The organism is Streptomyces sp. NPDC001717 (genome assembly GCF_042892775.1).
Lineage (GTDB): Bacteria > Actinomycetota > Actinomycetes > Streptomycetales > Streptomycetaceae > Streptomyces.
In genome coordinates this window covers 30,616-86,802 of the sequence record NZ_JBIAUK010000024.1, presented here as the reverse complement: position 1 = coordinate 86,802, position 56,187 = coordinate 30,616, and the positions used below count along the sequence as shown (strand labels likewise).

51 protein-coding genes are annotated in these 56,187 nt (G+C 72.5%); 28 read left to right on the top strand and 23 right to left on the bottom strand.

Going from position 1 to position 56,187, the window contains the following annotated elements:
* Positions 1-76: 76 nt before the first annotated feature.
* Positions 77-934 carry a helix-turn-helix domain-containing protein gene (locus ACFYZL_RS29770; protein WP_388683150.1) on the top strand — a complete coding sequence of 286 codons (858 nt, stop codon included), beginning with the start codon at positions 77-79 and terminating at the stop codon, positions 932-934.
* Positions 931-1,191 (top strand): DUF397 domain-containing protein, encoded by a 261-nt coding sequence (locus ACFYZL_RS29765; protein WP_388683148.1) that lies wholly within the window; start codon positions 931-933, stop codon positions 1,189-1,191. The genes ACFYZL_RS29770 and ACFYZL_RS29765 overlap by 4 nt, the downstream gene beginning before the upstream one ends.
* 4 nt (positions 1,192-1,195) lie before the next feature.
* Here the strand turns inward: ACFYZL_RS29765 and ACFYZL_RS29760 are convergent, their stop codons facing one another.
* The 3 genes from ACFYZL_RS29760 to ACFYZL_RS29750 all read right to left on the bottom strand — a co-directional run bounded on the left by ACFYZL_RS29760 (position 1,196) and on the right by ACFYZL_RS29750 (position 2,702).
* Positions 1,196-1,402 (bottom strand): hypothetical protein, encoded by a 207-nt coding sequence (locus ACFYZL_RS29760; protein ID WP_388683146.1) that lies wholly within the window; start codon positions 1,400-1,402, stop codon positions 1,196-1,198.
* 68 nt (positions 1,403-1,470) lie between these two features.
* Positions 1,471-2,043 (bottom strand): 1,4-alpha-glucan branching protein, encoded by a 573-nt coding sequence (locus ACFYZL_RS29755; protein WP_388683143.1) that lies wholly within the window; start codon positions 2,041-2,043, stop codon positions 1,471-1,473.
* Between the two features lie 44 nt (positions 2,044-2,087).
* Positions 2,088-2,702 carry a TetR/AcrR family transcriptional regulator gene (locus ACFYZL_RS29750; RefSeq protein ID WP_384746075.1) on the bottom strand — a complete coding sequence of 205 codons (615 nt, stop codon included), beginning with the start codon at positions 2,700-2,702 and terminating at the stop codon, positions 2,088-2,090.
* 115 nt (positions 2,703-2,817) lie between these two features.
* Between ACFYZL_RS29750 and ACFYZL_RS29745 the strand changes: the two genes are divergently transcribed.
* Together ACFYZL_RS29745 and ACFYZL_RS29740 are read left to right on the top strand one after the other, a co-directional pair.
* Positions 2,818-4,350, top strand: coding sequence for an APC family permease (locus ACFYZL_RS29745; RefSeq protein WP_384746074.1), 1,533 nt, complete (start codon positions 2,818-2,820; stop codon positions 4,348-4,350).
* Positions 4,272-5,846: an amidohydrolase gene (locus ACFYZL_RS29740; RefSeq protein WP_388683139.1), complete on the top strand. Its 1,575-nt coding sequence runs from the start codon at positions 4,272-4,274 to the stop codon at positions 5,844-5,846. Before ACFYZL_RS29745 ends, ACFYZL_RS29740 begins: the two co-directional genes overlap by 79 nt.
* A 13-nt stretch (positions 5,847-5,859) precedes the next feature.
* Here ACFYZL_RS29740 and ACFYZL_RS29735 read toward each other — a convergent pair whose 3' ends face one another.
* Positions 5,860-6,621, bottom strand: coding sequence for a CAP domain-containing protein (locus ACFYZL_RS29735; protein ID WP_384746072.1), 762 nt, complete (start codon positions 6,619-6,621; stop codon positions 5,860-5,862).
* Between the two features lie 691 nt (positions 6,622-7,312).
* On the opposite strand from ACFYZL_RS29735, the gene ACFYZL_RS29730 reads away from it, so the two are divergent.
* Positions 7,313-7,564, top strand: coding sequence for a response regulator transcription factor (locus ACFYZL_RS29730; RefSeq protein WP_384746071.1), 252 nt, complete (start codon positions 7,313-7,315; stop codon positions 7,562-7,564).
* A gap of 69 nt (positions 7,565-7,633) precedes the next feature.
* Here the strand turns inward: ACFYZL_RS29730 and ACFYZL_RS29725 are convergent, their stop codons facing one another.
* The 3 genes from ACFYZL_RS29725 to ACFYZL_RS29715 form a co-directional block, all read right to left on the bottom strand.
* Entirely contained in the window at positions 7,634-8,524 is an 891-nt protein-coding gene (locus ACFYZL_RS29725; protein ID WP_384746070.1) for a phosphatase PAP2 family protein, read from the bottom strand.
* A gap of 103 nt (positions 8,525-8,627) precedes the next feature.
* Entirely contained in the window at positions 8,628-9,668 is a 1,041-nt protein-coding gene (locus ACFYZL_RS29720; RefSeq protein ID WP_384591298.1) for a LacI family DNA-binding transcriptional regulator, read from the bottom strand.
* A 26-nt stretch (positions 9,669-9,694) separates the two neighbouring features.
* Positions 9,695-11,323, bottom strand: coding sequence for a glycoside hydrolase family 13 protein (locus ACFYZL_RS29715; RefSeq protein WP_384746069.1), 1,629 nt, complete (start codon positions 11,321-11,323; stop codon positions 9,695-9,697).
* Positions 11,324-11,546: 223 nt separating this feature from the next.
* On the opposite strand from ACFYZL_RS29715, the gene ACFYZL_RS29710 reads away from it, so the two are divergent.
* From ACFYZL_RS29710 to ACFYZL_RS29690, 5 genes are all read left to right on the top strand, one after another.
* The gene (locus tag ACFYZL_RS29710) at positions 11,547-12,818 is read left to right on the top strand and encodes an extracellular solute-binding protein (RefSeq protein WP_384746068.1); all 1,272 of its coding nucleotides are present in this window, start codon (positions 11,547-11,549) and stop codon (positions 12,816-12,818) included.
* A 9-nt stretch (positions 12,819-12,827) separates the two neighbouring features.
* Positions 12,828-13,856, top strand: coding sequence for a carbohydrate ABC transporter permease (locus tag ACFYZL_RS29705; RefSeq protein WP_384746067.1), 1,029 nt, complete (start codon positions 12,828-12,830; stop codon positions 13,854-13,856).
* 131 nt (positions 13,857-13,987) lie between these two features.
* Positions 13,988-14,794, top strand: coding sequence for a sugar ABC transporter permease (locus tag ACFYZL_RS29700; RefSeq protein ID WP_384746105.1), 807 nt, complete (start codon positions 13,988-13,990; stop codon positions 14,792-14,794).
* A gap of 46 nt (positions 14,795-14,840) precedes the next feature.
* On the top strand, positions 14,841-16,499 hold the full coding sequence (locus ACFYZL_RS29695; RefSeq protein WP_384746066.1) for a glycoside hydrolase family 13 protein: 1,659 nt from the start codon (positions 14,841-14,843) through the stop codon (positions 16,497-16,499).
* Positions 16,487-17,515, top strand: a complete 1,029-nt coding sequence (locus ACFYZL_RS29690) for a LacI family DNA-binding transcriptional regulator (RefSeq protein ID WP_388683133.1) — start codon at positions 16,487-16,489, stop codon at positions 17,513-17,515. The genes ACFYZL_RS29695 and ACFYZL_RS29690 overlap by 13 nt, the downstream gene beginning before the upstream one ends.
* Positions 17,516-18,060: 545 nt before the next feature.
* Here the strand turns inward: ACFYZL_RS29690 and ACFYZL_RS29685 are convergent.
* Complete coding sequence (locus ACFYZL_RS29685) at positions 18,061-18,933, bottom strand: GyrI-like domain-containing protein (protein WP_384759404.1); 873 nt, start codon at positions 18,931-18,933, stop codon at positions 18,061-18,063.
* Between the two features lie 1,264 nt (positions 18,934-20,197).
* Between ACFYZL_RS29685 and ACFYZL_RS29680 the strand changes: the two genes are divergently transcribed.
* Positions 20,198-21,940, top strand: a complete 1,743-nt coding sequence (locus tag ACFYZL_RS29680) for a carbohydrate-binding module family 20 domain-containing protein (protein WP_388683129.1) — start codon at positions 20,198-20,200, stop codon at positions 21,938-21,940.
* 106 nt (positions 21,941-22,046) lie between these two features.
* A complete protein-coding gene (gene pulA, locus ACFYZL_RS29675) occupies positions 22,047-27,416 on the top strand; it encodes a pullulanase-type alpha-1,6-glucosidase (RefSeq protein ID WP_388683127.1) in 5,370 nt (1,789 codons plus the stop codon).
* Here pulA and ACFYZL_RS29670 read toward each other — a convergent pair.
* The 4 genes from ACFYZL_RS29670 to ACFYZL_RS29655 are packed head-to-tail and all read right to left on the bottom strand — an operon-like array spanning position 27,403 to position 30,683.
* Positions 27,403-27,939, bottom strand: coding sequence for a GNAT family N-acetyltransferase (locus ACFYZL_RS29670; protein ID WP_384751235.1), 537 nt, complete (start codon positions 27,937-27,939; stop codon positions 27,403-27,405). The two genes, pulA and ACFYZL_RS29670, sit on opposite strands and share 14 nt — an antisense overlap.
* 42 nt (positions 27,940-27,981) lie before the next feature.
* Entirely contained in the window at positions 27,982-28,692 is a 711-nt protein-coding gene (locus tag ACFYZL_RS29665) for a TetR/AcrR family transcriptional regulator (RefSeq protein ID WP_384751239.1), read from the bottom strand.
* 24 nt (positions 28,693-28,716) lie between these two features.
* Positions 28,717-29,763: a PDR/VanB family oxidoreductase gene (locus ACFYZL_RS29660; RefSeq protein ID WP_384751242.1), complete on the bottom strand. Its 1,047-nt coding sequence runs from the start codon at positions 29,761-29,763 to the stop codon at positions 28,717-28,719.
* On the bottom strand, positions 29,760-30,683 hold the full coding sequence (locus ACFYZL_RS29655) for a metal-dependent hydrolase (protein ID WP_384751245.1): 924 nt from the start codon (positions 30,681-30,683) through the stop codon (positions 29,760-29,762). The genes ACFYZL_RS29660 and ACFYZL_RS29655 overlap by 4 nt, the downstream gene beginning before the upstream one ends.
* Before the next feature lie 136 nt (positions 30,684-30,819).
* Between ACFYZL_RS29655 and ACFYZL_RS29650 the strand changes: the two genes are divergently transcribed.
* On the top strand, positions 30,820-31,152 hold the full coding sequence (locus ACFYZL_RS29650; RefSeq protein ID WP_384751248.1) for a hypothetical protein: 333 nt from the start codon (positions 30,820-30,822) through the stop codon (positions 31,150-31,152).
* 143 nt (positions 31,153-31,295) lie between these two features.
* Here ACFYZL_RS29650 and ACFYZL_RS29645 read toward each other — a convergent pair whose 3' ends face one another.
* The 3 genes from ACFYZL_RS29645 to ACFYZL_RS29635 all read right to left on the bottom strand — a co-directional run bounded on the left by ACFYZL_RS29645 (position 31,296) and on the right by ACFYZL_RS29635 (position 34,767).
* On the bottom strand, positions 31,296-33,242 hold the full coding sequence (locus ACFYZL_RS29645) for a hypothetical protein (protein WP_388683122.1): 1,947 nt from the start codon (positions 33,240-33,242) through the stop codon (positions 31,296-31,298).
* Positions 33,243-33,310: 68 nt separating this feature from the next.
* Positions 33,311-34,117, bottom strand: coding sequence for a tyrosine-protein phosphatase (locus ACFYZL_RS29640; RefSeq protein ID WP_384751280.1), 807 nt, complete (start codon positions 34,115-34,117; stop codon positions 33,311-33,313).
* Positions 34,118-34,158: 41 nt separating this feature from the next.
* A complete protein-coding gene (locus ACFYZL_RS29635; protein WP_388683120.1) occupies positions 34,159-34,767 on the bottom strand; it encodes a rhomboid-like protein in 609 nt (202 codons plus the stop codon).
* A 203-nt stretch (positions 34,768-34,970) separates the two neighbouring features.
* Here ACFYZL_RS29635 and ACFYZL_RS29630 point away from each other — a divergent pair, with 203 nt between their 5' ends.
* Positions 34,971-35,576 (top strand): hypothetical protein, encoded by a 606-nt coding sequence (locus ACFYZL_RS29630; protein ID WP_388683117.1) that lies wholly within the window; start codon positions 34,971-34,973, stop codon positions 35,574-35,576.
* Positions 35,577-35,653: 77 nt separating this feature from the next.
* Complete coding sequence (locus tag ACFYZL_RS29625) at positions 35,654-37,123, top strand: PepSY-associated TM helix domain-containing protein (protein ID WP_388683114.1); 1,470 nt, start codon at positions 35,654-35,656, stop codon at positions 37,121-37,123.
* Positions 37,124-37,209: 86 nt separating this feature from the next.
* On the opposite strand, the gene ACFYZL_RS29620 is transcribed toward ACFYZL_RS29625, so the two are convergent.
* Positions 37,210-37,815 carry a winged helix-turn-helix domain-containing protein gene (locus ACFYZL_RS29620; protein WP_384751261.1) on the bottom strand — a complete coding sequence of 202 codons (606 nt, stop codon included), beginning with the start codon at positions 37,813-37,815 and terminating at the stop codon, positions 37,210-37,212.
* A 544-nt stretch (positions 37,816-38,359) separates the two neighbouring features.
* Complete coding sequence (gene glnII, locus ACFYZL_RS29615; protein ID WP_384593824.1) at positions 38,360-39,379, bottom strand: glutamine synthetase; 1,020 nt, start codon at positions 39,377-39,379, stop codon at positions 38,360-38,362.
* A 258-nt stretch (positions 39,380-39,637) separates the two neighbouring features.
* On the opposite strand from glnII, the gene ACFYZL_RS29610 reads away from it, so the two are divergent.
* A complete protein-coding gene (locus ACFYZL_RS29610; protein WP_388683245.1) occupies positions 39,638-40,555 on the top strand; it encodes a Gfo/Idh/MocA family protein in 918 nt (305 codons plus the stop codon).
* 51 nt (positions 40,556-40,606) lie between these two features.
* On the opposite strand, the gene ACFYZL_RS29605 is transcribed toward ACFYZL_RS29610, so the two are convergent.
* Positions 40,607-41,173: a hypothetical protein gene (locus ACFYZL_RS29605; RefSeq protein ID WP_384751264.1), complete on the bottom strand. Its 567-nt coding sequence runs from the start codon at positions 41,171-41,173 to the stop codon at positions 40,607-40,609.
* A gap of 113 nt (positions 41,174-41,286) precedes the next feature.
* Here ACFYZL_RS29605 and ACFYZL_RS29600 point away from each other — a divergent pair, with 113 nt between their 5' ends.
* Positions 41,287-42,108: an alpha/beta fold hydrolase gene (locus tag ACFYZL_RS29600; RefSeq protein ID WP_384751267.1), complete on the top strand. Its 822-nt coding sequence runs from the start codon at positions 41,287-41,289 to the stop codon at positions 42,106-42,108.
* Positions 42,109-42,286: 178 nt separating this feature from the next.
* Positions 42,287-42,748 carry a GNAT family N-acetyltransferase gene (locus tag ACFYZL_RS29595; RefSeq protein ID WP_384751270.1) on the top strand — a complete coding sequence of 154 codons (462 nt, stop codon included), beginning with the start codon at positions 42,287-42,289 and terminating at the stop codon, positions 42,746-42,748.
* Positions 42,749-42,783: 35 nt separating this feature from the next.
* Here the strand turns inward: ACFYZL_RS29595 and ACFYZL_RS29590 are convergent, their stop codons facing one another.
* Positions 42,784-44,157 (bottom strand): PLP-dependent aminotransferase family protein, encoded by a 1,374-nt coding sequence (locus tag ACFYZL_RS29590; RefSeq protein WP_388683110.1) that lies wholly within the window; start codon positions 44,155-44,157, stop codon positions 42,784-42,786.
* Complete coding sequence (locus ACFYZL_RS29585) at positions 44,154-44,606, bottom strand: MarR family transcriptional regulator (RefSeq protein WP_384751275.1); 453 nt, start codon at positions 44,604-44,606, stop codon at positions 44,154-44,156. Before ACFYZL_RS29585 ends, ACFYZL_RS29590 begins: the two co-directional genes overlap by 4 nt.
* Before the next feature lie 63 nt (positions 44,607-44,669).
* Between ACFYZL_RS29585 and ACFYZL_RS29580 the strand changes: the two genes are divergently transcribed.
* Positions 44,670-45,530, top strand: coding sequence for an alpha/beta fold hydrolase (locus tag ACFYZL_RS29580; protein ID WP_388683106.1), 861 nt, complete (start codon positions 44,670-44,672; stop codon positions 45,528-45,530).
* Here ACFYZL_RS29580 and ACFYZL_RS29575 read toward each other — a convergent pair.
* Positions 45,516-45,887, bottom strand: coding sequence for an ArsC/Spx/MgsR family protein (locus tag ACFYZL_RS29575; protein WP_388683103.1), 372 nt, complete (start codon positions 45,885-45,887; stop codon positions 45,516-45,518). The genes ACFYZL_RS29580 and ACFYZL_RS29575 overlap by 15 nt on opposite strands.
* A 106-nt stretch (positions 45,888-45,993) precedes the next feature.
* Here ACFYZL_RS29575 and ACFYZL_RS29570 point away from each other — a divergent pair, with 106 nt between their 5' ends.
* Complete coding sequence (locus tag ACFYZL_RS29570; RefSeq protein WP_388683101.1) at positions 45,994-46,245, top strand: hypothetical protein; 252 nt, start codon at positions 45,994-45,996, stop codon at positions 46,243-46,245.
* A 100-nt stretch (positions 46,246-46,345) separates the two neighbouring features.
* Here the strand turns inward: ACFYZL_RS29570 and ACFYZL_RS29565 are convergent, their stop codons facing one another.
* Positions 46,346-47,461: a PP2C family protein-serine/threonine phosphatase gene (locus ACFYZL_RS29565; protein ID WP_384759250.1), complete on the bottom strand. Its 1,116-nt coding sequence runs from the start codon at positions 47,459-47,461 to the stop codon at positions 46,346-46,348.
* 178 nt (positions 47,462-47,639) lie between these two features.
* Here ACFYZL_RS29565 and ACFYZL_RS29560 point away from each other — a divergent pair, with 178 nt between their 5' ends.
* The 3 genes from ACFYZL_RS29560 (at position 47,640) to ACFYZL_RS29550 (ending at position 50,882) form a co-directional block, all read left to right on the top strand.
* Complete coding sequence (locus ACFYZL_RS29560; RefSeq protein ID WP_384759256.1) at positions 47,640-48,308, top strand: VIT family protein; 669 nt, start codon at positions 47,640-47,642, stop codon at positions 48,306-48,308.
* A gap of 250 nt (positions 48,309-48,558) precedes the next feature.
* On the top strand, positions 48,559-49,455 hold the full coding sequence (locus tag ACFYZL_RS29555; protein ID WP_388683098.1) for a TIGR01777 family oxidoreductase: 897 nt from the start codon (positions 48,559-48,561) through the stop codon (positions 49,453-49,455).
* 167 nt (positions 49,456-49,622) lie between these two features.
* Positions 49,623-50,882: an FAD-dependent oxidoreductase gene (locus ACFYZL_RS29550; RefSeq protein ID WP_384758024.1), complete on the top strand. Its 1,260-nt coding sequence runs from the start codon at positions 49,623-49,625 to the stop codon at positions 50,880-50,882.
* Between the two features lie 53 nt (positions 50,883-50,935).
* Here the strand turns inward: ACFYZL_RS29550 and ACFYZL_RS29545 are convergent, their stop codons facing one another.
* On the bottom strand, positions 50,936-52,396 hold the full coding sequence (locus ACFYZL_RS29545) for a regulator (RefSeq protein ID WP_388683096.1): 1,461 nt from the start codon (positions 52,394-52,396) through the stop codon (positions 50,936-50,938).
* Positions 52,397-52,569: 173 nt separating this feature from the next.
* Between ACFYZL_RS29545 and ACFYZL_RS29540 the strand changes: the two genes are divergently transcribed.
* The 5 genes from ACFYZL_RS29540 to ACFYZL_RS29520 all read left to right on the top strand — a co-directional run bounded on the left by ACFYZL_RS29540 (position 52,570) and on the right by ACFYZL_RS29520 (position 56,036).
* Positions 52,570-52,914, top strand: coding sequence for a hypothetical protein (locus ACFYZL_RS29540; RefSeq protein WP_384758018.1), 345 nt, complete (start codon positions 52,570-52,572; stop codon positions 52,912-52,914).
* 43 nt (positions 52,915-52,957) lie between these two features.
* Positions 52,958-53,782 carry a lipoyl(octanoyl) transferase LipB gene (gene lipB / locus ACFYZL_RS29535; RefSeq protein ID WP_384758015.1) on the top strand — a complete coding sequence of 275 codons (825 nt, stop codon included), beginning with the start codon at positions 52,958-52,960 and terminating at the stop codon, positions 53,780-53,782.
* A 108-nt stretch (positions 53,783-53,890) separates the two neighbouring features.
* Positions 53,891-54,844: a lipoyl synthase gene (gene lipA, locus ACFYZL_RS29530; protein ID WP_384758013.1), complete on the top strand. Its 954-nt coding sequence runs from the start codon at positions 53,891-53,893 to the stop codon at positions 54,842-54,844.
* Positions 54,845-55,136: 292 nt separating this feature from the next.
* The gene (locus ACFYZL_RS29525; RefSeq protein ID WP_376661931.1) at positions 55,137-55,334 is read left to right on the top strand and encodes a hypothetical protein; all 198 of its coding nucleotides are present in this window, start codon (positions 55,137-55,139) and stop codon (positions 55,332-55,334) included.
* 9 nt (positions 55,335-55,343) lie between these two features.
* Entirely contained in the window at positions 55,344-56,036 is a 693-nt protein-coding gene (locus ACFYZL_RS29520; RefSeq protein WP_384758010.1) for a DUF4191 domain-containing protein, read from the top strand.
* Positions 56,037-56,187 lie beyond the last annotated feature (151 nt).

The window sequence follows — 56,187 nt, the reverse complement described above, 5'->3', positions numbered from 1 at the left end:
AACAGGGGAGAGGTCGCTGTGTACGGCGACTGTCCCGGGCTGTCCAGCCTTGTCCCGCCTGTCCCTTGGGGGTGGAGTGAACACAGACGCCAATGACGAGTCTGCCGAATCGAGCTGGGAACTTGATCCCGAGGAGGAAGCGGGGGCGGTCATCGCCACTGTGGGACGCCAGTTGAAGATGTGGCGCGAGGCGGTCGGGCTTGACCGTGCGCAGTTCGGTGCGCGAATGGGATACGGGCCGAACCTCATCTACAAAATCGAGCGGGGAGCGAGAATTCCTCGCCCGGAATACCTGGAGAAGGCGGATGAGATTCTGGGCGGGGGCGGAAAGCTCGCCGCGATGAAGGCCGATGTGGAAAGGGCCCGGTATCCCAAGAAGGTTCGGGACCTTGCCAAGCTGGAGTCCGAGGCGGTGGAGCTGGGCGCGTACGGCAACCACAACCTGCACGGCCTGCTCCAGACGGAGGAGTACGCGCGGGCGCTGTACGAAGTGCGGAGGCCAGCGTTCTCGTCGGACGAAGTGGAGCGGTACGTCGCCGCCCGCGTGGCGCGGCAGGAGGTGTTCCATCGGAGGCCGTCGCCGGTGCTGACCTTCGTGCTGGAGCAGGTCACGCTGGAGCGGACCATCGGTGGGCGGGACATACTCCGCAGGCAGTTGGAGCATCTGCTCGAGATCAGCCAGCTGCGCAACGTCGAGATCCAGGTGATGCCGACAGACTCCGAGGACCATGCCGGGATGGGCGGCCATCTCCAAGTGCTCAAGTTGAGGGATGGTTCCACGATCGGATACGTAGAGGCGCAGCTACCGACCCGCCTGATCACCGACGCCAAGGACACCCAACTCCTCGAACTCCGGTATGGGATCATCCGTTCACAGGCCCTCAACCCACGGCAGTCGAGGGCCTTCATCGAGAAAGTGCTGGGAGAGACATGAGCATCAAGCCCTCGGTCGGCGACCTTTCCGCACTGGAGTGGGTGAAGAGCAGTTACAGCGCCAGCGACAGCAACGAGTGCGTCGAAGTCGCCTGGACGAAGAGCAGCTACAGCACAAACGACGGCCCCAACTGCGTCGAGGTCGCGGTCGTGTCGGAAGCCGTCCTCGTGCGGGACTCCAAGGACGTGGACGGGGGCCACCTGGCGGTGGCCCCCGACACCTGGACCGGTTTCGTGCGGTACGCCGCAGCCGGCTGACGCCTCAGAGGCCGTTGGCGCGGGCGGCCGTGCTTCGGCCGCTCTCGGTGCCGTAGCTGCCCGTGATGTCGCACGCATTGCTGTCGGAGTGGCCCCAGCCGAGCTGTCGTTCGGCGGCGGCCCGGTCCCTGCCCGACGCGGCGACGAAGGCCGCGACGCCCGCGGCCACGCCGACGACCGTCAACGCGACTGTGCTCTTCTGTAGGGCCATGCCGACCTCCAGGGCGGGTTCGGGGTAACCAGCAGCACCCTGCCCCGCCCCGAAGATCGCGACACGTCCTACTCCGCTTCCGCCCGCAGGGCCGCGAAGACGCCCCGGGCCGGCTTGCCGTCCGGGTCCGTCCACGTGGCCGTGACGTGGGCGGTGGCCGGAACCGTTCCGGCGGCCGCGCGCAGGACGCGGGTCACGGCGAGCTCCGGGCCGTCCTCGCCCGGGACCACCAGGACCGTCGGGTCCGGGGCGTCGCTCGCGTTCTGGTCCTGGGCTACCGCCTCGCCCCGCAGCAGCGCGCGGAGTTGGGCCGACAGGACCGGGTCCTGCGTGCCGTCGTAGATCCAGCGGGTGCCGAGGACGCCGTGCTCCGAGGTGCCGACGAGGGCGGCCTCGCCGCCGGGCAGCGGGGCGCCGCGGTAGGTCAGGGGCACGAGGTACGTCACGCCGTCCGCCGTGTCCGTGAGGACCATGAACTCGATGCCCACCTCGCCCTCCGGGTCGTCGAGCCGGAAGCCGCCCGCCTTCGCCAACTCCGGTGCGCGGCCCGGCTGTCCCTCGTACCAGGGCTGCGACGGGAGCCAGGAGGCGACGAGTTCCAGCTTGCCGGGGGTCATGGTGGTGCGGTGGACGACAGCCATGCGGACGGGCCTCCAGGGGAACCGGAAAGATCGTTTTCCGCAGCCTACGACTCCGGGCCCCCGCCCCGCAGGGTCCGCGCGTACGCGAGGAACGCCGCCAGCCCGAGCTCGAACGCGGCGTCCGCCCGCCGCCCCGGACCCACCGCCGCCAGGGCCCCGGCCAGCAGCGGGGTCTGCGGCGTCGGCTCCCACATGGCCTCGGGCGCCGCGAGGTCCAGGGCCGAGCCCAGGATCAGGTTCTCCAGGGCGGTCAGGAGCGGCATCACACCCGGTTCGGCGAAGCCGGCCTCCCGCAGCAGGGCCACCGCCTGCTCGTACTGGGCGAGGACCTTCGGGGCCCGCACCGGGTTGGTCATCAGCAGCGGGATGGCCCGGGGGTAGGCGGCGAAGGCGGCCCGGTAGGAGCGGGCCCACTCCTCCAGGGCCCGGTCCCAGGGGGTCAGGGCGAGGGCCTCGTCGGTGATCCGGTCGCACACCAGCTCCCGTATCAGCTCGATCACCCCCGCCCGGCCGTCCACGTGGTGGTACACCGAGCCCGTCTGCACGCCGAGCGCCCGCGCGATCTGCGGAACACTGAACTCGCCCTGCTCCGCGACCAGTTGCAGGGCCGTCGTGGCGATCCGCCGCCGGTCGAGCAGGGGGGTGCGCGGCCGTGCCATCGGTTTTTCTCCCGCCGTGAGGTCGTCCGGTCTTCCCGTACTCCGGAAGGGGAGGCTACATTGCCGAAAACCGAAAGCCTTTAGGTTTCTGCCTCCCCAGCAGAAGGGCCCCGCCTTGCCCGAAAGCACCCCGTCCTCCACGTCCCCCGAGCTCCGCCGCGCCGCGCTCGGCACCGCCGACATCTCCTTCTTCGTCGTCTCCGCGGCCGCCCCCCTCACCGTCATGGCGGGCGTGGCGCCCGTCGCGATCCTCCTCGGCGGCATCGGCGCCCCCGCCGGATACCTCCTCGCCGGGATCACCCTCGCCGTCTTCGCCGTCGGCTTCACCACCATGAGCCGCCACGTCCGCAGCGGCGGCGCCTTCTACGCCTACATCACCCGCGGCCTCGGCAAGCGCGTCGGCATCGGCGCCGCCCTGCTCGCGCTCATCGGCTACAACGGCATGGAGATCGGCGTCTACGGCCTCCTCGGCACGACCACCGCCGACACCGGCCGCGCCCTGTTCGGCCTCGACATCCCCTGGCTCCCCGTGTCCCTCGCCGGGCTCGTGCTCATCTGGTACGGCGGCTTCCGCTCCATCGACTTCGGCGCGAAGCTGCTCGGGATCCTGCTCGTCGCCGAGACCGGGATACTCGTCCTGCTGGCGGGAGGCGTACTGCTCAAGGGTGGGGCCCACGGCCTGTCCGCGGCCGGTTTCGCCCCCGGAGCCGTCCTCGTGCCCGGCACCGCCGCCGTGCTGGCCTTCGCCTTCGCGGCCTTCACCGGCTTCGAGTCCACCGTCATCTACCGCCGCGAGGCCCGCGACCCCGACCGGACGATCCCGCGCGCCACCTACATCGCCGTCGCCTTCCTCGGCCTCTTCTACGCCTTCGTCGTCTGGACGGTCATCCAGGCCTTCGGTGACACGGAAGTCATGGCCGCAGCCACCGCCGACCCCGGCGGGCTGTTCTTCACCGCGATCACCACCTACGTCGGCCCCTGGGCGGCCGACCTGATGCACGTCTTCATCGTCACCAGCGTCATCGCCTCCCTCCTCGCCTTCCACAACGCCATCAACCGCTACGCCCTCGCCCTCGCCGAGGAGGGCGTCCTGCCCGCCTCCCTCGGCCGCGTCCACCCCCGCCACCGCTCCCCGTACCGGGCGGGCCTCGCGCAGACCGCCCTCGGCGCCGTGGTCGTCCTCGGGTTCGCGCTCGCCGGCGCCGACCCGTACCAGCAGCTCCTGCTCTGGGTGAACACCCCAGGCATGATCGCCCTCATGGCGCTCATGCTGCTCGCGGCCATCGCCGTACCCGTCTACTTCCGCCGCACCGCGCACACCGAAGGGCCCTGGCGCACGGCCATCGCGCCCGTCGCCGCCGCGGTGCTCCTCGCCGTGGCGATCTTCCTCGTCGTCTCCAAGGTGGACCTCTTCACCGCCGCCTCCGCCACCGTCAACACCGTCCTCGTCGCCCTCGTCCCCGCCGTCTTCCTCCTCGGCCTGGCCCTCGCCCAGCGGCTGAAGACCCGCCGCCCCGAGGTCTACGCCCGCTTCGCCGAAGAACCCACCATCAGCCAAGGAGCAGAGCAGTGCCCGCTGCCGACACCGTCCTCACCGGAGCCCGCGTCCGCACCCTCGACCCCGCCCGCCCCGAGGCCGGTGCGGTAGCCGTCCTCGGCGGCGAGATCGTCGCCGTCGGCGAGGACGCCGACGTACGGGACTGGCGCGGCCCCGGCACCGAGGTGATCGACCTCGGCGGAGCCACCCTCACCCCCGGCCTGACCGACGCCCACAGCCACCCCGTCTGGGGCATCGAAATGGTCAACGGCACCGACCTGTCCGCCGTACGGGACCTGGACCAGCTGCGCGCCGCCCTGCGCGGCGCCGAGCGCGACAAGGGCTGGGTCGTCGGCCACGGCCTCGACCACAACGCCTTCGGCGGCCGCCCCATCGACCGTGCCCTGATCGAGGAGGCCCTGGACGGCGCCCCCGCCTTCCTGAGGCTGTACGACGGCCACTCCGCCCTCGTCTCCGGCGCGGCCCTCGCCGCCGCGGGCATCACCGGGCCCCGAGCCTTCGCCCAGCGCTCCGAGGTCGTCTGCGACGGCGAGGGACGGCCCACCGGCCACCTCGTCGAGCACGCCGCGATGGACCTCGTCGGCCCGCTGGTGCCCAAGCCCTCCACCGCCCGGCGCCGCGCGAGCCTGGTCGGCCTGCTGAACGACATGGCCGCCACCGGTCTCACCGGCGCCCACGTCATGGACCTGGGAGACGGGGACGTCCCCGCCCTCCTGTCGACCGTCGAGTACGAGGGCCACCTGCCGCTGCGCCTGAAACTGGCCCCCTGGTGCATGCCGGGCGCCGACGACGACGCGCTCGACGAACTCATCGAGCTCCAGCACCTCCGGGGCCGCAACTGGCAGGTCGCCGGAGTGAAGTTCTTCATGGACGGCACCGTCGAGGGAGGCACCGCCTGGCTGGAGCACGCCGACTGCCACGGCCAGGGCACCGAGGCCTTCTGGCCCGACCCCGAGGCCTACACCCGCGCGGTACGGATCCTGGACGCGGCCGGAGTGCGCACGGCCACCCACGCCATCGGCGACGCGGCGGTCCGCCACGTCCTGGACACCGTGGCGGGCATCGGCGCCCGGGCCCGGATGCGGCACCGGATCGAGCACATCGAGACCGTCCCCGACGACCAGCTGGGGCGGTTCGCGGAACTCGGGGTGATCGCCTCGATGCAGCCGCCGCACGCCGGGGCCACCCGCGCCGACCACACCGACGAGTGGTCGAAGCGGCTCGGGGAGGAGCGGGCCGCACGGGCCTGGCGCTGCCGCGACCTGCGCGACGCGGGAGCCGTCCTCGCACTGGGCTCCGACTGGCCGATCGCCGACCACGACGCCCGCCAGGTGTTGGTCGCCGCCCGCAGCCCGCTCGGGGCGGCCTCGACCGGCAGGGGTCTGACCGGGCTGATGGCCCTGGAGGGCATGACCTCGCACGCGGCGCTCGCGGCCGGAGAGGAGGAGGTGGCGGGCCGGATCGCGCCCGGCTTCCGGGCCGACCTGACGGCCTTCTGGTCGGACCCGGTCACCGCCGAGCCGCAGGAGCTGGCGCAGACGCCGATCCGGCTCACGATGTCCGGCGGGCGCGTCACCCACCGCTGAACGTTGCCGGGCGTCAGCGCGCCGTGCCGAAGTCCTGCGTCCAGTAGGAGTTCGGCTGGGCCAGGCCGATGCCGATCTCCTTGAAGGAGCAGTTCAGGATGTTCGCCCGGTGGCCGGGGCTGTTCATCCAGCCCTCCATGACCTTCTCGGGAGTGCTGTAGCCGTAGGCGACGTTCTCGCCGTACGAGCTCCACGTGTATCCGGCGCGGGTGATGCGCGTGCCCGGGTCGGATCCGTCGGAGCCGGTGTGGGACATGTTGCCGTGGGCCGCCATGTCCGCGCTGTGGTCCTGTGCGGCCCGGGTGAGCTTCGCGTTGAGGGTGAGGGCCGGGCATCCGGCGGCGGCGCGCTCCTGGTTGACGAGCGAGAGCACGGCGGCGGCGGAGCCGGAAGGGGCCGGGACGGAGGTCTTCGGCGGCGCGGGCGCGGGCGCCGGCTTCGCGGGGGCGGCCGCCGGCTTCGTCGGCTGGGGCTGCGGCTTCGGCGGCGCCGTCGTCGTCCGTACGACCGGCTGCGCGGAGGCCGCGGGGCTGCTGGGGGAGGCGGCCGGCGTGCTGCTCGGGGACGGGAGGTCCACAGGTGTCTGGGAGACGGGGGTGGCCGAGGGAGTCGCGTACTGCCACGGGCGCTCCTCCTGCCCGCTCGCGCTCTGCGTCCGGCCGGTGTCCTGCGTGTTCCAGCAGGCCACGGCGACCGTGGGAACACCCACTACGCCAAGGACGCCGACGGCTATGACCAATTTCCTGTAGGGCTTCTTCTTCCGATGCTTCTGCATGCGTGACCTCACTCGGTGATCGCAAAGCTTCCGGAGCCCGAACCGCGGGGCCACCGGAGTGGCCGCCATTCTTAAAAGCCCTCCGACGACCTGGCAAGTTTCCGTACCCGAGGCGCCCGGGGCCTGCGGATCCCGGCTTGAAACGGGCCGAGGATCGTGCATGGTCACGTTTTGATCACTGCCGCAACCGCCTGAGGGTTCCTCAGAAGGGGGCGTGACCAGGAGGGTCGGGGGCGGAGCCGCCGGTATCGCGCATTCCGTTCCCGTGGTTGAGGGGAATGTCGATTCCAAAACGGACAAATATCGAAATGTCGGCGGTGTGAAATCGCCTGCGGTCACCTCGCCTTGACGAAAGTGCCGTGATGCATGTCACGCCGCGGCCGCCGTCGGTCCGGACCCTCGCGGCCCGTCGCCCGGTCGAGACGGCCCGGCGGTCCACCCTCGTGACCGCGCCGTCAGAGGATGCGATGGTGACGCTCCCTCAGGTGTGGACGCAACGTCCAATGCCCCCGACATCCGTCAAAGGCTATGATCACGGCATTTTGAGGAATGAGCGCCGGGGGGTGCTGTGGGCTTCGGTGTCGACGGCGGCGAAGCGGGGGAGATCCGACCCCGTTGTTCGTACTGCGAAGGCGATGACCGCGAGGAGTGGGGGAGAGGGGCGGAGTGGATCCGTCAGGGATTCCTTCGCATGTCCGATCTCACGGATCGGGAACTCCAGGTGTTCCATGCCATGGCGTGCGGACCTTCGAACGGCGAGCTGGCGAAATCCCTCGGAATGACCATTCGAACCGTGAAATTCCATCTGGAGAACATGCGCGGGAAGCTGGGCGGCATATCCCGCGTCCAGCTGTGCCTGCTCGCCGTGCACCACCGGATCCCGCTCTGTCCCGCCGGACGCGTCGCCGGCGCCGGGCGCTCCCGGCAGGGACAGCCCTCGTGAGCCCGCGTGCGGGCGAACAGAACGGCCGATGATCCGCCGCGCCGCCCACGGCCCGCCGACCCCGGCGGGTCAGGCGCGGGCGCGGAAGCGGTTCAGGAGTTCCGAGGCCGGGTGCGGGCCCGCGTGCTCGGGGTGGCGCGGCAGCCGGTGCGGCAGGGAGCCGTACCAGGCGCGCGAGACGAGGTAGCCGAAGGTCAGGCAGAGCGTGCCGCCCACCGCGTCGAGCCAGAAGTGGTTGGCGGTGGCCACGATGACGACGAGCGTCGCCGTCGGGTAGAGCAGGCCCAGGATCCGGGCCCACGGGGCCGAGGCGACCGCGAAGATCGTCAGCCCGCACCAGAGCGACCACCCTATGTGCATCGAGGGCATGGCGGCGTACTGGTTCGACATCTGCTTGAGGTTGCCGGAGGCCATGGAACCCCAGGTGTGGTGCACCACCACGGTGTCCACGAAGTCCTGCCCGCTCATCAACCGGGGCGGTGCGAGCGGGAAGAAGTAGTAGCCGAGCAGGGCCACGCCCGTGGTGGCGAAGAGGATCAGGCGCGTGGCCGCGTAACGCCCCGGATGGAAGCGGTAGATCCACACCAGTACGCCGATGGTCACGATGAAGTGGAGCGTGGCGTAGTAGTAGTTCATGCCGACGATCAACCACGTCACCGAATCGACGGCGTGGTTGACGGACTTCTCCACGGCGATGCCGAGATCGTGCTCGACGCGCCAGATCCAGTCGGCGTTCGCGAGGGCGGCCGCCTTCTGCTCGGGCACCGCGTTGCGGATCAGCGAGTACGTCCAGTAGCTGACCGCGATGAGCAGGACCTCGAACCAGATCCGCGGCCGGCGCGGCGAACGCAGCCGGGAGAGCAGGGCGCGATCGGACCCCGGGCGGGTCTCGCTCTCGGTCACGGTGGGTGACGAGACATCCGTCCGGGTTTCCAGTGTCTTCACGCTCGCTTCACCCATGGGAAAAGAGTCTGCCAGATCCGCTCTCGCCTCCGATCATCCCTCGGGACGGTCTTGGCCGCAGCCTCTCCGCCCTGGGGACGACCCCGAAGACCCCGGAGCCCTAGGGGCGACTCCGGCCCCGTGCCTGCCCGGGGCCGGAAGCAGTGGAACCGCGCACCACCAGCTCCGGCAGGAAGACGAATTCGCTGTGCGGAGCCGGCGTCCCGCCGATCTCCTCCAGCAGCGTCCGGACCGCGGCCTGCCCCATGGCCTGCACGGGCTGCCGGATGGTGGTCAGCGGCGGGTCCGTGAACGCTATGAGCGGGGAGTCGTCGAAACCGACCACCGACACGTCCTGCGGAACCCTGAGGCCCTGCTGCCGGGCGGCCCGGATCGCGCCGAGCGCCATCATGTCGCTCGCGCACACCACCGCCGTGCAGCCCCGCGAGATCAGCGCGGAGGCGGCGGCCTGGCCGCCCTCCAGGGTGTAGAGGGAGTGCTGGATCAGCTCCTCCACCTCGGCCTCGTCGAGCCCGAGCCGCTCCTTCATGCCCAGCCGGAAGCCCTCGATCTTGCGGAGCACCGGCACGAACCGCTTCGGTCCGACCGCCAGCCCGATCCGGGTGTGGCCGAGCGCGGTGAGGTGGGTGACGGCGAGCTGCATCGCGGCCCGGTCGTCGGGCGAGACGAAGGGTGCCTGCACCTTGTCGGAGAAGCCGTTGATGAGGACGTACGGGACGCCCTGCCCGCGCAGCTGGTCGTAACGGCCCATGTCGGCGGTGGTGTCGGCGTGGAGACCGGAGACGAAGATGATCCCGGAGACCCCCCGGTCCACGAGCATCTCGGTCAGTTCGTCCTCGGTGGACCCGCCGGGCGTCTGCGTGGCGAGGACGGGCGTGTACCCCTGCCGGGTCAGGGCCTGGCCGATGACCTGGGCGAGCGCCGGGAAGATGGGGTTGTCCAGTTCGGGGGTTATCAGACCGACGAGCCCGGCGCTGCGCTGGCGCAGCTTCACGGGCCGCTCGTAACCGAGCACGTCGAGCGCGGCCAGCACGGACTCACGGGTGCCCGCGGCCACACCGGGCTTGCCGTTGAGCACGCGGCTGACTGTGGCTTCGCTGACCCCCGCCTGGGCTGCGATGTCGGCTAGCCGTGCGGTCACGGGACTGGACTGTACCGGCTCCCACCTCACAAGGCCCACCAGGTGCACGAATCCGTGGGAAGGCGGACGGTGCGGCCGTCCGTCTCCACCGGGGCGCTGGACAGTACGGGTCGACCCGGCGCCGGGAGTTCGACCGGCGCCGGGCGGGTGTTGAGGGTGCACGCGAAGCCGGGCCGGGTGAAGAGGAGCACGCCCTCCGGCGCGGTGAGCCAGGTCAGCGGGCCGGCCTCCGGTGCGCCCAGGCCCGGCATGGCCCGGCGCAGTTCCAGTGCGGCGCGGTAGAGCTCCAGGGTGGAGTGCGGGTCGCCGGTCTGGGCGGCCACGCCGAGTTCGCCCCAGCCGTGGGGCTGCGGCAGCCAGGTGCCGCCCGGCCCGAAGTCGTACGGGGGCTCCGAGCCGGCCCACGGCAGCGGCACCCGGCAGCCGTCGCGCAGCCCGTCCTGGCCGGCGGTGCGCAGGAAGGCCGGGTCCCGGCGGGCCTCGTCCGGGAGGTCGGTGACCTCCGGGAGGCCGAGTTCCTCGCCCTGGTAGACGTACGCGGATCCCGGCAGGGCCAGCATCAGCAGGGCGGCGGCACGGGCCCGGTCGAGGCTGCCGTAGCGGGTGCGGTGGCGCACGACGTCGTGGTTGGACAGCACCCACGTGGTCGGGGCGCCGACCGAGGCGGTGGCGGCCAGGGACTCGTCGATGACGGTCCGCAGCCGGTCCGGGTCCCACGGGCAGTTCAGGAAGCGGAAGTTGAAGGCCTGGTGCAGCTCGTCGGGGCGGACGTAGAGGGCGAGCCGCTCGGACGTGGGGGCCCAGGCCTCGGCGACCCCGATGCGCCCGCCCCCGTAGGAGTCGAGGAGGCGGCGCCAGGAGCGGTGGATCTCGTGGACCCCGTCCTGGTCGAAGAAGGGGAGCGGTTCGGTGCCGATGAGGGTGGCCTGGGCGCCGCGGCCGATGTCGGGCATGCCCGGGGCCTTGACCATGCCGTGGGCGACGTCGACGCGGAAGCCGTCGATGCCGAGGTCGAGCCAGAAGCGCAGGACGGAGTCGAACTCCTCGGCGACCTCGGGGTGCTCCCAGTTCAGGTCGGGCTGCTCGGGGGCGAAGAGGTGCAGGTACCAGTCGCCGTCCGGCAGCCGGGTCCAGGCGGGGCCGCCGAAGACGGACTCCCAGTCGTTGGGCGGGAGCTCGCCGGCGGCCCCCCGGCCCGGGTGGAAGTGGTAGCGGGCGCGGGCGCCGTCCCCCGGCCCGGCGCGCAGGGCCTCCCGGAACCAGGGGTGCTCGGAGGAGGTGTGGTTCGGGACCACGTCGACGATGACCCGCAGCCCGAGCGCGTGCGCGGCCGCGACGAGGTCGTCGGCGTCGGAGAGGTCCCCGAAGAGGGGGTCGACGGCCCGGTAGTCGGCGACGTCGTAGCCGCCGTCCGCCTGCGGGGAGACGTAGAAGGGGGTCAGCCACACCGCGTCGACCCCGAGGCGGGCCAGGTGCGGGAGGCGCTCGCGCACCCCGCGCAGGTCCCCGACGCCGTCCCCGTCGCTGTCCGCGAAGGAGCGTACGTAGACCTGGTAGATGACGGCATCGCGCCACCAGCCGCCGCTCGCGGCCGAACTCGCGGTCGCGTTGCTGGAAGCGCTTGCAAGCCGGGAGGCGGTCAGCTCATGGGTCATATCGGGGTCAACGCGAGTACACGCCCCGTGGTTGCGGGCCCGGACGCTCGAAGGTGACTCGAACTAACAGCAAGCTGCGGCAACCGTACGGACACACGGATGTAACGATCAGCTCGTCTTGCAGAAAATTGCCGCAAGCTCTTTCGGATGGCTTGCAGGCTTGTTACGTTCCCTGCAACTCGGGACCGCACGGGCGCGGCCGGGATCCATCGAAGGAGTTCATATGCGGCGTGGCATAGCGGCCACCGCGCTGGTCGCGACCCTGGCGCTCGCGGCTACGGCCTGCGGCGGCGACAAGGGCGACGGTGGCGAGACCAAGTCCGGCGGCGAGCTGTCCGGCACGGTCACCTGGTGGGACACGTCGGGCGACGCCGAGAAGGCCAGCTTCCAGAAGATCGCCGAGGCGTTCACCGCGAAGCACCCGAAGGTCAACGTCAAGTACGTCAACGTCCCCTACGGCGACGCGCAGAACAAGGTCAAGAACGCCTTCAGCAGCGGTGCCGACGCCCCCGACGTGATCCGCGCCGACGTCGGCTGGGTTGCCGACTTCGCCTCCCTCGGTTACCTCGACGAGGTCCCGGCCGACACCGCGAAGAAGGTCGACGCCGAGTTCCTGAAGCAGGCCGCGGCCAGCGGCAAGTTCGAGGGCAAGACCTACGCCGTGCCGCAGGTCATCGACACCCTCGGCCTCTTCTACAACAAGAAGATGCTCGCCGACGCCGGTGTCCAGCCCCCCACCACCCTGGAGGAGCTGAAGACCGCCGCCGCCGCCATCAAGGCCAAGACCGGCAAGGCCGGCCTCTACCTGCGCGGCGACGACTCCTACTGGTTCCTCCCGCTGATCTACGGCGAGGGCGGCGACCTCGTCGACGCCAAGAACAAGACCGTCACGGTCGACAACGCGGCCGGCGTCAAGGCCTTCAAGACCGCCCGCGACCTGGTGACCTCCGGAGCGGCGATCACCAACGCCACCGACGGCTTCACCAACATGCAGACCGCCTTCAAGACGGGCGAGGCGGCCATGATGATCAACGGTCCGTGGGCCGTCGCCGACACCTACGCGGGCGACCAGTTCAAGGACAAGGCCAACCTCGGCATCGCCGCCGTCCCGGCCGGCTCCGTCAAGGCCGGCTCCCCGCAGGGCGGCCACGACCTCGCCGTCTACGCCGGTTCCAAGAACCGCGAGGCCGCGCACGCCTTCGTCGAGTACATGACTTCGCAGGAGGTGCAGGTCCAGTCCGCCAAGGAGCTCAGCCTGCTCCCCACCCGCACCGCCGCCTACGACCAGCCCGACGTGAAGAGCAGCGAGATGGTCGCGTTCTTCAAGCCGGCCGTCGACAAGGCCGTCGAGCGCGCCTGGATCCCGGAGAACGGCTCCCTCTTCGAGCCGCTGAAGATCGAATACACCAAGGCGGTCACCGGGGCCTCCAGCCCGGAGGACGCGGCCAAGGCGGCCGGCGTCGAGTTCCGCAAGATCCTCAAGGGTTGGAAGTAGTAGATACAGATGGCTGCTCACACCAGCCAGTCGGTGGCGAAGGCCGCGGGCGACGAGATCGGGAACACCGACGTCGCCCGCGGCCCGAGCCGCAGGACTGACAGCAGGAACGCACGTGGTCTGAGGCGCGCCCTCGCCACCCACTGGTACGCCTGGGCCATGGTCGCCCCGGTGGTGCTCGTCCTCGGCGTGATCATCGGCTGGCCGCTGGTCAAGGGCATCTACATGTCGCTGACCAACGCCAACGAACGCAACGTCTCCCGCACCATCGGCGTCCGCCACATCGAGGCCACGTACGAGTTCGTCGGCCTCGACAACTACACGGCCGTCCTCGGCGACCCGGTGTTCCTGCAGCGGCTGGTGTGGACGGTGCTGTGGACCGTCGGCTGCGTGTCGGTCACCTTCACGCTCGGCCTGGTCCTGGCCAACATGCTCAACCGGGAGTTCCGCGGGCGCGCCGCCTACCGGATGGCGCTGATCCTGCCCTGGGCCGTCCCCGGCTTCGTCTCCGTCTTCGCCTGGCGGTTCCTCTTCAACCGCGACAACGGCATCCTCAACAAGGTCCTCGACGGCGGCGGCATCGCCGCGATCCCGTGGCTCGACGACCCGACCTGGGCCAAGTTCTCCGTCATCGCCGTCAACGTCTGGCTCGGCGTCCCCTTCATGATGGTCGCCCTGCTCGGCGGAATGCAGTCCATCCCCGGCGAGCTGTACGAGGCCGCCGAGATGGACGGGGCCTCCGCGTGGCAGCGGTTCCGGCACATCACCCTGCCCGGGCTGCGTGCCGTGAGCATGACGGTGATCCTGCTCTCCACCATCTGGACCTTCAACATGTTCCCGGTGATCTTCCTGCTCACGCGCGGCGGACCGGGCGACTCCACCGAGATCCTGGTGACCCAGGCCTTCCGCGAGGCCTTCATCTCGAGCCCGCGCGACTTCGCCGTCTCCGCGACCTGGGGCGTGCTGATCCTCCTGCTGCTCATGATCTTCGCGCTGGTCTACCGGCGCTCGCTGCGCAAGCAGGGAGAGGTGTGGTGACCGTGACCACGAAGTCCACCGCCGCCGCCGCGGCCCCGGCCGCCGAAACACCCCCGGCCGCGAAGCGCGCACCGGGGAAGCGCGCATCGGCGAACCCCGAGACCGCCCGGGGCCGAGGCCACCGTTCCCCGCTGGCCTCCGTCGGACTGCACGCGACCCTCGTCGTCGCGTCCGTCATCGCCGTCTTCCCCGTGCTCTGGATCCTGCTGACCTCGTTCAAGCCGGCCAAGTACGCGGTCACCACCGAGTTCGTCAAGGAACCCACGCTCGCCAACTACCGGTACCTGCTGGAGTCGAGCCACTTCCTGAGCTGGTTCGGGAACTCCGTGCTGGTCGCCGGCGTCACCACCGTCCTCGGCGTGTTCATCGCCGCCACCACCGGATACGCGGTCAGCCGGTTCAAGTTCCCCGGCATGAGGCCCCTGATGTGGACCCTGCTCATCACGCAGATGTTCCCGATGGCGATCCTCATCGTCCCGCTCTACAACCTGATGGGCGACCTCGGGCTGCTCAACCAGCCCCTCGGGCTGATCATCACGTACCTCACCATCGCCGTGCCGTTCTGCGCCTGGATGATGAAGGGCTTCTTCGACGCCATCCCGATCGAGATCGACGAATCCGGCCGGGTCGACGGACTCAACCCCTTCGGCACCTTCTGGCGCCTCGTCCTGCCGCTCGCCAAGCCCGGCCTCGCCGTCACCGGCTTCTACGCCTTCATCACCGCCTGGGGCGAAGTCGCGTACGCCTCCGCCTTCATGGTCGGCGACGAGAACCTCACCCTGGCCGGCGGACTGCAGACCTTCGTCACGCAGTACACCTCCAACTGGGGCGCCATGAGCGCGGCTTCCGTGCTCATCGCCATCCCCGCAGCGATCTTCTTCGTCTTCGCCCAGCGTCACCTCGTCGCCGGGATGACGGCGGGCGCCACCAAGGGCTGACCACCCTGCCCGCCCGTCGTTCCGGCCCGATCTCTTCAAGGACACCATGACCCAGCACCTCGCCGACGCACTTCCCACCTCCACCGGCACCCTGCCCGGCTGGTGGAGAGAAGCGGTGATCTACCAGGTCTATCCGCGCAGCTTCGCCGACTCCAACGGGGACGGCATGGGGGACCTCGAAGGCATCCGCAGCCGACTGCCCTACCTCAAGGAACTGGGCGTCGACGCCGTCTGGCTCAGCCCCTTCTACGCCTCCCCGCAGGCCGACGCCGGCTACGACGTCGCCGACTACCGGGCCATCGACCCCATGTTCGGCACCCTGCACGACGCCGACGCCGTGATCCGCGAAGCCCACGCACTGGGCCTGCGGATCATCGTCGACCTCGTCCCCAACCACTGCTCCGACCAGCACGAATGGTTCAAGCAGGCCCTGCGCGAAGGGCCCGGCACGCCGCTGCGCGAGCGCTTCCACTTCCGTCCGGGCCGGGGGGCGGACGGCGCGGAGCCGCCGAACGACTGGGAATCGATCTTCGGCGGTCCGGCGTGGACCCGCGTCGCGGACGGAGAGTGGTACCTGCACCTCTTCGCCCCCGAACAGCCCGACTTCAACTGGGAACACCCCGCCGTCCAGGATGAGTTCCGCTCCATCCTGCGCTTCTGGCTCGACCTCGGCGCCGACGGTTTCCGCATCGACGTCGCCCACGGCCTCGTCAAGGCCCCCGGCCTGCCCGACCTCGGCCGCGGCGAGCAGCTCAAGCTCCTCGGCAACCAGGTGCTGCCCTTCTTCGACCAGGACGGCGTCCACGAGATCTACCGGTCGTGGCGCAAGGTGCTGGACGAGTACGCGGGCGACCGCATCGGCGTCGCCGAGGCCTGGACCCCCAGCGCCGACCGCACCGCCATGTACCTGCGCCCCGACGAGCTCCACCAGGCCTTCAACTTCCACTACCTGAACACCGGCTGGGACGCGGACGCGCTGCGCGCCACCATCGACGAGTCCCTTGACGCGATGCGCCCGGTCGGCGCCCCCACCACCTGGGTGCTGTCCAACCACGACGTCGTACGCCACCGCACCCGCTTCGGCAGCCTGGACCGCGCCCGCGCCGCCGCGCTGCTGATGCTGGCCCTGCCGGGATCCGCGTACGTCTACCAGGGCGAGGAACTCGGCCTGCCCGAGGTCACCGACCTCCCGGACGAGGTGCGCCAGGACCCCTCCTTCTTCAAGGCCAACGGCCAGGACGGGCTCCGCGACGGTTGCCGCGTGCCGATCCCGTGGTCGGGCGACCAGGCCCCGTACGGCTTCGGCACCGGCGGCAGCTGGCTGCCCCAGCCGGCCGAATGGGCCGGTCTCAGCGTGGCCGCCCAGACCGGCGACCCGAACTCCACCCTGGAGCTGTACCGCACCGCCCTGCGACTGCGGCGCGAGCGGCCGGAACTGGGCGCGGGCGAGGGCGTGGAGTGGCTGGAGGCGCCGCAGGGCGTACTGGCCTTCCGCCGCGGGGACTTCGTGTGCACGGCCAACACGACGGCCGAGGACGTCCGCATGCCGGCGCGGCCGGGCGCCCGGATCCTGCTGTCCAGCACCGGGGTCGCCGACGCGGGCGTCTCCGACGTCTCCGATGTCACCGATGTCTCCGGCGTCACCAGCGTCACCGACGTGACCTACGTCCTCCCCGCCGACAGCACGGTGTGGTGGCAGGTGTGACCTCCCCGTCGGGCTCCCCGCTGCGGCTGACAGACATCGCCTCGCAGGCCCAGGTCAGCGAGGCGACCGTCAGCCGCGTGCTCAACGGCAAGGCGGGCGTCGCGGCCGGCACCCGCCACAAGGTGCTGGCCGCGCTCGACCTGCTGGGCTACGAGCGGCCCGTACGGCTCAAGCGGCGCAGCAACGGCCTGGTCGGGCTGCTGATCCCGGAGCTCACCAACCCGATCTTCCCGGCGTTCGCGCAGGTCATCGAGCAGGCGCTGGCCGGGCACGGGTACACGCCGGTGCTGTGCACGCAGACCCCGGGCGGGGCGACGGAGGACGAGCTGGTCGAGCAGCTGGAGGAGCGCGGGGTCACGGGCATCGTGTTCCTGTCGGGCCTCCACGCCGACGCGTCCGCCGACCCCTCCCGCTACCAGCGACTGGCGGCGCGCGGGGTCCCCTTCGTCCTGATCAACGGCTTCAACGAAGCCGTCAACGCCCCCTTCATCTCCCCGGACGACCGGGCGGCGGCCGAGATGGCCGTACGACATCTGGAGGACCTGGGTCACCGGCGGATCGGCCTCGCGATAGGGCCGACCCGCTACGTCCCGTCGGCACGCAAGGAACAGGGCTTCCTGTCCGCCGTTCCGTCGGCCGCCGCCGAAGGCCTGATCCAGCGCACCCTGTTCACGGTCGAGGGCGGCCACGCCGCGGGCATGGCCCTGCTGGAACGCGGCTGCACGGGCATCGTCTGCGGCAGCGACCCCATGGCCCTCGGCGTGATCAGGGCGGCGAGGGAACGCGGCCTGCGGGTCCCGGAGGACGTCTCGGTGGTCGGCTTCGACGACTCCCCGCTGATCGCCTTCACGGACCCCCCACTGACCACGGTCCGCCAGCCGGTCCGCGCGATGGCCACGGCCGCGGTGGGCGCCCTCTTGGAGGCGGTCTCGGGCAACCCGGTCCAGAGGACCGAGTACGTCTTCCAGCCGGAGCTGGTGGTGCGGGGGTCCACGGGGCAGGTGCCGGTGCCGTAGGGGCGTGCGGGTCGGGGTCGGGGGTGGGGCGGGGGCGAGGCGGGGGTGGGGGCTTTCGGTGCCCCGGTCGGTCGGGGCCGGGAAGGGTTGGGGCTTTCCCGTCGGTCCCACTGTCCTTCCGCGTCGGGCCGGCCTGTCAAGGGCGCTCCTCCTTCGTCGTCGCGTCGCTGCGCGATCGCCTGCGGCGACCCTTGACAGACCGACCCGCCACGGAAAGACAAGGACCAACGGGAAACCCCCAAAGGAACGGGCCGGGAGGAACAGGGACAACCAGCCGGGACAGGCATGTCCGACCCGGCTCCGCGCCGGCAGGCCCCCCAAATGTCGACCACAAGAGCCCCAGCCGCAGGAAGGGCGCATCAAATCGCTACGCGCTCCTCGCGTCTCAGCGTCTGCGGTCCGTCTGGGGCTGATCTCGCCCATGATCGCTACGCGCTTCTCCCCGCCGGCGTCGACGGTCGATTGGGGCTGGTCACAAGCCGCCGACGATCGCTACGCGCTTCTCTTTCCTCGGCGTCTGCCGGCCGTCTGGGGCGGATGTGCGCTCAGAGGGTGGTACGGGTCACCGGGATCCACAGCTGTGCGTTGGACTGCGCCGGGTCGTCCTGCGACGGGCGGGTACGCAGGATCTCCGGTCCCGGACGGTACTCGTAGGGATTGGAAGGGATCCACTGGGCGGCCACGTCGCCCCACATCTGCTGCAGGGCCTGTGGGAACGGGCCGGTGTTCTCGAACACGGCCCAGGTGCCCGCCGGGCAGTCCAGTACGTCGAGGTCCTCCGGCAGTTCGGGGGCGGTGGTGACCACGGCGTGGTAGTAGTCGAGTTCGCTGCCCTCCTCGAAGCCGTCCGACAGGCGTACGGTCGCCGACACCACGCCCTCCGGGTCCTGGTCCGAGAGGTTGGCGATCTCCAGCATCTTCTCCGGCGAGATGCTCCGGATGTGCTCGGCGATGTGGGGGTTGACGCCCTGGTAGATCAGCGGGACGCGGGCCTTCTTGCCCACGACCCGGAATGCTTCCTTCTCCACGATGCGGTAGCGCATGGTGCTGTTCCCTTCGACGGTGAGGCGGAAGGACAACCGGGGTTGCGAGGTCAGAGTCGCGCCGGTACGCCTGGCCTCGCCGGGGCCGATGCCGTGCACGGCGCGGAACGCCCGGGCGAAGGCCTCCCCCGAGGTGTAGCCGTAGCGGATCGCGATCTCCAGCAAGGTCGGCCGGCCGGCCAGGACTTCGGCCCCCGCGACGGTGAGTCGACGGCGTCGGACGTACTCCGACAGCGGCATCCCCGCCAGCGACGAGAACAGTCGCCGGAAGTGGTACTCCGACGTGACGGTGATCCGGGCCAGCACGGCCACGTCGATGTCCCGGTCGAGGTGACCCTCGATGTGTTCCATGGCCTGGTTCAGCCGATCCAGCAACCCCGGTCTCCTTCCCTTTCGATCACCACGTTAGGAAGCACCCAGCCTGCCGCACCCGACATCCTGTGCCCGCTCCGGTCGGGTGGACCTCCAAGCTGTCCAGCCTGCTCTCCACGTCGTCGAGGCGTCTGAGTCACCCCAGACGGCCGGCAGACGCCGAGGAAAGAGAAGCGCGTAGCGATCGTCGGCGGCTTGTGACCAGCCTCCATGGACCGTCGACGCCGTCGGGGAGAAGCACGGAGCGATCTGACGCGTGACCAGCCCCAGACGGACCGCAGACGCTGAGCCGTGAGGAGCGCGTAGCGATCTGACGCGCCCTTCCTGCCGCTGGGGCTCTTGTGGTCGACATGTGGCGCAGGGTGGCCGCCTGCCCGGCTCGGCCGGTGATCTGGAGGGGCTGATGGGCAGTGGGCCTGCTGGGCCGGAGTCGGGTCGGACATTCCTGTCCCGGCTGGTTGTTGCTGTTCCTCCCGGCCCGTTCTTTTGGGGGTTTCCCGTTGGTCCTTGTCTTTCCGTGGCGGGTCGGTCTGTCAAGGGTGGAGCGCAGCGACATCGCGCAGCGACGCGACGAAGGAGCGCCCTTGACAGGGCGGCCCGACGCGGAAGGACAGTGGGACCGACGGGAAAGCCCCAACCCTTCCCGGCCCCGACCGACCGGGGCCCCGAAAGCCCCCACCCCCGCCCCACCCCCGCCCCACCCCCGCCCCACCCCCGCCCCACCCCCGCCCCACCCCCGACCACCATCCGCCAAGGCTCGGGTGAACCCGCTGCCCAGGCGCCGCTGCTATGGCGCCGCCGCTAAGGCCCGCCCCCCGAGGCAGTCTCGCCGCCACCAGGCCGCCCACGCCGAGCACGCCCAGCACGATCATCGCCGCCGCGTACGCGCCGCCGCTGAGGCCCGCTCGCGGCCTTCGGAGAGTCGAAGGAGAAGAGGCTGAACTCGGCCTTGCCCTCGCGCCTCCTCGCGTGGTTGATCTCCGCGGCACCCGCGGCGACCAGTCCCTCGCAACGTCGCGCCGGTGGCCGCCGCCCGCCCCGCCGCCAAAGCGATCGCGCACATCGTCCCCCGTATTGCGGCCTTCACTCCGAACTCCACCCTTTTCTGCGTACTTTGATGATCAGTCAAGCATCGGTCGGGGCGGACGCCGGCACGGCGGGACACATGGCGGAAACAATTCTGCAATTTCTTGCGCAAGGTATTGCAGGCCGGTTGGCGGGGCCCTACGGTCGCCAGCAATCCCCCCTCTCCGCCAGGAGGCCCCACATGCCCCCCACCGCAAGAACCTGCAGAAACGGCAGAAACGGAAGGAACGGCAGCACCCTGTTGGCCGCCGCCGCGCTCGCGGCAGGCACCCTCACCGCCGTCGCGCCCCCGGTGCAGGCCGCGCCTCCCGGCCAGAAGGACGTCACCGCCGTCCTCTTCGAGTGGAGCTTCGCCTCCGTCGCCAAGGCCTGCACCGACAGCCTCGGCCCCGCCGGATACGGCTACGTGCAGGTGTCGCCGCCCCAGGAGCACGTCCAGGGCGGCCAGTGGTGGACCTCGTACCAGCCCGTCAGCTACAAGATCGCCGGGCGGCTCGGCGACCGGACGGCCTTCAAGAGCATGGTCGACACCTGCCACGCCGCAGGCGTGAAGGTCGTCGCCGACTCGGTGATCAACCACATGGCCGGCCCGGCGGACGCGGGCGCCACCCACACCGGGACCGGCGGCTCCACGTATACGAAGTACAACTATCCGGGCACCTACTCCGGCTCCGACATGGACGACTGCCGGGCGACGATCTCCAACTACCAGGACAAGGCGAACGTCCAGAACTGCGAGCTCGTGCAGCTCGCCGACCTCGACACGGGCGAGGAGTACGTCCGGGGCCGGATCGCCGGGTATCTCAACGACCTGCTGTCCCTCGGGGTGGACGGCTTCCGGATCGACGCCGCCAAGCACATGCCCGCCGCCGACCTCGCGAACATCAAGTCCCGGCTGACGAACCCGTCGGTGTACTGGAAGCAGGAGGCGATATACGGGGCCGGCGAGGCCGTGTCGCCCAGTGAGTACCTCGGCAACGGCGACGTGCAGGAGTTCCGCTACGCCCGCGACCTCAAGCGCGTCTTCCAGAACGAGAACCTCGCCTACCTGAAGAACTTCGGCGAGGCCTGGGGGTACATGCCGAGCGGGCAGTCCGGCGTCTTCGTCGACAACCACGACACCGAGCGCGGCGGTGACACCCTCACCTACAAGGACGGCTCCGCCTACACGCTCGCCGGCGTGTTCATGCTGGCCTGGCCCTACGGATCCCCCGACGTGCACTCCGGCTACGAGTGGACCGACAAGGACGCGGGCCCGCCCAACAGCGGCACGGTGAAGGCCTGTTACTCCGACGGGTGGAAGTGCCAGCACGCCTGGCGGGAGATCTCCTCCATGGTCGCCTTCCGCAACACGGCCCGCGGGCAGGCCGTCACCGACTGGTGGGACAACGGCGGCGACCAGATCGCCTTCGGGCGCGGCTCCAAGGCGTACGTGGCGATCAACCACGAGGCGGCCGCCCTGACCCGGACCTTCCAGACCTCCCTCCCGGCCGGCGACTACTGCGACGTGCAGAGCGGGCGCGCGGTGACCGTGGACTCCGGCGGCCGGTTCACCGCCACGCTCGGGGCGGGCACCGCCGTCGCGCTGCACGTGGGCGCGCGCAGCTGTGCCGGCGCCCCGGCCCAGGCCCAGGCCGGCGCCGCCTTCGCCGTCAACGCCACCACCGTCCCCGGCCAGAACATCCACGTCGTCGGCGACCGCGCCGAGCTCGGTGCCTGGAACACCGGCGCCGCCCTCAAGCTCGACCCGGCCGCCTACCCCGTCTGGAAGCTCGACGTCACGCTCCCGCCCGGCACGTCCTTCGCGTACAAGTACGTCCGCAAGGACGCCGCCGGCAACGTCACCTGGGAGAGCGGCGCGAACCGCACGGCCACCGTCCCCGCGAGCGGCAAGGTCACGCTGAACGACACCTGGCGCAGCTGAACCGCCCGCCCCACCGACCAGGGCCGCCCGGCACCATCCTCCCCGCCACCGCCGGGCGGCCCTCGTGCATGCGCTGTCCACCGATCCGTACACAAGGAGATCCGCCTTGATACGCCCAGCCGCAGGAGCACTCGCCGCCGCCCTGGCCGTGACCCTCCTGCCCGCGCTCCCGGCCGCGGCCGCCGCCGTACGGCCGCCCGCCCCGCCCTCGGACGCGAAGCTCGCCGCCGAGCCGGCCCGCCACGACCTGACCCGGGAGCAGTTCTACTTCGTCCTCCCGGACCGGTTCGCGAACGGCGACCCGCGCAACGACCGCGGCGGGCTGACCGGAAGCCGCCTGGAGACCGGGCTGGACCCGACGGACAAGGGCTTCTACCAGGGCGGCGACCTCAAGGGCCTGACCGACAGGCTCGACTACATCAAGGGACTCGGCACCACCGCCATCTGGATGGCGCCGATCTTCAAGAACCAGCCGGTGCAGGGCAAGGGGAACGACGTCTCGGCCGGCTACCACGGTTACTGGATCACCGACTTCACCCAGGTCGACCCGCACTTCGGGACCAACGCCGACCTGGAGCGACTGATCGACAAGGCCCACCGGAAGGGGATGAAGGTCTTCTTCGACGTCATCACCAACCACACGGCCGACGTCGTCGACTACCGGGAGCAGTCGTACTCCTACCTGTCGAAGGGGGCCTTCCCGTACCTGACGAAGGACGGGGTGCCGTTCGACGATTCCGACTACGCCGACGGGAAGAGGAAGTTCCCCGCGGTCGACGCGGGCTCCTTCCCGCGGACCCCCTTCGTGCCCGACGCGAAGAAGAACCTGAAGGCCCCGGCCTGGCTCAACGATCCGACGATGTACCACAACCGGGGCGATTCCACCTTCGCCGGCGAATCCTCCGACCAGGGCGACTTCTTCGGCCTCGACGACCTGTGGACCGAGCGTCCCGAGGTCGTCGGCGGGATGGAGAAGATCTACGAGAAGTGGGTCGAGGACTTCGCGATCGACGGCTTCCGCATCGACACGGTCAAGCACGTCGACACCGCGTTCTGGACGCAGTGGGCGACCGCCCTCGACAAGTACGCCGCGCAGCGCGGGCGCAAGAACTTCTTCATGTTCGGCGAGGTCTACTCCGCCGACACGGCCGTCACCTCCCCGTACGTGACGCGCGGGCGGCTCGACGCCACCCTCGACTTCCCGCTCCAGGACGCGATCCGCGCGTACGCCTCCCAGGGCGCGGCGGCCTCGCGGCCGGCCTCGGTACTGGCCGACGACTACAAGTACACCTCTGACCGGGCCAACGCGTACGAGCAGGTGACCTTCCTCGGCAACCACGACATGGGCCGCTTCGGGACCTTCCTGAAGCAGGACCGGCCGGGGGCGACGGAGCAGGAGCTGCTCGACCGGTACCGGCTCGCCAACGAGCTGATGTTCTTCTCCCGGGGCAACCCGGTGATCTATTCCGGTGACGAGCAGGGCTTCACGGGCGCCGGAGGCGACAAGGACGCCCGCCAGCCGCTGTTCGCGTCGAAGGTCGCCGACTACCTCGACGACGACCAGCTCGGAACGGCGCGCACGCACGCGAGCGACGCCTACGACCAGGGCCACCCGCTCTACCAGCAGATCAGTGCTCTCTCGAAGCTGGTGAAGGACCACCCCGCCCTGCGCGACGGCATCCAGAGCGAACGCCTCGTCGACGGGTCGGTCTACGCCTTCGCCCGGACCGACGCGCGCAGCCGCACCGAGTACCTCGTCGCCGCCAACAACGGCCCCGAGGCGAGGACCGTGGAGCTCGACGCCCCGGCCGGCGCCCTCTACCGCACCCTCTACGGGGCCGGCGGCACCTCCCTCACCTGGTCCTCCTCCGCCGGAAAGCTCACCGTCTCCGTCCCCGCCCTCGGCTCGGTGGTGCTCCAGGGCGCGGCCCCCCTCCCCGCCCCCACCGCCAAGCCCGCCCTCACCCTGAAGGCCCCGGCCCCCGGCGCCACCGGAACCGTCGAGCTCTCCGCCGACGTGACCGCCGCCGGCGGCCCCGGCGCCCTCGACCGGGTCGTCTTCGCCGCCCAGACCGGCAACGGCCCCTGGCAGGTCCTCGGCTCCGCCGACCACGCCCCCTACAAGGTCACCCAGCACATCGACGCCACCACCCCCGCCGGTACCGCCCTGCGCTACAAGGCCGTCGTCGTCGACTCAGCCGGCCGCACCGCGAGCGCCCTCGCCGAATCCGTCACCGGCCAGGCCCCGCCCACCCCGGTCCCCACCGCCACCCAACGCGACTACGCCGTCGTCCACTACAACCGGCCCGACGGCGACTACACGAACTGGCGGCTCTACGCCTGGGGCGACATCGCCGACGGCGAGCAGACGCCCTGGCCCGCCGGCCACGATTTCACCGGCCGCGACGCCTACGGCGCCTTCGCCTACGTACGCCTGAAGCCCGGCGCCTCCTCCGTCGGCTACCTCGTCATCGACAAGGACGGCAACAAGGACGTCTCCGCCGACCGCACCGTCGACCTCACGAAGACCGGTGAGGTCTGGCTGGAGCAGGGCAAGGAAGCAGCCCGCACCGACCCGCCCGCCCTCCCGCCGCAGGACACCGCCAAGGCCGTCCTGCACTACCAGCGCCCCGACGGCGCCTACGACGGCTGGGGCCTGCACGTCTGGACGGGCGCCGCGAACCCCACCGACTGGTCCAAGCCGCTGATGCCCGTCCGCACCGACTCCTACGGCGCGGTGTACGAGGTCCCGCTCGGGGCCGGTGCGACCTCCCTGAGCTACATCCTCCACAAGGGCGACGAGAAGGACCTCCCCTCCGACCGGTCCCTCGACCTGAAGGCCACCGGACACGAGGTCTGGATGCTCGCCGGCAAGGAGAAGTACCTCCTCCCGCAGCCGGCCGGCTCCTCCGCCGCCCTCGACCTCACCAAGGCCCAGGCCGTGTGGATCGACCGAGACACCCTCGCCTGGAACGCCCCCGCCTCCGCCGCCTCCGTGCAGCTCCTCGCCTCCCGTGACGGCGCGATCAAGGCCGCGGGCGGCACCCTCGACGAGGGCGGCGCCCAGTGGCTGCGGCTCACGAAGGCCGAGCTCACCGCCGCGCAGAAGCAGAAGTTCCCGCACCTGGCCTCGTACGCCGCCTTCACCGTCGACCCCCGCGACCGGGGCCGCGTACGCGACGCCCTGCGCGGGCAGCTCGTCGCGAGCGCCCGTGCCGCGAACGGGGCCGTCCTGGCCGCGACCGGCGTGCAGCTCGCCGGGGTGCTCGACGACCTGTACGCGAACACGGCCGCCCTCGGCCCGGTCTTCAAGGACGGGCGGCCCACCCTCTCCGTGTGGGCCCCCACCGCCCGACAGGTCTCCCTCGAACTCGACGGCCGCACCGTGGCGATGCGCCGCGACGACTCCACCGGCGTCTGGTCCGTGCGCGGCGACCGCGACTGGACCGGCAAGCGCTACCGCTACGCCGTCACCGTATGGGCCCCCAGTACCGGGCAGGTGGTCCGCAACCTGGTCACCGACCCCTACTCCACCGCCCTCACCGCGGACTCCACCCACAGCCTCGTCGTCGACCTCGCCGACCCGAAGCTCGCCCCGCCCGGCTGGAAGGACCTGCGCAAGCCCGCACCCGTCCCCTTCGCCTCCGCGCAGATCCAGGAGCTCCACATCCGCGACTTCTCCGTCGCGGACCCCACCAGCGGCCACCCCGGCCAGTACCTGGCCTTCACCGACACCGGCTCGGCCGGCATGCGGCACCTGCGCGACCTGGCCGCCGCCGGGACCTCGTACGTCCACCTCCTCCCGGCCTTCGACATCGGCACCATCCCCGAGAAGGCCGCCGACCGCACCGAACCGGCCTGCGACCTCAAGGTGTACGCGCCCGACTCCGACCGGCAGCAGGCCTGCGTCGCCGCGGCGGCCGCCAAGGACGCCTACAACTGGGGCTACGACCCGCTGCACTACACCGTCCCCGAGGGCAGCTACGCGAGCGACCCCAACGGCACGGCCCGCACGGTCGAGTTCCGCCGCATGGTCCAGTCGCTGAACGGGGCCGGACTGCGCACCGTCATGGACGTGGTCTACAACCACACCGTCGCCGCAGGTCAGAGCGACAAGTCCGTCCTCGACCGGATCGTCCCCGGCTACTACCAGCGCCTGCTGGCCGACGGCAGCGTCGCCACCTCCACCTGCTGCGCCAACACCGCCCCCGAGAACGCCATGATGGGCCGCCTCGTCGTCGACTCCGTCGTCACCTGGGCGAAGCAGTACAAGGTCGACGGCTTCCGCTTCGACCTGATGGGCCACCACCCGAAGGCCAACATCCTCGCCGTGCGCAAGGCGCTCGACGAGCTCACCCCCGCCAAGGACGGGGTCGACGGCAAGAGGATCGTCCTCTACGGGGAGGGCTGGAACTTCGGCGAGGTCGCCGACGACGCCCGCTTCGTGCAGGCCACGCAGAAGAACATGGCCGGCACGGGCATCGCCACCTTCTCCGACCGGGCGCGCGACGCCGTCCGCGGCGGCGGCCCCTTCGACGAGGACCCGCGCGTCCAGGGCTTCGCCTCCGGCCTGTTCACGGCCCCGAACGCGTCACCCGCGGGCGGCACCCCGGCCGAGCAGAAGGCCCGCCTCCTGCACGACCAGGACCTGATCAAGGTCGGTCTGTCCGGCAACCTCGCCCCGTACGCCTTCACCGACAGCACCGGCCGCCGCATCAAGGGCTCCGAACTGGACTACAACGGGGCCCCGGCCGGCTACGCGGCCGCCCCCGGCGACGCCCTCGCCTACGCGGACGCCCACGACAACGAATCCCTGTACGACGCCCTCGCCTACAAGCTGCCCACCGGCACGAGCACGGCCGACCGGGCCCGCATGCAGGTCCTCGCCCTGGCGACGGCCACTCTCTCCCAGGGCCCGGCCCTCTCCCAGGCCGGCACGGACCTGCTCCGCTCCAAGTCCCTCGACCGCAACTCCTACGACAGCGGCGACTGGTTCAACGCCGTCCACTGGGACTGCCGGGACGGCAACGGCTTCGGCCGAGGCCTTCCCCCGGCCGCCGACAACGGCTCCAAGTGGCTCTACGCCAAACCCCTCCTCACGGAGCCGGTCCCGGGCTGCCCGGACATCACCGCCGCCTCGGCCGCCTACCGGGACCTGCTGAGGATCCGTACGACGGAACCCGACTTCGCCCTCACCACGGCCGAAGCCGTCCAGGACCGGCTCGCCTTCCCGCTCTCCGGCAAGGACGAGACCCCGGGCGTGATCACCATGACCCTCGGCGACCTGGTGGTGGTGTTCAACGCCACCACCACCGAGCAGCCCCAGCGCGTCCCCGCCCTCGCGGGCACCGCCTACGCCCTGCACCCCGTCCAGGCGGCCGGCTCGGACGCCACGGTCAAGCGGTCCGCCTACGACACGAGGACAGGAGAGTTCACCGTCCCGGCCCGCACCGTCTCGGTCTTCACACGGCGGTGAGCCGGTCCATCCGCTTCTCCAGCAGGATCACCCCGTAGACCCTGCCGTCCTTCCCCTCCTTGTTGGGCAACTCCCCGACCACCCGGTAGCCCGCGCCCTGGTAGTACGCGAGCAGCCGGGGGTTGGTGGAGACGCAGTCCAGCCGCGCCCGCTCCCGTCCGGTCCCCGCGATCCGCCGCTCGGCGTGTTCGAGCATGCGGCGCCCGGAACCGGCGGGCGCGGCCTCGCGTTCCACCATCAGCCGGTGCACGTAGCCCGCCACGGGCGGCTGCACGCCCCAGGCCTCCTCGTCGGACCACCAAAGCTCGTAGGCGCCGATCACCCGCCCGTCCGGGTCCCCGGCGAGCCACACCTCCCCGTCGCGCATCCGCGCGCGGAAGTGGTCGGCGTCCTTGTCACCGGGCTTCCACTGGTCGATCCCGTTGTCGCGCATCCACCGGGCCGCCCGGTCGTACAGCGCCACCAGGGTGTCGGCGTCCTTCTCCACGGCCTGCCGGAACAAGATCCCGTCGTCAATGATCACGCGGGCATTATCGGTGGAAGGGGAGGGCACTCCACAAGATCATCACGGGGTGGGTGTACCCGGAACCAGCAGCGCGAGGCGCCCGACCAGCTCCCCGAAGGGCCCGTCGGCCGGCTCGTCCGCCAGGATCCGTACGAGGATGCCCGCCATCTCCGCGTCGTACGCGGCGCTCACCGCGGCCAGCGCCGCGAAGTCGTGCACCAGCTGCAACTCCAGCTCGGCGCGCGGGATCCGACGCCCGTCCAGCCAGATCAGCGCGGTGGACTCGGCGAGCGACACCCAGGACCGCACCACGAGTTCGAGGCGGGCCGGCGGATCCTCGACCCCGATGCCCAGATGGGTCAGGATCTGCTCGTACGCGGCCTGCCGGACCTCGTCGATCATGGCGTTGGTGCGGCTGCTGCCGGCCGCCGGACCGCCCCGCATCAGCGCCGAGAAGCCCGGCCCGTGCTCGTCGACGAAGGCGAAGAAGCGCCCCATCACCCGCAGCAGCCGTGCCCCGAGCGGCCCCTGACGGGGCTCGTCGAAACGCGCCGCCAGGTCGTCGGCGGCCCGGCGCAGCGCGGCCTCGTACAGGCTGAGCTTGCCGGGGAAATAGTGGTAGACGAGCGGCCGGGATATCCCCGCGGCCGCCGCGATCTCGTCTATGGACACGTCGTCGGGCGAGCGGTTGCTGAACAGCTCCAGGGCAACCCCGATCAGCTGCTGCCGCCGCTCCTCGACACCCATCCTGCGCCGCACGCCGGTTGTCATGCGGGACACCCTACTTCGGACCGGTCAGAGGTCCAGGACGAGGCGGTCCCCCTTCGCGCGCGAGACGCAGAGCAGCATCGAGTCCTCGCGTTCGCCGTCGGTGAGCAGCTCGTCGCGGTGGTCCACCTCGCCCGCCAGCACCCGGTGTTGGCAGGTCCCGCAGAACCCCTGCTCGCAGGAGTAGGGGGTGGCGGGCAGCTCCCGGCGGACCGCGGCCAGGGCCGACTCGTCCGCACCGACCTCGATCGCGCGCCCCGAACGGTGCAGTTCGATCGTGAACGGCCGCGCGGGACCGGGCGCCGCCGCCGGGGCGAAGCGCTCCAGGTGCACCGCCGCCGGATCCGGGGCGGCCGCCGTGACGGCCGCCATCAGGGGTTCGGGGCCGCAGCAGTAGACCAGGGTGCCGGGCCGGAGGGAGGCGAGCACCGACAGGTCGGGCAGGCCCGCCTCGTCCTCCGGGGCGAGCGTGACCCGGTCCCCGTACGCCGCCAGTTCGGCCAGGAACGGCATCGAGGCGCGCGAACGGCCCCCGTAGAGCAGGGTCCAGTCGGCTCCCGCCTCGGTGGCGGCCCGGAGCATCGGGAGGATCGGGGTGATCCCGATGCCGCCCGCGACGAACGCGTACGAGGCCGCCGGGACCAGCTCGAACCGGTTGCGCGGCGGGCGCAGTTCCAGCTCGGCGCCCTCCACCAGCCGGCCGTGCGCCTCGCGGGAGCCGCCCCGGCCGTCCTCGATCAGCCGGATGGCGATCGTGTACCGGCCGGAGTCCGCCGGGTCCCCGCACAGCGAGTACTGGCGGACCAGCCCCGAGGGCAGGGTGATGTCCACGTGCGCGCCCGGGGTCCAGGCCGGCAGTTCGGGCGACTGAACGGTGAGCCGGAGCACCCCTTGTGCGGCCTCGCCGCGCGAGACGATCGGCGCGCGCAGCGTCCGGCGCGGGGAGTAGCCGGACACCGGGGTCTCCAGGGCGGGCAGCGGCCAGAGCGGGGACTTCCCGATCCGGCGGCTCAGCGCGCGCCTGGCGACCCAGGCGGCGCCGGCGACGGCGGTGAGGGCGAGGGCGCGCCTCATGCCTTCGCCCCGGCGGGCGCGGCGTGCGGGACGAGGCCGCCGTTGGCCCCGGGGGAGGAGGCGAGGTAGGCCACCGCCTGCGCCGTCGAGCCCTCCTGCGAGGGGTGGTACGTACGGGAGAGGTACTTCGGGATGGACTTCAGCATGGCGCCCGTGGAGGGCAGCACACCCTGCTGTCCGGCCCGGAAGAACTGGCCGAAGGAGGCCTTGCCGTCGACGAGGTGGGGGTCGTTCTCCATGAAGAAGCGCACCCCGCGCTGCCAGAGGAAGACCAGCGCCGAGAAGGCGGTCGCCCAGGTCCTGGCCCGGCGGCGGTAGTTGCCGTCGACGTGCATGAAGAGGTCGAAGGCCACCGAGCGGTGCTCGACCTCCTCCGCCCCGTGCCAGCGCAGCAGGTCGAGCATCATCGGGTCGGCGCCCCGCCGGTCCAGCTCGTCCGCGTTCAGCACCCAGTCGCCGAGGAACGCCGTGTAGTGCTCGATCGCCGCGATCATCGCGACCCGCTCCATCAGCCACCAGTGGCGGGCCTTGCCCGGGGGCAGGGTCCGGTCGCCCAGCAGCTTCTCGAACAGCCAGTCCACCTGCGCCGTGTACGGGGTCGGGTCCAGGTCCAGTCGCTTCAGGTGGGGGAGCACGTCGTCGTGCGCGGCGGCGTGCATGGCCTCCTGGCCGATGAAGCCGATGACGTCCGCGCGCAGCCGCTCGTCCGTGATGTGCGGGAGCACTTGCTTGTAGACGTGGACGAACCACCGCTCGCCGGCCGGCAGGAGCAGGTGCAGCACGTTGATCATGTGCCCGGCGAACGGGTCGTTCGGCAGCCAGTGGAGCGGGGTGTCCTCCCATCGGAAGGCCACGTTCCGGGGGTTCAGGTCCATGTGTTCCGACGCCACGGGGGCGGGCGCGAGCGGCGTATTAGACATGGCGTCAATGTACTGATGGGTAGTGGAGAGGAAAAGCCCTCTGCACCCACTTCCTGCGCGCACGGCCGGGGCGGCCCGCGTGGCCGGGGAGTTGACGAGGGCGTGACGTAAGCCGGGACCCTTCGTTGGTCCCGGCATGAAGATCAAGAACATGCTGCTGACCGGCTTCGCGACCGCCGCCGCCCTCGCCGCCGTGGCCCCCGTTGCCTCCGCCGACACGGGCACGGGCCCGGCCACCCAGAAGGCCGGCACGGCGACCGCCACGGCCGACCTCTTCGGACAGGCCCACCACGAGCTCGGCCTCGACCACATCGGGGACCACGGGAACGTCGAAACCCTGAAGGCCTCCCCGCTCACCGTCGGGGTCGCCGACGGCATCGAGGAGTCCCCCGAGACCGTGTCCGCCCTCGCGGGCCCGGTGGACGGTCTGAGCGGGACCGGGGAACTGGTCCTGCCCACCGGTTCCTGACCGCCGGTGTCACCGGTCCCTCCCGGCGGCAGCCGCGGGAGGGACCGTTCTCCGCGAGCCGCCCCCGACAGGGCCAGGTGGTGTCCGGCGGACCATGACCCGGCCCCGGCCGCCCAGCCGCGCTCCCCACCGGACACCACCCCCTAGCGGAGCACCCCCGCCTTCGACCCGTCCGTCAGCTTGCCCGACAGGTCCACCTGCGCACCCTCCTTGGCCTTCACCGCCAGCCGGTTGCCGTTCGCGGACCCGTTGATCCCGCCACCCGACACCGACAGCGACGCGAACTGCGCGCTGCCCGCGGCCAGTACGTACCACTGCCCCGCACGGGACTTCCACAGCACGCCCGCCAGCACCCGCGGCTCCCGCGCTCCGCAGGCCGGCGACCCCTCCGCCTTCGCCGCCTGCGCGGCGAGCGTCGCTCCCGGGGTCAGGAACTGCGCCTGCACCCGGTCCGCCGCGCCCTGCCAGGTCTCGGCCCGCGTGCACAGCCAGGTCGCCGTCCCGTCCCCCTCGGGCAGCGGCTGCTTCGCGTACGTCCAGGCGTTGACCGTACGGACCCCGTGCGAGCGGACCGAGGGCAGCAGGCAGGCGATCCGCGACCAGTCCGCGAGTTCCGCGCCCTCCGTCACGTCCCGCTCCGCACCCGGCGCCCCGGACGTCAGCCGGGCCGGCGTCAGTTCGCCGAGGTCGGTGATCAGCCGGGTGGCGCCGTCGCCGGTCAGCGCCAGCGCGTTCCAGCTCGTGCAGTTGCCCGCGGGGGCGGGGCCCGGCACCGGCGGGGTCACCCCGTCCGCGGTCGGCTTCAGCGTCACCGGGGCCTCGCCCGGCTTGAGCAGGTCCCGCAGGGCCGCACCGGTGACCCAGGGCGCCGTCAGGTAGCGGACGTTGCCGTCGACCCGACTGAGCACCAGCGCGGTGGCGCTGTCCGCCGAAGCGCCGTCGGTCCGGGCGAAGTCGAGGGCGGCGCCCGCGGAGCCCGTACGCGGTTCGGCGTAACGGACCACGCGCAGGCCGTCGTACAGCAGGACCACCACGGCCTGGTCGACGGCGCCCGCGAACAGCAGCTGCGCCGGACCCATCGGCGGCCCGGAGGGCGTGCCCGGGGTCCCCGAGACGACGACGGAGGTGCCCGGCCGGGCCCAGACGGCCAGCGCCCGCCGCAGCAGCGCGGAGTCGGAGGCGCGGTCACCGCGGGCGGGCCAGGTGGAGAAGTCCGTACGGGACGACGACCGCCAGAGCGCGGCCTCGGCGCGGACCAGCTTCGCCGGGTCCAGGGCCTGCTCGGCCGCGGCGTTGCGGGAGTACGCCGGGGCGGCCGCGCCGTCCGCGCCCCAGCCCCCGCCGGGCAGCGCGAGCAGCGCCCCGCACACCGCGAGCGCGGCCCCGGCGGCGAGGCCGGCCCGCACGAGCCGACGGCGGCGCAGCAGGTCGGTGGGCCGGGCCTGGAGCACGCACGGGTCGAACTCGGGGGAGGCGAAGAGGGCGTCGTTCGCCGGATCCCCCGACTCGGCGACCGCGGCGGCCGGATCCGCGACCCCGGCCTCGGCGAGCACCCGCACCACCTCGGGCTCCGGCAGCCGCTCCAGCGCCCGCAGCGCGCACGCGGCCCGGCCGGGCCCGTTCAGCGTGGCCAGCCACTGGTCGAGGGCGAGCTCCTCGGCCCCGCCCGAGCGGGGGAACAACCGCATCCCCCACACCTGGGGGAGCAGCGGCGGGAGCTGCGCGCGGCGCGGCAGCGCGCGGAACGTCAGCGGGATCCCGGCCTCCAGCGCGGCGCGCAGCACGCGCAGCCGCACGTACGCGTATCCCGGGTCGCCGGACCCGCCGCCGCGCTGTCCGGGGACCCCGCCGGGGACCCCGCCCTGCACGGCCGCGGCGGCCGCCACCGCGTCCCGCCGGCCGCGCGGCAGCGCCCGCTGGGCCAGCGAGTGGGCGGTGAGCACCCGGCGGTTGCGGCCGAGGGCGGGAGGCAGCACCAGGTAGGCGAGCCGCACCAGCCGCGGGTAGTGCTCGACGATGGCGGCCTCGGCCTGCTCGACGTCGGGCGTCACGGGAGACGGGGGGCGGGTGGCGGTATCCGGCGCAGTCACGTTCAGCAGAACGAGCGAATGGTCGGATGGTCACCCGCGGCCGGTGCCGGCGGGGTGGAGCACCGCCGTCAGGCGATCAGCCGGGCCCGCAGGGCCTCGACCTTCTCGTCGGAGACGCCGAGCCCCTCGCGCACGTACTTCTCCATGGAGCCGTAGCGCGTCTCGACCTCGTCCAGCGCGGCCTCCAGGTAGGAGGGGAACACGCCTATCAGGGCGAGCGCTATGTCAGGGTCGCCGCCGGCCGCGGTGAAGCCCTCGATCAACGGGGCGAAGGCCTGCTTGACCGCCGAATTGACGGACAGGTACTCGGCCATCAGGGTCTCGTCGTCCGCGCCGAGCAGCGACAGGATGATCGTGGCGCCCCAGCCCGTACGGTCCTTGCCGGCCGTGCAGTGGAAGAGCAGCGGGCCCGCCTGCGGGTCGGCGAGCTCCTCCAGCAGCATCCGGTACGAGGCCTGGGCGGAGGCGGTGCCGACGAAGGACCGGTACACGTCGGCGAACAGGGCCTGAGCCTTGCCGCCGCCGAGGCGCTCCTCCGCGACCACCGGGTCCGACAGCAGGTCCTTGAGCTGCGCGGCCGCGGGCGCCTTGCCGGAGCTCCGGCCGGAGTTCATCTTGTCCGCCAGGACGTCACCGATCAGGGCGCGCACCCCGGCCGGGAGCCGGTCGGGGTGGTCGGCGCGCTCGGGGCCGGTGCGGAAGTCGATGACGGTGGCCAGGCCCAGCGCGGCCACGGCCGGGTCGGCGTCGACGTCGAGCCGGTCGAGCTGGCCGGAACGCAGGACCAGGCCGGAGCGTACGGTGCGGCCGCCGGTCAGCAGGGTGCCTCCGAGGTCGCGGAGGTTGGCGACGGTGGTGGAGGTGATGGCGGTCATCGTGGCGGCTCCGGCGGTGTTCGAGACGGTCTGCGAGCGGGTCATATGACAGATGGAGCGATTCGTGTAATTTTCCGATGTTTCGCGTCGGAAAGACAATCGAGGACCAGTGAGATCCCGACGCCGATCCCGAGTGCCGCCAGGTGCCCGGCGTCCGTGAACGTCCGGCCGCGTTTGACCACGGGCGCCGCGGCGAGCGCGAGCAGCCCGATCCGGGCGGTGGTGCGCACCGCTCCGCGCGGTAGTGCCGAGCTCAGCGCGCCGAGTACGGCGTTGAACCCGTAGCTCGTACCGACGTCCAGTGCGCCCCGGGTCTGCGGATCGGTCGTCCTGCGCAGGGCGCCGTACACGAGGAGGGTCGCCGCGGCGTGCCCGAACAGGAACACGGCCGCCGTCCACCAGGCGCCGTACGCGTACTCGGCGTATCCGAGCACCGCGACGAGCAGCAGCGCGTACGGCAGGGGCATGGGCTCCTCGACCACGAGCGCGCTGGTCAGCAGCGTTTCCCAGCGCCCGGCCGCGAGATTGTCGACGTTCGTCGAACAGTCCCGGAGCAGCCGCTCCCGTTCGGCCCGCTCCAGTCGGTCCAGGGCGTGCGCCCCGAGCTGGACACCGCCGGAGTACACCACTCCCAGTGGAATCGGATTCACCGCTCCATGATCGGACACGGCCCTCTGTCGGCCGGCACCGGGCCCCGTGGGAACATGTCCCGGCCATGTCCCTGAACCCCGCGCCGATGCGCGCCACGCGAGCCGCGACCTTCGCGGCGATGTGTGTCGCTTTGGGTGCTGCGGGGCATTCGTACATGTCCGGTACGGACATCCCCCTCGCAGGGCTTCTGTGTGCTTTCGCGGTGACCGGAGGGTTCGCCTGGACGGCCACCGGACGGCGCCGGGGCCCCGTCGGGATCGGCGCGGCGGTGCTCGCCGTGCAGGGGGTGCTGCACCTCGTCTTCTCCGGGAGCCAGGCGGCGATGCCGGCACCCGCGCCCCCGCACCACCACATGCCGGACCTGGGCGCGGGCATGGACATGTCCGGGATGAACATGTCCGGGACGGACATGGGGGCGATGGGCTCCGCGGCCCACGCCGCCGCCGACACGAGCGCCATGGCCGGGATGGCCGACATGGCCGGGCACGGGGGCGTCGGGATGATCGCCGCGCACGTGCTCGCCGGGCTGCTCTGCGCCGCCTGGCTGGCCCGGGGCGAGGCCGCGGTCTTCCGGCTGGCCCGCGCCCTCGGCGCCGCCGCGCTGCACGCGGCCCGGCCGCTCGCCCGCGCGTTCGCCCTCGCGGCGGCCCGGGTGGCCGCCCCGCCGGCGCCACCCGTCCTCCGGCCCCGGTCCGAGCGGCCGCGCCGGCTGCGGGGCGCCCTGCACGCCCACGCCGTGGTGCGCCGAGGCCCGCCCGCGTACCGAGCGTTCAGCACCACGGCCCCCGGCCACCCTGCCCGCGCCTGACCGGCGCACTCCTCGGCGAGGAGGAGGCGAGACCCGGGGCCGACTTCCCCATGTCTTCGCCAACCCCTAGGACCCACATGTCCCTCGACGAGGCCCAGGACGTCCGCACCTCGGACGCCGACCCCGACACCACCGCCATACCCAAGAGGCGCCCCGGCGGCTGGGCCGCCCTGCGGCCGCTGCTCCTGCGCATGCACTTCTACGCGGGGCTGCTGATCGCCCCGCTGCTGTTCCTCGCCGCCGCCACCGGGCTGCTGTACGCCGGTTCCTGGCAGGCCGAGAAGATCCTCTACTCCGACGAGCTGACCGTCTCCCGGGTCGGCGACGGCGCGCTGCCGCTCAGCGCCCAGGTCGAGGCGGCCAAGGGCGCCGCGCCGGAGGGCGAGGTCGTCTCCGTGTGGCCCGGGCCCGACGCGGAGGCCACCACCCGGGTGATCATGGAGAAGCCCGGTCTCCCCGAGGGCGAGACCCTCACCGTCTTCGTCGACCCGTATACGGCCGAGGTGCGCGGACAGCTCGCCACCTCCGGTGACGCGCTGCCGCTGCGGGCCTGGCTGAGCGAGTTCCACGCGAACCTCCAGCTCGGCGAGTTCGGCCGGAACTACAGCGAGATGGCCGCCAGCTGGATGTGGATCGTCGCCCTCGGCGGGCTCGCCCTGTGGATCGGCCGCCGCCGAAAGCGCCGGGCCGAGCTCGTCCTCCCGGACCGGACGGCCACCGGCCGCCGCCGCACCCTGTCCTGGCACGGGGCCGTCGGACTCTGGTCCGTCGCCGGGCTCGTCGTCCTGTCCGCCACCGGTCTGACCTGGTCGAAGTACGCCGGTGAGAACATCGGGCAGCTCCAGGACCGCCTCGGCGGCGCCACCCCCAGCGTCTCCGCCAAGCTCAAGCCGGGCGCCGGCGCGGCCGACGGGGGCGACGAGCACGCCGGCCACGTCATGCCCGACGGCACGCAGATGGACATGCCGATGCCGCCCACCGCGGACATCGGCCTCGACAAGGCCGTGGCCGCCGCACGCGCCGCGGGGGTCACCGAGGAGCTCCGGATCACCCTGCCCGCCAAGGGCAAGGGGTACGTCGTCAAGGAGCAGGACAAGCAGGTGCCGGTGCACCTGGACGCGGTCGCCATCGACCCCGCCGACGGCAAGGTCATCGACGAACTCCGCTTCGCCGACTACCCGCTGCTCGCGAAGATGACCCGCTTCGGCATCGACCTGCACATGGGCAAGACCTTCGGGCTCGTCAACCAGATCGCACTGGCCGCGCTCGCCGTCGCCGTGATGTTCCTGGTCTTCTGGGGCTACCGGATGTGGTGGCTGCGCCGCCCGACGAAGGACCGCGGGCTGTCCGTCGGCCGCGCCCAGCCGCGCGGAGCCTGGCGGAAGCTGCCGGTCACCGTGCTGCTGCCGCTGGTCGCGGTGACCGCGGTGGTCGGCTGGTTCGTCCCGCTGCTCGGGATCAGCCTGGTGGCGTTCCTGGTGATCGACGTGGCCCTGGGCTTCGTCGCGGCGCGGCGCGGCCGGGCGGCGGTGGCCGCCGCGGAGTGAGCCGACGCGCCGCGGGCCCGTACCCCTTCCGCTTCGGAGGGGGTACGGGCCCGCGCGCGCAGGGTCGCCCTGTTCCAACGGGCAGGTCAGGGGGCGTACTTGTACCCCACCCGGCGGACCGTCTGGATCGCGTTGCGGTGGGCGGAGCCCAGCTTGCGGCGCAGGCGGGCGATGTGGACGTCCACGGTGCGGCCGTCGCCGACGTGTCCGTAGCCCCAGACCGTGGTCACCAGCTGGTCGCGGCTGTGCACCCGGTGCGGGTGCTTCACCAGGTGCGCCAGCAGCTCGAACTCCAGGTACGTCAGGTCGAGCACCTGCCCGTCGACGGCGGCCGTGCGCTGCGCCGAGTCGATGCGGACCAGGGCGTCGTCGGCGCCGCGGTCGCCGTCCGAGTCGGGGGCGACGGAGGGCGCCGGTCCCGCCACGGCGTGCGGGGCGAAGGCGATCGGCGGCTGCTGGTCCGCCGGCACGAGCACCAGGTAGCCGATCATCGGCGGCTGCCCGGGCAGGGTCGGCAGGGTGTGCTGGGGCGCGGGGAGCCAGGTGGCGCCGGGCGGCAGCAGATCCGCCACGCGGGCCACCTCGTTCCGGTCCACGGCGCGCAGCCGGTGGCGCGGACTGGGGGGATAGGACAGGGGGGTCGCAGCGGAGGCGGAGGCCGAGGCGGAGACGAGGGAACGGGTGTTAGCCATGAGTGGTCAGCTCTTTCACGCGGAGGAATCGGCAGGAGACGTGCGTAGTGGCGTACGTCATCGGTGTCGTTCCGCGCAGACCGAAGGCCTGGGACGGCTCAGGTGGGAGATCCCGGAGGCTTTAGAGGGCCGGCGCGTTCTTCGCGCGGCAACACACCCGGTCGAAATCGTGATCCTGACGGGACGGCCAGAACGGCTCGAGGTCGCTGCGACCCGACGAGGTGTACGAGGTGTACGAATGGCTGGCCATGGCCCCATTCAAGCAGAACCCCGCCCCCGAGGGCAGGCCCCGTCTCACCTAATGGATCGGAATCTCAAATTCGACTGCCAACATCCCATGAATTCCGGGTAAATGCCCCTCGCCCGCCCTGGCCGGCCCTCGTCTCCCTCTCGACTCGCTCTCGACCCTCCTCGACTCTCCCCGACCCTCCTCCCCTCCCGTGCCCGACTCCGGCCGCTCCCGGGGACGACGACGCCCGCCGGGCCACGAGGGCTCGGCGGGCGTCGTCAGGTGGTGGTGCCAGGAGGGCGGGACCCGGAGGGGTCAGACCAGGCCGTCCTTCTCCAGGCCCGTGCAGCAGGTGTCCACGATCAGGCGGGTCACCACGTACGGGTCCACGTTCGCGTTCGGGCGGCGGTCCTCGATGTAGCCCTTGCCGTCCTTCTCCACCTGCCACGGGATGCGGACCGAGGCGCCGCGGTCCGAGACGCCGTAGCTGAACTCGTTCCACGGGGCGGTCTCGTGCAGACCCGTCAGGCGCTCGTCGATGCCCGCGCCGTAGTTCTTCACGTGGTCGAGCGGCTTGCTGCCCTCGCCCAGCGCCTCGCACGCGGAGATGATCGCGCGGTAGTCCTCGCGCATCGCCTTCGTGGAGAAGTTGGTGTGCGCGCCCGCGCCGTTCCAGTCGCCCTTCACCGGCTTCGGGTTCAGCGTCGCGGAGACGTTGAAGTCCTCGGCGGTGCGGTACAGCAGCCAGCGGGCGATCCACAGCTGGTCCGAGACCTCCAGCGGGCCGACCGGGCCGACCTGGAACTCCCACTGGCCGGGCATGACCTCGGCGTTGATGCCGGAGATGCTCAGGCCCGCCGCGAGGCAGTGGTCCAGGTGCTTCTCGACGATCTCGCGGCCGAAGATCTCGTCCGAGCCGACACCGCAGTAGTAGCCGCCCTGCGCGGCCGGGAAGCCGCCCACCGGGAAGCCGAGCGGCCGGATGCCGTCGAAGAAGGTGTACTCCTGCTCGATGCCGAAGATCGGCTCCTGCCCGGCGAACTTCTCGGCGATCGGACGCAGCAGCGCGCGGGTGTTCGACTCGTGCGGGGTCATGTCGATGTTCAGGACCTCGCACAGGACGAGGATGTTGTCGCCGCCGCGGATCGGGTCCGGGCAGGAGAAGACCGGGTTCAGCACCCGGTCGGAGGCGTGGCCCTCGGCCTGGTTCGTGCTCGATCCGTCGAAGCCCCAGATCGGCAGCGCGTCGCCGTCGGCCAGGATCTTCGTCTTGGAGCGAAGCTTCGCCGTCGGCTCGGTGCCGTCGATCCAGATGTACTCAGCCTTGTAGCTCACGGGCCCCATCCTCAGACTCTGCGGGTGCTGTGCCGGCCGCCGCTCTGCTTCATTGCCGCGCTGCGGTGATGACCGCAGCGTGCCCGCCCGCGATTTCCCTTCCGTTGCCCGTGTGTGAACCCCGTGTTACCGAGGTTTGCGCCGCAGGTGGGGTGGGCTGTGCGGGACGGAAGCCGGTCGGCGGCCGGGCGTCCGTCCGGGTGGAGGGCCGGTGGGCGACGGGTCCGGCGCCGCGTGGGGCAGACTGGGCCCGTGAGCATTTCGTCTGATGTGAGCTCGGTCCAGGGCCCCCGCCCCAGGGTCGGGCTGCTGGGCACCGGTCCCTGGGCCCACCGCACGCACGCCCCCGCCCTCGCCGCGCACGCCGGGTCCGAGTTCGCCGGAGTGTGGGGCCGCAGGCCGGAAGCCGCCGCCGAGTTGGCGGGCGAGTACGGCGTGAAGGTGTACGAAGACCCCGACGCGCTGTTCGCCGACTGTGACGCCGTGGCCTTCGCCCTGCCGCCCGACGTCCAGGCCCCGCTCGCCGTGCGCGCCGCCGCGGCCGGCTGCCACCTGCTGCTCGACAAGCCCGTCGCGACCACCGTCGCGGACGCCCGGGCCGTCGCCGACGCGGTGGCGCGACACCGGGTCGCCTCCGTCGTCTTCCTCACGCTGCGCTTCGCCGAGCCGACCGCCGGATGGGTCGAGGAGCAGGCCGGACGGGAGGGCTGGTTCACCGCGGCCGCCCACTGGCTCGGTGCCGTCTTCCCGCCCGACGGCACGCCCAGCGCGTACGCCGACTCGCCGTGGCGCAAGGAGAAGGGCGGGCTCTGGGACGTGGGCCCGCACGCGCTGTCCGTGCTGATCCCGGTCCTCGGCGACGTCACCGCCGTCAGCGCCACCCCGGGCCCCTCCGACGTGGTCCAACTGGCCCTGCGGCACGCCTCCGGGGCGGCCAGCACGGCCGTCCTGAGCCTGGGCGCCCCGCGCGAGGCCGCCGGGGTGGGGCTCGAACTGCGCGGCGCCGAGGGCGTGTACGCATTGCCGGGCTGGAGCGACGTACCGGGCGCGTACGGGCGGGCCCTGGACGCGCTGCTCACGGCGGGCCGCACCGGCGTGCCGGATCCGCGGGACGCGGAGTTCGGGGCGCGGCTGACGGAGATCCTGGCGGAGGCCGAGACGCAGCTTCCGGGCTGAGCCCGCGGGGGCGGAGACGCGTCGGGGCGTGTCGGGGGCGTGGGGGCGCCCCTATTTGATGACCGCGTTGGCCACGATGATGACCAGGCCGATCGTGGCGTCGGCCAGGCCGATGAGGAGCGCCGAGGCGAGCCGGTAGCCGACCCGGAGCGCCACGAAGGAGCCCCAGGCGAAGAGCAGCGCCGTGTTCAGGCCGAGTCCGACGGCGGTCACCCCCGAGGAGTCCCAGTCCGCGATCCCGGCCGCGACCAGCAGCAGCACGGTGGGCAGGGTGGCCACGATCATCGGCCACTCGTTCCACAGCGCCCGGACGAGCACGTGCCACCGGTGGGCGGCGGAGCCGCGGTGGTGGGTGGTCATGTGGTGCGAGTAGCCGTGCGCGAGTCCGGCGGCGGCCGCCGTCACGAGGACCCAGCTGGCGTCGTAGAAGGGGGTGTACTCGCCGCCCTGCTGGTCGAGCGCGGCGAGCAGCGCACTGGCCAACACGGTCCCGTACACCCCGCCGAACATCCAGTCGGCCCCCCGCCGGGGAGGGGGGAAGGGGGAGCGGGTCTGGGCCTGGGAGTCGGACTGGCGCTCGGGCTCGGGCTGTGGGGTCGGGAGCGTCGGCTCGGTCACGATGTGTCCTTTGGTGCGGTTCGTCCGTATTCGCTGTCCCGCCACCCTACGAGCCCCCGGGGCCCCGAACGCGAAGCGGCCGGTCGGTACCCTTCGGACGGGGAAGGGGGATCATGGAATCCGAGACGAACGGACACCTCGCCGAGTGGACCGAGCGGACCGTGGTACGGGACGGCGTGCGGCTCTCCTGCCGGGACTGGGGCGGGGACGGGCCGGCCGTGGTCCTGCTGCACGGGCTGGCCGGCCACGCCGGTGAATGGGACGCGGCGGCACGACACCTGAGCTCCCGCCACCGGGTCGTCGCCGTCGACCAGAGGGGCCACGGGGGCAGCGAACGCCACCCGGCCGACGTCTCCCGCGCCGCGTACGTGGCGGACGTCCTCGCCGTCGCCGACCGGCTGGAGCTGGGCCGGTTCGCCCTGGTCGGCCAATCGCTGGGCGGTCATACGGCCATGCTCGCCGCCGCCGCGCACCCGGCGCGCGTCCGCGCCCTCGCGCTCGTCGAGGCCGGACCGGGCGGAGGGAAGCCGGAGACGCTCGCCGAGATCGGCGGATGGTTCGACTCCTGGCCCCGGCCCTTTCCCACGCGGGAGGACGCCGTCGCCTTCCTCGGCGGGGGACCGGTCGGCGAGGGGTGGGCGGCCGGACTCGAGCGGCGGGACGACGGATGGTGGCCGCGCTTCGACCCCGGCACGATGGTCCGCTCCTTGGAGGAGAACGCCCGGCGTTCCTGGTGGGAGGAGTGGGAGCGGGTCGCCTGCCCGACCCTCGCCGTCATCGGCCGGAACGGCATCATCGACGGGCGGGAAGCCGAGGAGATGCTGCGGCGGAGGCCGGACACCCTGGCCGTGAGCGTCCCGGGCGCGGGGCACGACGTACATCTGGAACGTCCCGACGTGCTGGGCGGGCTGCTCTCGGAGTTCCTGGCCGTCTGAGCGGTACGGGCGGTCCGGGCGACCCGGGCGGCAAGGTCCGTGGTGGCGTGCGGGCTCGTGGGGATTCGACGGTGCGGCGCAATGCGGGAGGTCCCGGGCCGCGCACCGCCGGCGCATGATCGGTGATGTCTCGGCCGAGTTGCCGAGTTGCCGAGTTGCCGATCACGGGGGTTCCCGCATGTCCGACATCCACGTCCGCGCCGTCAGGGTCGAGGACTTCGCGCAGTGGCGGGCCCTCTACCGGGGCTACGCCGACTTCTACGAGGTGGAGCAGACGGAGGCCGCCGCCGAGACCGTGTGGTCGTGGGTGAACGACCCCGGCCACGAGGTCGGGGCCCTGGTCGCGGAGGACGCCGAAGGCCGGCTCCTGGGCCTGGCCCACTACCGCCCCTTCGCCCGCCCGCTGTCCGCGACGGTCGGCTGCTTCCTCGACGACCTGTTCGTGGCACCGGAGCACCGCGGTTCGGGCGCCGCCGACCTGCTGCTCGGGGCCCTGCGCGAGCTGGCCGGGGAGCGGGGCTGGAGCGTGGTGCGGTGGATCACCGCCGACGACAACCACCGTGCGCGCGCCAAGTACGACCAGGTGGCCACGCGGACGATGTGGGTCACCTACGACATGGCGCCCGGGCGGGCGAGGTAGCGGGGACGCTTGCGGCACGCGTACGCCCCCGCGCCTTACGGCACACCGCGCAGCACCTGCGACAGGGTGTCCAGGGCCCGGGTGAAGGCGGTGTCCGGTGGGGCCGCGTAGCCGATGACCAGGCCCTCGCGGGGTGGGGTCGGGTCGGACGGGTGATGGTAGGAGGAGAGGCCGTCCAGGGCCAGGCCCGCCGCGTGGGCCGCAGCCAGGGTGGGGGTCTCGCGGCCCGGGGGGAGTTCCACCACGGCGTGGAGGCCCGCCGCGATGCCCGTCACCCGTAGGTGCGGGGCGTCGGCCGCCAGGGCGGTGGTCAGTTGGTCGCGGCGCCGCCGGTAGCGCTTGCGCATGGTGCGGACGTGGCGGTCGTACGCGCCGCATTCGATGAAGTCGGCCAGGGTCAGTTGGTCCAGGGCGCTCGCCCAGGACTCCCGTTGCCCCTTCGCCGCCAGGACCTCGTCGAGCAGGTGGTCCGGGAGGGCCAACCAGCCCAGGCGGATCGCGGGGGAGAGGCTCTTGCTGACCGAGCCCGCGTACACCACGTGCTCGGGGGCCAGGCCCTGGACGGCGCCGACCGGCTTGCGGTCGTAGCGGAACTCGCCGTCGTAGTCGTCCTCGACGATGAGGCCGTCGGCGCCGCGGGCCCACTCCACGGCGGCGGCGCGGCGGGCGGGCAACAGGCGGCCGCCCGTGGGGAACTGGTGCGCCGGCGTGAGCAGCAGCGTGCGGGCCCGGGAGGGGAGTGCGTCGGTGCGGGCGCCGTCCTCGTCGAGGGGGAGCGCGTGGGCCCGGACCCGGGCGGCTTCGAGGATGCCGTGGTGGAAGGGGAGTCCGTACGCCTCCACGGCCCAGTCCCGGGGGCGGACGGACGCCAGGAGGCGCAGGCCGTTCGCGAAGCCGGAGCAGACGACGATGTTGGCGGGGGTGGTGCGGACGCCGCGAGCCCGGGACAGGTAGGCCGCGAGGGCCCGTCGCAGCTCGGGGCGGCCCCGGGGGTCGCCGGGGCCGAAGGCCTCGGTGGGCGCGCCGGCCAGGGCCCGCCGGGCGCTCGCGGCCCAGGCACCGCGCGGGAAGGAGGCGGGGTCGGGCTTGCCCTGGAGGAGGTCGTGGCGCGGGGCGGAGGGGGAGGGGCCGACGGCGGCGGTCGGTGTGGTGGGCGTCGCGGTGGTTTCGGCGACGCGGGTGCCGGAGCCCTGGCGGGCGGTGAACCAGCCCTCCGCGACCAGTTCGGCGTAGGCGTCGGCCACGGCGTTGCGGGCGAGCCCCAGGTCGACGGCGAGCGTCCGGTACGGCGGCAGTCGTGTTCCGGGGGCCAGTCGGCCGGTGCGCACGGCTTCCCGCAGGGCCTGCGCCAAGGCGGTGCGCCGGGCGCCCGTGGCGGGGAGCTCCAGGTGCAGGTCGCTGCCGGTCATGCGCCCGGCTCTCGGGTGGTGAAGACGGTGTGGGCGGCCGTCAGGAAGCGGCGCACGGTGTCCCGTTCGGCGGGCTCGAAGGAGTCCAGGACGTCGAGGAGCCCGTCGATGAGGGGGCCGAAGAAGTCCTGGCCCAGGCGGATCGCCTGCGGCTCCACGCGCAGCAGGACCCGGCGCCGGTCGCGGTCGTCGCGGATCCGTGCGACGTGGCCGAGTCGCTCCAGGCGGTCGATCAGGGAGGTGGTCCCGGCCGAGTTGAGGCCGAGGCGGGCGCCGAGCAGCCCGGCCGTGGCCGGTTCGTCCGCGCGGGCCGCGTCGAGCAGGCAGATCAGAGCCCGCACGTCGGTGGGGTGCATGCCGTTGCGGGCGGCGAACTCCGCCTGACGCAGGCCGAATTCGACGGACACGGCCCGCAGGAGGTGGACCGGGTGCAGGTTGTCGTCGGGCATGGCGCCTCCTAGGATGTCTCGTTGAGCGAGATTATCGCCCGGTGAGGTATTGGAGCGGTCTTCATGTCGTTTCGTGCTGCCTATGAAGAGGTGCTCGGGCGGTGGCCCGGGCCGGTCGAGGGCGTGGAGTCGGCCACTCCGTACGGGGTCACCCGCATCAACAGCTGCGGCCCCGCCGACGCCCCGCCGGTGGTGCTGCTCCCGGGCGGCGGGGCCACGTCCACGGTGTGGGGCGCCTGCGCCGCCGGGCTCGTCGACGGTCATCGGGTGCACGCCGTGGACCTGGTGGGGGAGCCCGGACTCAGCGTTCCGGCGCCGGGTCGGTCGATCCGGGGCGTCGGGGATCTGGTCGGCTGGCTCGACGCCGTGCTCGACGGGCTCGCTCCGGACGGTCCGGGCCGTCGAGGCGGTCCCGGCGGTCGAGGCGGTCCGGGCGGTCCGGTGACTCTCGTCGGGCACTCGTACGGGGCCTGGATCGCCGCTCACTACGCGGCGGCCCGCCCCGACCGGCTGGGCCGCCTCGTACTGGTCGACCCGACCCAGGTGTTCACCGGACTGCGTCCCGCCTACGTGCTGCGCGCGCTGCCCGTGCTGCTGCGCCCCACCCCGCGCCGGATCCGTTCCTTCCTCGCCTGGGAGACCGGCGGGGCCGTGCTGGACGAGGACTGGCTGCGGCTCCAGGACGAGGTCGCCGGGTTTCCCGTCGTCCGCCCCGTCACCGGGCCGCGCCCGGACCCGGCCGGCTTCGGGGGGCTGCCGGTCCGCGTCCTGTTCGCCGAGCGCGCCCGTTGTCATGACGCCGCCCGTGCGGCCCGGGCCGCACGGGCGGCGCTGCCGGGCGCGCGGGTCGACGTGCTGCCGGGGGTCTCGCACCACGCGCTGCCGCTGACGGCGCCCCGGGAAGTCGCCCTAGCCCTTGCGTGAGAGCGCGTCGCGGACCGCTTCCTCGGAGCGGGCCACCACGGCGGTGCCGTCCTCGGCGGTGATGATCGGACGCTGGATCAGCTTCGGGTGCGCGGCCAGGTGCGCGATCCAGCGGTCCCGCGCCTCGTCGGTCTCCTCGCGCGGCAGTTCCCGTACGCCGGTCTCCTTGGCCAGGGGGTCGGAGGTGCGCGTGATCTCCCAGGGCTCCAGCCCGAGGCGGCCGAGCACCTCGCGGATCTCGTCCTCGGAGGGCACGTCCTCCAGGTAGCGGCGCACGGTGTAGTCGGCGCCCTCCGCGTCCAGCACGGTCAGCGCGCTGCGGCACTTGGAACAGGCGGGATTGATCCAGATCTCCATGGCGCCCAGCCTATCCAGGGCCTGCCCGGCCAGGGCTTTTGTCAGTGGTCCCCGGTAAAATTCAGGGAGAACGACAGGAAGCCAACTACCGTTTGGGAGGCTGTAGATGGCCACTGCCATGACCATTCAGAACATCAAGAAGAAGCCGCTTCCCGCGGGCCTGCCCCGCGAGTGGTACGAGAGCCACAACCGCCGTCTGAAGGCGATGCGGTTGGCGATATCCCTGCTCGACTCGGGGACGTATGACGCCCGTCGCGCCACCAACCGCAAGATCCGGACGATGGCCGTCCGGACGGGGATCCACCGCCCGTCGAACGTCACCTGCAGGATGGTGCGGGCGTTCATCCAGGCTGCGTGAGCCGGCTTCGCCGGGCTTTGCGGGCGCCGGCCCGCCGGGAGGGAGACCCGGCGGGCCGGCGTCGGCCACGGGTGTGCCGCCTCGGTCACGGGTGTGCCGGTCAGGCCGTCCCGGTCACGCCGTCCCGGTCACGCGGGCCGTCGAGCGACAGGAGCAGCAGGGCCACGTCGTCGGGGGGACCGCCGTCGGTGAAGGCGGACAGGTCCCGCCAGACGGCTTCGACCAGGCCGTCCGGGTCCCGCGCGAGTACGGGGACCCGCGCGGCCAGCGGGTAGAAGCGCCCCGCCCGGTCCCGGGCCTCCGTCACGCCGTCGGTGTGCAGCAGCAGCCGGTCACCGGGCCGCACCGGCAGCTCCGACACCGTGGGCGGGGCCGGCCCCGCGAGCCCCAGGCCCAGCGGGGGGCCGGGCTCCACCTCCACCTCCGCCACCTCCGCCCCGCGCACGCGCAGCGCGGGCGGGTGCCCGCAGGACACGACCCGTACGAGGTCCAGCCCCGGCGGGAACTCCAACAGCACGGCCGTCGCGAACAGCTCCGGGGCCTGCGCGGAGGAGTCCGCCTCCGTGTCCGCCAGCAGCCGCCGGTCCAGCCGCGCCGCGACGGCCGCCAGCTCCTTGTCGTCGAGCACCGCCTCGCGGAAGGCCCCGAGCAGCGCCGCCACCGTGCCGACCGCCGCCAGCCCGTGGCCCTGCACGTCCCCGATCAGCGCCCGTACCCCGTACGGACCGGCCCGTACGTCGTACAGGTCGCCACCGACCAGGGTGCCGCGCTGCGCGGCCCGGTACAGGCCGGAGCACCGCACCCCGCCGACCCGGTCCGGGACGGGCGGGAGGACGGCCAGCTGCGCCGCCTCCGCGACCGTCCGGACGCTGACCAGCTGCGCGTCCCGGCGCCGCCGCACCCAGGAGATCACCACGCTGAGCAGCCCCACGGCGGCCACCGTGGCCAGGTCGGTGCCCTGGGGATGCGCCTTGACCAGGGTGGGCGCCCCGAGCAGCACGAGAACGATGCTCGAGAAGACGGCGGTCCCGACCGGGCCGTACGCGAAGGCGGCCACCGGGGGCAGGCCGGCCAGGAAGAACCCGAGCTCCACGTCGCCCGGGGTGATCCGCTGGGCGAGCACCAGCACGATCAGGGCCACCACGGGCGCCAGCCTGGCCCAGCGCGGCGGCGCTTCGCCGCGCAGCCAACCCGGATCCTCGCGTCCGCGTCTCACTACTCCACCCTGGTACGGGCGCCGGGCCGGCGCACCCCGGACGGTCCGCCGGGTGGCCCGGCGGAGCGGCTGCCGCGACAGTGGTGGCGTGACGGCAAACGACGGCGGCTCCCGGAAGACCCCGACGCAGGCGCACATCGAGGCGCACGGCACGGGCGGCGGCTCGACGAGCGGGGAGATGAGCACCCGGCTGAACTGGCTGCGCGCGGGTGTACTCGGCGCCAACGACGGGATCATCTCCACGGCGGGCCTGGTGGTCGGCGTCGCCGGGGCCACCACCTCGCGCTCGGCGATCCTCGCGGCGGGGGTCGCCGGACTGCTGGCGGGCTCGCTGTCGATGGCGGCGGGGGAGTACGTCTCCGTCAGCTCGCAGCGGGACTCCGAACGGGCCGCGCTCGACATGGAACGCCGGGAGCTCGCGGAGGAACCGGAGGCGGAGCTGGAGGAGCTCGCGGACCTGCTGGCCGCGAGGGGGCTCAGCCGGGACGTCGCGCGCGAGGCGGCCGAGCAGCTGACGGAACGGGACGCGCTGCGGGCGCACGCCCGGGTGGAGCTCGGGATCAACCCCGACGAACTGGCCAACCCGTGGCACGCGGCCTTCGCCAGCCTCATCGCCTTCACGGTGGGTGCGCTGCTGCCACTGACGGCGATCCTGCTGCCGGGGCCGTCGGCGCGGGTGCCGGTGACGGTGGTGTCGGTGCTGGTCGCGCTCACCCTGTGCGGGGTGCTGAGCGCACGGCTGGGCGGGGCGCCGCTGCTGCGTGCGGTCGCCCGCAACGTCGGCGGGGGCGCGCTGGCGATGGCCGTCACCTACGCGGTGGGCACCTGGCTGGGCACCACCACCTGACCGGCCGAACCGGGCTGCCGCCCGGCCCCGGGGCTCTGCCCCGGACCCCGCGCCTCAAACGCCGGCGAGGCTGGGGATGTCGCCCGGCGAGGCTCGGGTGGCAGACGGCATCAGCCGAATCCAGCCCCTCCGGCGTTTGAGGAGCGGGGTCCGGGGCGGAGCCCCGGGGCCCGGCGTAGCCGGGCTGTCCGTGGGGTCCGCCCGCGCCGGGGTGCGGAGATGTGCCCAGCGGGCTCAGCGACCCGGCAGGATGGGCCCCATGCGCATCGCAGTCACCGGTTCGACCGGACTCATCGGCAGCGCCCTCGTGCGGTCCCTCCGGGAGGACGGGCACGAGGTGGTCCGCTTCGTACGCCGCGAACCCGCCGCGGGCGACGAGGCACGGTGGGATCCGGCGCGCGGCCACGTGGACCCCGAGGCGCTCGCCGGCTGCGACGCCGTCGTGGGTCTCGCCGGGGCCGGCATCGGCGACCACCGGTGGACGGCCGCGTACAAGAAGGAGATCCGCGACAGCCGCGTCCTCGGCACGGCCGCCCTCGCACGGGCGGTGGCCGCCCTCGACGAGCCGCCGCGGGTGTTCGTCGTGGGGTCCGCCGTCGGGTACTACGGCGACACCGGCGACCGGGTCGTGGACGAGAGCTCGCCCGCCGGGACGGGGTTCCTGCCCTCGGTCTGCGTGGAGTGGGAGGCCGCCGCCGCACCCGCCCGGAAGGCCGGGATCCGGACCGCGTTCGCCCGTACCGGACTGGTCGTGGCCGGCGAGGGCGGGGCCTGGGGGCGGATGTTCCCCCTCTTCAAGGCGGGCCTCGGCGGCCGGCTCGGCGACGGCCGCCAGTACTGGTCGTACATCTCCCTCCGGGACGAGGTCGCGGCCCTGCGCCACATCATCGACACGCCCTCCCTCGAAGGCCCCGTCAACCTCACCGCCCCCGAGCCGCTGACCAATCGCGAGGTCACCGCCGCCATGGGCCGGGTGCTGCACCGGCCCGCCCTGCTGCCGGTGCCGGCGGTCGCGCTGCGCGTCGCGCTGGGGGAGTTCTCCTCGGACGTGCTCGGCAGTCAGCGGGCGCGCCCGAAGCGGCTGTTGGAGTCCGGTTTCGAGTTCCGGCACCCGGGCATCGAGGACGCCCTTCGCGCCGCCCTCTGAACGCCCTGTTCCGCGGCGCGTGCGACCGTGTGCGACCGTTTGTGACCCGGATGCGACCGTCGTGCGACCGGAACCGACCGTAATAGCACGCCGAACTCGGGTTCCCCCGGAGCCGGTTGGGGGAAGGAGGATTCCCACACAGCCGCGCCGACCTCGGGGAGGGGCACGTGCTCAGCAGCTCGAACCACGCAGACGTAGTCATCGTAGGAGCCGGGGTCTCAGGACTCGCGGCCGCGCACCACCTGATCGCGGCGGGGGTCACCGTCACCGTCCTGGAGTCCGCGGACGATCCCGGCGGCCGGATGGCCACCGTGTCGGCCGACGGCTTCCGGCTGGACCGGATCGGCCAGCTGCTCAACACCTCGTACACGGAACTCGAACGCACCCCCGGCCTGGAGGAGCTGACCCTGCGCCCGTTCGCGCCCGGGGTACTGGTCCACACCGACGGGAAGCAACTGAGGGCAGGCGCCCTCACCCCCGCCCGCGCCCTGGCCAGCGGCTCGCTCGACCAGGCCCGGCTCAGCGCGGCCCTCGGCCGGCTCGCCGCCCTGCCCGAGGAGAAGCTCCTCGCCCGGCCCGAACGCACCGCCCTCGCCGCCCTGCGCTCCCGCGGCCTGCCGCCGCGCACCGTCAACGGAGTGCTCCGGCCCCTGCTCGCCACCCTGCTCCGGGACCCGGAACTCACCACCTCCAGCCGGGTCGCCGACCTCGCCCTGCGCACCTTCGCCCGCGGCCGCCTCGCCGTACCCGAAGGCGGCGCGGCCGCCCTGCCCGACCTGCTCGCCGCCGCCCTGCCGCCCGGCACCGTGCGCACCGGGGTCCGGGTCCGCTCGGTCGCCACGAACCTGGTCACCACCGTCGACCACGGCGACTTCACCTGCCGCTCCGTGCTCCTCGCCACCGGCGCCCGCGCCGCCGCCGAGCTCCTGCCCGGCTTGCGCGTGCCCGCGTTCCACGAGGTCACCGTCCTGCACCACGCCACCGCCGCACCCCTGCCCTGGGACGGCTCGCTCCTCCTGGACGGCGACCCCAAGTGGCCCGTCTCCCACACCGCCGTGATGAGCGCGGTCGACCCGACGCGGGCCCCGGCCGGCCGGAGCCTGGTCACCACCACCGTGCTCGGCCCGCCGCCGCCCACCCGTACGGTCGCCTCGCGCCTCGCCCGGCTCTACGACTGCGCCACCCGCGACTGGGAGCTGCTGGCCGTCCACCACACCCCCGAGGCCGTCCCCGCCATGCCGCCGCCGCGCGACCCGCGGCGCCCGGTCCGGGTCCTGGCCGGGCTCTACGTGTGCGGCGACCACCGGGACACCAACACCGTCCAGGGCGCCCTGAGCTCGGCCCGCCGCGCCGGCGCCGCGGTCCTGCGCGACTTCGGCATCCCGCTCCCGGCACCCGACCGGCCCGCGCTACCGGTGGCGGCCTGAGAACCACCCACCACCGCCGGCGGGGCCACTCCAGCCCCGCCGGCGCCGCAGGCTCACGACAACGCGGCGACCCGGTCCCGATAGGTCCGCACGGCCGACGCGTCCCGGTACGGCTCCAGGCGCCGCTCGAAGTCCCGTACGTACTCCACCGCCCGCACCGACCGCATCTCCATCGCCTGCTGCGCGGCCTCCGCGCCCAGCGCGCACGCCTGGTCCAGCTCGCCCAGCCCCAGCCGGGCCGTCGCGAGCACCACCCGACAGAACAGCCGCGAACGCGCGTACCCCGCCGCCCGCAGCTGGAGCGAGCGCTCCGCGTGCTGCGCCGAGGCCCGGTACTGCTGGAGGTCCCGGTGGCAGTGCCCGAACTCGTCCGCGAGCTGCCCCTCGTCGTAGTCCCGCGCCCAGTGCGGTACGTCGTCCCCCGGCCGGGCCGCGCCCAGCGCCCGCTCCGCCCGCACCAGCGAGGCCGTCGCCGCCCGCACCTCGCCGAGCACCGCGTGCCCCCGGGCCTCCGCCGAGTGCAGCAGCGCCTGCACCACCGGCGGCGGGCCCGAGCCGACGCCCTGCTGGGCGACGCGGGCCAGCTGCACCGCCTCCCGGCCGTGGCCCAGGTAGACCGCCTGCCGGCTCATGGTGACCAGCACGTACGACCCGTACGGCCGGTCGCCCGCGGCCTGCGCCAGCCGCAGCGCCTGCACGAAGTAGCGCTGGGCGAGGCCGTGCGCGGCGATGTCGTACGAGGTCCAGCCAGCGAGCCGGGTCAGATCGGCGGCGGCCGCGAACAGCCGCCGCCCCGTGGTCTCGCCGTAGGTCCCGCGGAGCATCGGCTCCGCCTCGTGCTCCAGGTAGCGCACCAGCGCCTGGCGGGCGTGGCCGCCGCCGTAGGCGTGGTCCAGGGTGCGGAACAGCTCGCCCACCGATCGCAGCGCGGCGATGTCCCCGCCCGTGACCCGCTGCCCGGGTCCCCGGTCGATCTGGCGCTGCCGGGGCACCGAGGTGCGGCCCTGCACCGGCACGCGGGCCGGCGCGGCGGCGGCCGCCGCGGCCGCCGTCTCCGCTCCGCGGCCCACCCGCTCGTCGGCCCGCCCGATCAGCCAGTCCCGGCTGGGCACGACCAGCCCGGCCGGGGTGAAGGCGATCTTCCGCAGCTCGGCGTGCGAGCCGGAGTCCTTGCGCCACAGCCCGCTCGCGATGTCCACCGCCTCCTCGGGGGTGGCCGCGAACTCCAGCCCCGCGTACACGGGCGCGCACGCGTCCAGCCCCAGGTCCTGTGCGGACAGCCGCCGCCCGAGCCGCCGGGTGAAGACCTCGGCGATCAGTGCCGGGGTGGTCCCGCGGGGCTGCTGCCCGCGCAGCCACCGGGTCACGGACGTCTTGTCGTACCGCAGATCGAGACCGTGCTCCAGACCGAGCTGGTCGACGCGGCGGGCTAGCCCGGCGTTGGAGAACCCGGCTTCCGCGATCAGCGCCGCGAGCTGCCGGTTGGGGACACGCTGGGCAGGTCGTTCCGTCATCGGCTCCACGGTCTCCTGGGGTGACGGACCGGTGTCCCGGCCCTGTGAACGGCGTGAATGTAGCGGCGAACTCCGCTCGCACCGCCCTCTCTGCCCTACATTCATCCGATCGTGTGCAGAATGGGTAGGGCCCTTTACGGACTGACCCCCTCCCTCCGCATAGGCTGCGGCCCATGACCCGCCGGCCCCACCGGGCTCAGCTCCCCGAGGAGCGACCCGAATCCACCGCTCCGCTGCCCCCGCCCGAGCTGACGGAGGCCGAGTGCAGGCGCTGCGGCACCTACATCGCGGGGCTCGACGGGCGTTACGCGTGCGGGGTCTGCGGCTGGGTCAACGACCACTCCGAAGGCCACCGGCGGCTGCCCCGCGCGGACGAGGACCCGGACCGCCCGCAGAAGGGTCGTCGCAGGCCGAAACAACTGCCCTGGCCCCCGCTGGAAGCCCCGCCGCAGACCCTGCCCCAGGGCCCGTCGGCGACCCCCGCCGAGACGCCCGCGGGGCCGCCGTACCCTTGCTGAGTGCGATAGGTGCACACAGCAGGTTCAACGAGGAGGCGCTGCGGTGGCTGAGCTTGGGTTTGTCCATCTGGGCTTCGGGCCGGAGTCCGTCGAGTACACCGCGGCCTGGGAGGAACAGCGCCGGGTGCACGCGGCGCGCTTCGCCGACGAGATCGGCGACACCTGCCTGCTGCTGGAGCACGATCCGGTCTACACGGCCGGCCGGCGCACCGACCCCAGCGAGCGCCCGCTCGACGGCACCCCCGTCATCGACGTGGACCGCGGTGGCAAGATCACCTGGCACGGCCCCGGCCAGCTCGTCGGCTACCCGATCATGAAGCTGCCCCGCCCGGTGGACGTGGTCGCACACGTCCGCCGCCTCGAAGAGGCCCTGATCCGCACCGCCGCCGCATTCGGCCTGGAGACCACCCGCATCGAGGGCCGCTCCGGGGTCTGGGTGCTGGGCGACCCGATCGAGGACCGCCCGAAGCTCGGCGGCCTCGGCGGCCTCACGCTCGACCTCGCCGCGCCCGCCGCCGACCCGCGCACCGGGGACGACGAGTTCGACGCCCGACTGCACGGCCCCGAGTACGCCCCGTCCAACGCCGGCCAGCGCCGCGAGGACCGCAAGCTCGCCGCCATCGGCATCCGCGTCGCCAAGGGCGTCACGATGCACGGGTTCTCCTTCAACGTGAACCCCGACAACGCCTGGTTCGACCGGATCATCCCGTGCGGGATCCGCGACGCGGGTGTGACCTCGCTCTCGTACGAACTGGGCCGGGAGATCACCATCGCCGAGGTGCTCCCGGTCGTCGAACGTCACCTGAAGGACGTACTGGAGCACGCGGAACTGAAGCCCCGCGACATAGAGCCCGCGCTCGGCGGCTAGCCGAGGGGAATGCGCCTGGTCCCCCGCAGGTTGGCCGGACGTAAGAGCGTACGAATTACGGGCGTACCCTGGTGGGCGCCGAAGAATCGAAGTCACAGGGAGCCGGTCGTGTCCGCAGTCGCACCCGACGGACGCAAGATGCTGCGCCTGGAGGTCCGTAACAGCCAGACCCCCATCGAGCGCAAGCCCGAGTGGATCAAGACCCGGGCGAAGATGGGTCCCGAGTACACCAAGATGCAGGCCCTGGTGAAGGGCGAAGGACTGCACACGGTGTGCCAGGAAGCCGGCTGTCCCAACATCTACGAATGCTGGGAGGACCGCGAGGCCACCTTCCTCATCGGCGGCGACCAGTGCACCCGGCGCTGCGACTTCTGCCAGATCGACACGGGCAAGCCCGAGGCCCTGGACCGTGACGAGCCCCGCCGCGTCGGCGAGTCGGTCGTCACGATGGACCTGAACTACGCCACCATCACGGGCGTCGCGCGCGACGACCTGGCCGACGGCGGTGCCTGGCTGTACGCGGAGACCGTGCGCCAGATCCACCAGCAGACGGCGGGCCGCGAGGCCGGTCACACCAAGGTCGAGCTGCTGGCCCCCGACTTCAACGCGGTCCCGGAGCTGCTGGAGGAGGTCTTCGCCTCCCGCCCCGAGGTCTTCGCGCACAACGTCGAGACCGTGCCGCGCATCTTCAAGCGGATCCGTCCCGGCTTCCGCTACGAGCGCTCGCTCGACGTGATCCGCCAGGCCCGCGCCTACGGCCTCGTCACCAAGTCCAACCTGATCCTGGGCATGGGCGAGGAGCGCGAGGAGGTCTCGGAGGCGCTGAAGGAGCTGCACGAGGCCGGCTGCGAGCTCATCACCATCACCCAGTACCTGCGCCCCTCGCCGCGGCACCACCCCGTCGAGCGCTGGGTGAAGCCGGCCGAGTTCGTCGAGCTGGCGAAGGAGGCCGAGGAGATCGGCTTCTCCGGCGTGATGTCGGGCCCGCTGGTCCGTTCTTCGTACCGCGCCGGGCGCCTGTACACCCAGGCGATGGAGAAGCGCAGCCGAGCCGGAGCGTAGGTTGCGGGTCCGTCCGAGGAACGAGGGCGGGCACGCGGCCGAAGCGGTGGCGAGGCGGAGCTCGACCGAGGGCATGGAGAAGCGCGCCGCGGGCGTGTGAACTCGCGCACAAACACCTACTAACGGGTAACACCGCATCGACGCGGCCCCTAGGCTCTTTTTCGAGGGAGAGTCCGGCGGGCCGCGTCAATCTTTCGTCACGATTGACCCGCCGGTCATGCGCTGGTAACACCAGTCAGTGACGCTGGATCCACAGAACGCACACACCGGCACCGTGAAAGGGATCGACACCATGCAGGCCGCGCCCGTACGCGCCATCGCCATCCCGACCCTGTCCGACGCCTTCCGGGGCCTCGAATCCCTGCTGATGAGCGGCGCCCGTCGCAACGCCTGGACGGCGGTCCTCGAGGACCGGCGGCGGGCCAAGGACCGCGTCGAAACCGAACACGTACTTGAGGCCGCGGCGACCCGCACCCCGCAGGCCACGTAAACTCGCTGTATGGCGAGGAAGTCAAACGCAGAGACTGCTGCGAACCCCGGGCGACTGAAGCAGATCGCCCTGACGTACAAGATGACGCGCAAGGCCGACCCGAAGGTCGGTCTCATTGTCGCGGGCGTGGGAATCGTCACCTTCGGTGTCTTCCTCGCGATCGGCTTCCTGATCGACGCTCCGGTCTACCTGGGCATCCTGGGCTTCCTGGTGGCGTTCCTCGCGATGGCGATCGTCTTCGGACGGCGGGCCGAGGCGGCTGCCTTCGGGCAGATGGAAGGCCAGCCGGGTGCGGCCGCGGCCGTCCTGGACAACGTGGGCCGGGGCTGGACGACCACCCCCGCCATCGCGATGAACAAGAGCCAGGACATCGTCCACCGGGCCGTCGGCAAGGCCGGCGTCGTGCTGATCGGCGAGGGCAACCCGAACCGGGTGAAGCTCCTTCTCGCGAACGAGAAGAAGAAGATGGCCCGCATCATGCCCGACGTGCCGGTGCACGACTTCATCGTGGGCAACGGCGAGGGCGAGGTGCCCCTGAAGAAGGTCCGCACCACCCTGCTCAAGCTCCCGCGCGTCCTGGCCGGTCCCCAGATCACCGAGGTCAACGACAAGCTGCGCGCGATGGGCGACCTGATGTCGAACATGCCCCTGCCGAAGGGGCCCATCCCCGGGCGCGGCATGAAGGGCCAGCGACCGCGCTGACCCGTTGACCTGATTTTCGTATACGAGACGGGGGCGCCCCCCCCCCCCCCCCCGGGCGGGGGGGGGCCCCGCCCGGCGGGGGGGGGGCGGGGCCCCGGATCCCCCCGGAGGCCCCGGGGCGCGGGGGGGGGGGGGGCGGGGGCGGCGCCCG

What these genes read in the sequence shown, in the direction of transcription:
- ACFYZL_RS29765 (WP_388683148.1), top strand. Translation starts at nt 931, where the DNA reads ATGAGCATCAAGCCCTCGGTCGGCGACCTTTCCGCACTGGAGTGGGTG.
- ACFYZL_RS29760 (WP_388683146.1), bottom strand. Translation starts at nt 1,402, where the DNA reads ATGGCCCTACAGAAGAGCACAGTCGCGTTGACGGTCGTCGGCGTGGCC.
- ACFYZL_RS29755 (WP_388683143.1), bottom strand. Translation starts at nt 2,043, where the DNA reads ATGGCTGTCGTCCACCGCACCACCATGACCCCCGGCAAGCTGGAACTC.
- ACFYZL_RS29750 (WP_384746075.1), bottom strand. Translation starts at nt 2,702, where the DNA reads ATGGCACGGCCGCGCACCCCCCTGCTCGACCGGCGGCGGATCGCCACG.
- ACFYZL_RS29735 (WP_384746072.1), bottom strand. Translation starts at nt 6,621, where the DNA reads ATGCAGAAGCATCGGAAGAAGAAGCCCTACAGGAAATTGGTCATAGCC.
- ACFYZL_RS29730 (WP_384746071.1), top strand. Translation starts at nt 7,313, where the DNA reads ATGTCCGATCTCACGGATCGGGAACTCCAGGTGTTCCATGCCATGGCG.
- ACFYZL_RS29725 (WP_384746070.1), bottom strand. Translation starts at nt 8,524, where the DNA reads ATGGGTGAAGCGAGCGTGAAGACACTGGAAACCCGGACGGATGTCTCG.
- ACFYZL_RS29715 (WP_384746069.1), bottom strand. Translation starts at nt 11,323, where the DNA reads ATGACCCATGAGCTGACCGCCTCCCGGCTTGCAAGCGCTTCCAGCAAC.
- ACFYZL_RS29710 (WP_384746068.1), top strand. Translation starts at nt 11,547, where the DNA reads ATGCGGCGTGGCATAGCGGCCACCGCGCTGGTCGCGACCCTGGCGCTC.
- ACFYZL_RS29705 (WP_384746067.1), top strand. Translation starts at nt 12,828, where the DNA reads ATGGCTGCTCACACCAGCCAGTCGGTGGCGAAGGCCGCGGGCGACGAG.
- ACFYZL_RS29695 (WP_384746066.1), top strand. Translation starts at nt 14,841, where the DNA reads ATGACCCAGCACCTCGCCGACGCACTTCCCACCTCCACCGGCACCCTG.
- ACFYZL_RS29680 (WP_388683129.1), top strand. Translation starts at nt 20,198, where the DNA reads ATGCCCCCCACCGCAAGAACCTGCAGAAACGGCAGAAACGGAAGGAAC.
- ACFYZL_RS29665 (WP_384751239.1), bottom strand. Translation starts at nt 28,692, where the DNA reads ATGACAACCGGCGTGCGGCGCAGGATGGGTGTCGAGGAGCGGCGGCAG.
- ACFYZL_RS29660 (WP_384751242.1), bottom strand. Translation starts at nt 29,763, where the DNA reads ATGAGGCGCGCCCTCGCCCTCACCGCCGTCGCCGGCGCCGCCTGGGTC.
- ACFYZL_RS29655 (WP_384751245.1), bottom strand. Translation starts at nt 30,683, where the DNA reads ATGTCTAATACGCCGCTCGCGCCCGCCCCCGTGGCGTCGGAACACATG.
- ACFYZL_RS29650 (WP_384751248.1), top strand. Translation starts at nt 30,820, where the DNA reads ATGAAGATCAAGAACATGCTGCTGACCGGCTTCGCGACCGCCGCCGCC.
- ACFYZL_RS29640 (WP_384751280.1), bottom strand. Translation starts at nt 34,117, where the DNA reads ATGACCGCCATCACCTCCACCACCGTCGCCAACCTCCGCGACCTCGGA.
- ACFYZL_RS29625 (WP_388683114.1), top strand. Translation starts at nt 35,654, where the DNA reads ATGTCCCTCGACGAGGCCCAGGACGTCCGCACCTCGGACGCCGACCCC.
- ACFYZL_RS29620 (WP_384751261.1), bottom strand. Translation starts at nt 37,815, where the DNA reads ATGGCTAACACCCGTTCCCTCGTCTCCGCCTCGGCCTCCGCCTCCGCT.
- ACFYZL_RS29600 (WP_384751267.1), top strand. Translation starts at nt 41,287, where the DNA reads ATGGAATCCGAGACGAACGGACACCTCGCCGAGTGGACCGAGCGGACC.
- ACFYZL_RS29595 (WP_384751270.1), top strand. Translation starts at nt 42,287, where the DNA reads ATGTCCGACATCCACGTCCGCGCCGTCAGGGTCGAGGACTTCGCGCAG.
- ACFYZL_RS29590 (WP_388683110.1), bottom strand. Translation starts at nt 44,157, where the DNA reads ATGACCGGCAGCGACCTGCACCTGGAGCTCCCCGCCACGGGCGCCCGG.
- ACFYZL_RS29585 (WP_384751275.1), bottom strand. Translation starts at nt 44,606, where the DNA reads ATGCCCGACGACAACCTGCACCCGGTCCACCTCCTGCGGGCCGTGTCC.
- ACFYZL_RS29580 (WP_388683106.1), top strand. Translation starts at nt 44,670, where the DNA reads ATGTCGTTTCGTGCTGCCTATGAAGAGGTGCTCGGGCGGTGGCCCGGG.
- ACFYZL_RS29575 (WP_388683103.1), bottom strand. Translation starts at nt 45,887, where the DNA reads ATGGAGATCTGGATCAATCCCGCCTGTTCCAAGTGCCGCAGCGCGCTG.
- ACFYZL_RS29570 (WP_388683101.1), top strand. Translation starts at nt 45,994, where the DNA reads ATGGCCACTGCCATGACCATTCAGAACATCAAGAAGAAGCCGCTTCCC.
- ACFYZL_RS29560 (WP_384759256.1), top strand. Translation starts at nt 47,640, where the DNA reads ATGAGCACCCGGCTGAACTGGCTGCGCGCGGGTGTACTCGGCGCCAAC.
- ACFYZL_RS29555 (WP_388683098.1), top strand. Translation starts at nt 48,559, where the DNA reads ATGGGCCCCATGCGCATCGCAGTCACCGGTTCGACCGGACTCATCGGC.
- ACFYZL_RS29545 (WP_388683096.1), bottom strand. Translation starts at nt 52,396, where the DNA reads ATGACGGAACGACCTGCCCAGCGTGTCCCCAACCGGCAGCTCGCGGCG.
- ACFYZL_RS29540 (WP_384758018.1), top strand. Translation starts at nt 52,570, where the DNA reads ATGACCCGCCGGCCCCACCGGGCTCAGCTCCCCGAGGAGCGACCCGAA.
- ACFYZL_RS29525 (WP_376661931.1), top strand. Translation starts at nt 55,137, where the DNA reads ATGCAGGCCGCGCCCGTACGCGCCATCGCCATCCCGACCCTGTCCGAC.
- ACFYZL_RS29520 (WP_384758010.1), top strand. Translation starts at nt 55,344, where the DNA reads ATGGCGAGGAAGTCAAACGCAGAGACTGCTGCGAACCCCGGGCGACTG.